The 57,671-nt window shown below is 37.8% G+C and carries 49 protein-coding genes (1 of these 49 only partly in view); 13 read left to right on the top strand and 36 right to left on the bottom strand.

Features of this window, described 5'->3' with window-relative positions; translation table 11 throughout:
- On the bottom strand, positions 1-776 hold the 5' portion of the coding sequence (locus tag V179_RS0100785; RefSeq protein ID WP_034300166.1) for an ABC transporter ATP-binding protein. 973 nt of this gene lie to the left of the window's left edge; only the first 776 of its 1,749 coding nucleotides appear in the window; its start codon is at positions 774-776; the stop codon falls past the left edge of the window.
- Positions 777-1,391: 615 nt separating this feature from the next.
- Here V179_RS0100785 and V179_RS0100780 point away from each other — a divergent pair.
- Positions 1,392-1,949, top strand: coding sequence for a nitroreductase family protein (locus V179_RS0100780; RefSeq protein WP_028389829.1), 558 nt, complete (start codon positions 1,392-1,394; stop codon positions 1,947-1,949).
- A 55-nt stretch (positions 1,950-2,004) separates the two neighbouring features.
- On the opposite strand, the gene V179_RS0100775 is transcribed toward V179_RS0100780, so the two are convergent.
- Positions 2,005-2,985: a sensor histidine kinase gene (locus tag V179_RS0100775; protein WP_235178912.1), complete on the bottom strand. Its 981-nt coding sequence runs from the start codon at positions 2,983-2,985 to the stop codon at positions 2,005-2,007.
- A gap of 14 nt (positions 2,986-2,999) precedes the next feature.
- Positions 3,000-3,698: a LytR/AlgR family response regulator transcription factor gene (locus V179_RS0100770; protein ID WP_028389827.1), complete on the bottom strand. Its 699-nt coding sequence runs from the start codon at positions 3,696-3,698 to the stop codon at positions 3,000-3,002.
- Between the two features lie 165 nt (positions 3,699-3,863).
- Between V179_RS0100770 and V179_RS0100765 the strand changes: the two genes are divergently transcribed.
- Together V179_RS0100765 and V179_RS0100760 are read left to right on the top strand one after the other, a co-directional pair.
- Positions 3,864-4,616: an ABC transporter ATP-binding protein gene (locus tag V179_RS0100765; protein ID WP_028389826.1), complete on the top strand. Its 753-nt coding sequence runs from the start codon at positions 3,864-3,866 to the stop codon at positions 4,614-4,616.
- Positions 4,606-5,763, top strand: a complete 1,158-nt coding sequence (locus V179_RS0100760; protein WP_028389825.1) for an ABC transporter permease — start codon at positions 4,606-4,608, stop codon at positions 5,761-5,763. Before V179_RS0100765 ends, V179_RS0100760 begins: the two co-directional genes overlap by 11 nt.
- A gap of 94 nt (positions 5,764-5,857) precedes the next feature.
- On the opposite strand, the gene V179_RS0100755 is transcribed toward V179_RS0100760, so the two are convergent.
- Positions 5,858-7,225 (bottom strand): aspartate kinase, encoded by a 1,368-nt coding sequence (locus V179_RS0100755; RefSeq protein ID WP_028389824.1) that lies wholly within the window; start codon positions 7,223-7,225, stop codon positions 5,858-5,860.
- A 206-nt stretch (positions 7,226-7,431) separates the two neighbouring features.
- Between V179_RS0100755 and V179_RS0100750 the strand changes: the two genes are divergently transcribed.
- Both V179_RS0100750 and V179_RS29475 read left to right on the top strand, forming a co-directional pair.
- Entirely contained in the window at positions 7,432-8,268 is an 837-nt protein-coding gene (locus tag V179_RS0100750; protein WP_028389823.1) for a DMT family transporter, read from the top strand.
- Between the two features lie 410 nt (positions 8,269-8,678).
- On the top strand, positions 8,679-8,810 hold the full coding sequence (locus V179_RS29475) for an FbpB family small basic protein (protein ID WP_084552153.1): 132 nt from the start codon (positions 8,679-8,681) through the stop codon (positions 8,808-8,810).
- Positions 8,811-8,919: 109 nt separating this feature from the next.
- Here the strand turns inward: V179_RS29475 and deoC are convergent, their stop codons facing one another.
- From deoC to V179_RS0100680, 12 genes are all read right to left on the bottom strand, one after another.
- Positions 8,920-9,597 (bottom strand): deoxyribose-phosphate aldolase, encoded by a 678-nt coding sequence (gene deoC / locus V179_RS0100740; protein ID WP_028389822.1) that lies wholly within the window; start codon positions 9,595-9,597, stop codon positions 8,920-8,922.
- 64 nt (positions 9,598-9,661) lie between these two features.
- The gene (locus V179_RS0100735) at positions 9,662-10,963 is read right to left on the bottom strand and encodes a pyrimidine-nucleoside phosphorylase (RefSeq protein ID WP_034300163.1); all 1,302 of its coding nucleotides are present in this window, start codon (positions 10,961-10,963) and stop codon (positions 9,662-9,664) included.
- Between the two features lie 292 nt (positions 10,964-11,255).
- Entirely contained in the window at positions 11,256-11,870 is a 615-nt protein-coding gene (locus V179_RS26780) for an AmiS/UreI family transporter (protein WP_034300161.1), read from the bottom strand.
- A 104-nt stretch (positions 11,871-11,974) separates the two neighbouring features.
- The gene (locus tag V179_RS0100720) at positions 11,975-13,156 is read right to left on the bottom strand and encodes a NupC/NupG family nucleoside CNT transporter (RefSeq protein ID WP_028389820.1); all 1,182 of its coding nucleotides are present in this window, start codon (positions 13,154-13,156) and stop codon (positions 11,975-11,977) included.
- Between the two features lie 125 nt (positions 13,157-13,281).
- The gene (locus tag V179_RS0100715; RefSeq protein WP_084552179.1) at positions 13,282-13,698 is read right to left on the bottom strand and encodes a cytidine deaminase; all 417 of its coding nucleotides are present in this window, start codon (positions 13,696-13,698) and stop codon (positions 13,282-13,284) included.
- A 585-nt stretch (positions 13,699-14,283) separates the two neighbouring features.
- A complete protein-coding gene (locus V179_RS0100710) occupies positions 14,284-15,228 on the bottom strand; it encodes a sugar-binding transcriptional regulator (RefSeq protein WP_028389818.1) in 945 nt (314 codons plus the stop codon).
- 321 nt (positions 15,229-15,549) lie between these two features.
- Positions 15,550-15,744 (bottom strand): hypothetical protein, encoded by a 195-nt coding sequence (locus V179_RS0100705; RefSeq protein ID WP_028389817.1) that lies wholly within the window; start codon positions 15,742-15,744, stop codon positions 15,550-15,552.
- A gap of 282 nt (positions 15,745-16,026) precedes the next feature.
- Positions 16,027-17,748 carry a thiol reductant ABC exporter subunit CydC gene (cydC, locus tag V179_RS0100700; RefSeq protein WP_028389816.1) on the bottom strand — a complete coding sequence of 574 codons (1,722 nt, stop codon included), beginning with the start codon at positions 17,746-17,748 and terminating at the stop codon, positions 16,027-16,029.
- Positions 17,745-19,478 (bottom strand): thiol reductant ABC exporter subunit CydD, encoded by a 1,734-nt coding sequence (cydD, locus tag V179_RS0100695; RefSeq protein ID WP_028389815.1) that lies wholly within the window; start codon positions 19,476-19,478, stop codon positions 17,745-17,747. The genes cydC and cydD overlap by 4 nt, the downstream gene beginning before the upstream one ends.
- A gap of 42 nt (positions 19,479-19,520) precedes the next feature.
- Positions 19,521-19,622, bottom strand: a complete 102-nt coding sequence (gene cydS / locus V179_RS32265) for a cytochrome bd oxidase small subunit CydS (protein WP_376766727.1) — start codon at positions 19,620-19,622, stop codon at positions 19,521-19,523.
- An 11-nt stretch (positions 19,623-19,633) separates the two neighbouring features.
- A complete protein-coding gene (locus V179_RS0100685; RefSeq protein WP_028389814.1) occupies positions 19,634-20,647 on the bottom strand; it encodes a cytochrome d ubiquinol oxidase subunit II in 1,014 nt (337 codons plus the stop codon).
- Positions 20,648-20,662: 15 nt separating this feature from the next.
- Complete coding sequence (locus tag V179_RS0100680) at positions 20,663-21,994, bottom strand: cytochrome ubiquinol oxidase subunit I (protein ID WP_028389813.1); 1,332 nt, start codon at positions 21,992-21,994, stop codon at positions 20,663-20,665.
- Positions 21,995-22,760: 766 nt separating this feature from the next.
- Here V179_RS0100680 and qoxA point away from each other — a divergent pair.
- The 4 genes from qoxA (at position 22,761) to qoxD (ending at position 26,577) form a co-directional block, all read left to right on the top strand.
- Positions 22,761-23,681 carry a cytochrome aa3 quinol oxidase subunit II gene (gene qoxA, locus V179_RS0100675; RefSeq protein ID WP_028389812.1) on the top strand — a complete coding sequence of 307 codons (921 nt, stop codon included), beginning with the start codon at positions 22,761-22,763 and terminating at the stop codon, positions 23,679-23,681.
- 70 nt (positions 23,682-23,751) lie between these two features.
- Positions 23,752-25,698, top strand: coding sequence for a cytochrome aa3 quinol oxidase subunit I (gene qoxB / locus V179_RS0100670; RefSeq protein ID WP_028389811.1), 1,947 nt, complete (start codon positions 23,752-23,754; stop codon positions 25,696-25,698).
- A complete protein-coding gene (gene qoxC, locus V179_RS0100665) occupies positions 25,698-26,294 on the top strand; it encodes a cytochrome aa3 quinol oxidase subunit III (RefSeq protein WP_028389810.1) in 597 nt (198 codons plus the stop codon). Before qoxB ends, qoxC begins: the two co-directional genes overlap by 1 nt.
- Position 26,295: 1 nt before the next feature.
- On the top strand, positions 26,296-26,577 hold the full coding sequence (gene qoxD, locus V179_RS0100660; protein ID WP_028389809.1) for a cytochrome aa3 quinol oxidase subunit IV: 282 nt from the start codon (positions 26,296-26,298) through the stop codon (positions 26,575-26,577).
- Positions 26,578-26,730: 153 nt separating this feature from the next.
- Here qoxD and V179_RS0100655 read toward each other — a convergent pair whose 3' ends face one another.
- The 6 genes from V179_RS0100655 to V179_RS0100625 form a co-directional block, all read right to left on the bottom strand.
- Positions 26,731-26,964: a hypothetical protein gene (locus tag V179_RS0100655; RefSeq protein WP_028389808.1), complete on the bottom strand. Its 234-nt coding sequence runs from the start codon at positions 26,962-26,964 to the stop codon at positions 26,731-26,733.
- Positions 26,965-27,798: 834 nt separating this feature from the next.
- Entirely contained in the window at positions 27,799-29,031 is a 1,233-nt protein-coding gene (locus tag V179_RS0100650) for a S1C family serine protease (RefSeq protein ID WP_034300157.1), read from the bottom strand.
- A 424-nt stretch (positions 29,032-29,455) separates the two neighbouring features.
- On the bottom strand, positions 29,456-30,334 hold the full coding sequence (locus tag V179_RS0100640; RefSeq protein ID WP_235178910.1) for an aldose 1-epimerase family protein: 879 nt from the start codon (positions 30,332-30,334) through the stop codon (positions 29,456-29,458).
- Positions 30,335-30,511: 177 nt separating this feature from the next.
- Positions 30,512-31,321 (bottom strand): sugar-phosphatase, encoded by an 810-nt coding sequence (yidA, locus tag V179_RS0100635; RefSeq protein ID WP_028389805.1) that lies wholly within the window; start codon positions 31,319-31,321, stop codon positions 30,512-30,514.
- A gap of 189 nt (positions 31,322-31,510) precedes the next feature.
- The gene (locus V179_RS0100630; RefSeq protein ID WP_028389804.1) at positions 31,511-32,920 is read right to left on the bottom strand and encodes a sensor histidine kinase; all 1,410 of its coding nucleotides are present in this window, start codon (positions 32,918-32,920) and stop codon (positions 31,511-31,513) included.
- On the bottom strand, positions 32,910-33,617 hold the full coding sequence (locus V179_RS0100625) for a response regulator transcription factor (RefSeq protein ID WP_028389803.1): 708 nt from the start codon (positions 33,615-33,617) through the stop codon (positions 32,910-32,912). Before V179_RS0100625 ends, V179_RS0100630 begins: the two co-directional genes overlap by 11 nt.
- Positions 33,618-34,004: 387 nt before the next feature.
- Between V179_RS0100625 and V179_RS26775 the strand changes: the two genes are divergently transcribed.
- The gene (locus V179_RS26775; RefSeq protein ID WP_152534675.1) at positions 34,005-34,799 is read left to right on the top strand and encodes an inositol monophosphatase family protein; all 795 of its coding nucleotides are present in this window, start codon (positions 34,005-34,007) and stop codon (positions 34,797-34,799) included.
- Positions 34,800-35,285: 486 nt separating this feature from the next.
- On the opposite strand, the gene V179_RS0100615 is transcribed toward V179_RS26775, so the two are convergent.
- Positions 35,286-36,446: a DUF4317 domain-containing protein gene (locus V179_RS0100615; protein WP_028389802.1), complete on the bottom strand. Its 1,161-nt coding sequence runs from the start codon at positions 36,444-36,446 to the stop codon at positions 35,286-35,288.
- A 527-nt stretch (positions 36,447-36,973) separates the two neighbouring features.
- Entirely contained in the window at positions 36,974-37,630 is a 657-nt protein-coding gene (locus V179_RS0100610) for a YczE/YyaS/YitT family protein (protein ID WP_028389801.1), read from the bottom strand.
- Between the two features lie 137 nt (positions 37,631-37,767).
- Here V179_RS0100610 and V179_RS0100605 point away from each other — a divergent pair, with 137 nt between their 5' ends.
- On the top strand, positions 37,768-38,643 hold the full coding sequence (locus V179_RS0100605; protein WP_028389800.1) for a LysR family transcriptional regulator: 876 nt from the start codon (positions 37,768-37,770) through the stop codon (positions 38,641-38,643).
- A gap of 439 nt (positions 38,644-39,082) precedes the next feature.
- Here the strand turns inward: V179_RS0100605 and V179_RS0100595 are convergent, their stop codons facing one another.
- Positions 39,083-39,721 (bottom strand): hypothetical protein, encoded by a 639-nt coding sequence (locus V179_RS0100595; RefSeq protein WP_028389798.1) that lies wholly within the window; start codon positions 39,719-39,721, stop codon positions 39,083-39,085.
- Between the two features lie 95 nt (positions 39,722-39,816).
- On the bottom strand, positions 39,817-41,157 hold the full coding sequence (locus V179_RS0100590; protein ID WP_051404812.1) for an alkaline phosphatase: 1,341 nt from the start codon (positions 41,155-41,157) through the stop codon (positions 39,817-39,819).
- 535 nt (positions 41,158-41,692) lie between these two features.
- Here V179_RS0100590 and V179_RS0100585 point away from each other — a divergent pair.
- Positions 41,693-43,102 carry a YcdB/YcdC domain-containing protein gene (locus V179_RS0100585; RefSeq protein WP_028389796.1) on the top strand — a complete coding sequence of 470 codons (1,410 nt, stop codon included), beginning with the start codon at positions 41,693-41,695 and terminating at the stop codon, positions 43,100-43,102.
- 283 nt (positions 43,103-43,385) lie between these two features.
- Here the strand turns inward: V179_RS0100585 and V179_RS26770 are convergent, their stop codons facing one another.
- Positions 43,386-46,094 carry a hypothetical protein gene (locus tag V179_RS26770; RefSeq protein WP_034300154.1) on the bottom strand — a complete coding sequence of 903 codons (2,709 nt, stop codon included), beginning with the start codon at positions 46,092-46,094 and terminating at the stop codon, positions 43,386-43,388.
- Between the two features lie 761 nt (positions 46,095-46,855).
- Here V179_RS26770 and V179_RS0100575 point away from each other — a divergent pair.
- Complete coding sequence (locus V179_RS0100575) at positions 46,856-47,788, top strand: aldo/keto reductase (protein ID WP_028389795.1); 933 nt, start codon at positions 46,856-46,858, stop codon at positions 47,786-47,788.
- A gap of 161 nt (positions 47,789-47,949) precedes the next feature.
- Here V179_RS0100575 and V179_RS0100570 read toward each other — a convergent pair whose 3' ends face one another.
- From V179_RS0100570 to V179_RS0100530, 9 genes are all read right to left on the bottom strand, one after another.
- Complete coding sequence (locus V179_RS0100570; RefSeq protein WP_028389794.1) at positions 47,950-48,918, bottom strand: sugar phosphate isomerase/epimerase family protein; 969 nt, start codon at positions 48,916-48,918, stop codon at positions 47,950-47,952.
- Between the two features lie 38 nt (positions 48,919-48,956).
- Entirely contained in the window at positions 48,957-49,994 is a 1,038-nt protein-coding gene (locus V179_RS0100565) for a Gfo/Idh/MocA family protein (RefSeq protein WP_028389793.1), read from the bottom strand.
- 133 nt (positions 49,995-50,127) lie between these two features.
- Positions 50,128-51,150 carry a Gfo/Idh/MocA family protein gene (locus V179_RS0100560; RefSeq protein WP_028389792.1) on the bottom strand — a complete coding sequence of 341 codons (1,023 nt, stop codon included), beginning with the start codon at positions 51,148-51,150 and terminating at the stop codon, positions 50,128-50,130.
- Positions 51,151-51,180: 30 nt separating this feature from the next.
- Positions 51,181-51,903 carry a ThuA domain-containing protein gene (locus V179_RS0100555; RefSeq protein WP_028389791.1) on the bottom strand — a complete coding sequence of 241 codons (723 nt, stop codon included), beginning with the start codon at positions 51,901-51,903 and terminating at the stop codon, positions 51,181-51,183.
- Positions 51,904-51,945: 42 nt separating this feature from the next.
- Entirely contained in the window at positions 51,946-52,764 is an 819-nt protein-coding gene (locus V179_RS0100550; RefSeq protein WP_028389790.1) for a carbohydrate ABC transporter permease, read from the bottom strand.
- The gene (locus V179_RS0100545; protein ID WP_028389789.1) at positions 52,764-53,624 is read right to left on the bottom strand and encodes a carbohydrate ABC transporter permease; all 861 of its coding nucleotides are present in this window, start codon (positions 53,622-53,624) and stop codon (positions 52,764-52,766) included. The genes V179_RS0100550 and V179_RS0100545 overlap by 1 nt, the downstream gene beginning before the upstream one ends.
- 232 nt (positions 53,625-53,856) lie before the next feature.
- Positions 53,857-55,149, bottom strand: coding sequence for an ABC transporter substrate-binding protein (locus tag V179_RS0100540; protein WP_051404776.1), 1,293 nt, complete (start codon positions 55,147-55,149; stop codon positions 53,857-53,859).
- A 779-nt stretch (positions 55,150-55,928) separates the two neighbouring features.
- Positions 55,929-56,606, bottom strand: coding sequence for a YesL family protein (locus V179_RS0100535; protein WP_084552151.1), 678 nt, complete (start codon positions 56,604-56,606; stop codon positions 55,929-55,931).
- A gap of 47 nt (positions 56,607-56,653) precedes the next feature.
- Positions 56,654-57,667, bottom strand: a complete 1,014-nt coding sequence (locus V179_RS0100530; RefSeq protein ID WP_028389786.1) for an SGNH/GDSL hydrolase family protein — start codon at positions 57,665-57,667, stop codon at positions 56,654-56,656.
- Positions 57,668-57,671 lie beyond the last annotated feature (4 nt).

Raw genomic sequence — 57,671 nt, 5'->3', positions numbered from 1 at the left:
TTTTGCCCGAACCACAGAATTATGATAAGTCCCAGATTCATGACAAGTAAAAGAATCGGTGTCGATGTTTCGATAAATCGTAGTGAAGATGCTGTTTTCTTTTTTAATGCAAAACTTGCCTCATTAAATCGACTTGCTTCATGTTCTCTACGTAAAAAAGCTTTAATAAGGCGGATTCCGGTTAAATTCTCTTGCATGACACCATTTACGTCATCCAGCTTCTCTTGAACGAATCGAAACATGACAGATGCCCGCTTCATTACCAAGGCTAAGAAAAAGATGAGCACGGGAATTGTAATTAAGAGGACTAGTGCCAATTTCCAGTTAATGAGCAGAGCCATTACGGTGCCGAGAATGATGAGTAACGGGGCACGGAGCATGATTCTCATTGCCATAAACACAGTATTCTGCAATACTGTAACATCATTCGTCATCCTAGTAATCAATGAAGACGTTGGATATTTCGTTAAGTTGGTGAAAGAAAACGCTTGTACTTTCTTAAACAAATGACTTCGAATGTCATAGCCAAAACTTTGGCTCACATGTGACGCAGCAAATGAGTTAATGATTCCACCAATAAAGGAGAAGATAGAAATCCCCACCATTACACTTCCCCATTTGATGACAACGGATAGATTCTCTTTCATAATGCCATCATCAATAATTTTTGCCATTAACAGTGGTTGCAGCAACTCCACACCTAATTCAGCCAGCATAAGGAAAAGAGCGAGCGTCGCCATCATTCGATAAGGCTTTAAATACGAATAAATCTTCATACACTTCACCATGCTTTCCTTTCTTAAAATTTCTATGTAGAAGTATACCAGAGCTATGGAAAAAACTGATCTGAATTGCATTATACAAGCTTGTAGTAAATAACTATTTAGTAAAACGAAAGATAGATTCTTTTATCATACAATTATATTGAATATTTTTAAATAGTCTGAACTATACTTCATCATCCTTCTATTAACTTCAAAAAACGAATAAATTTTCTATAAAACCCTTGACTTATTTAATAAAATAAGAGAAGATTTAATTGATAATGATTTTCAATATCATTATTAACTTCTGAATCTCGAAAAATTATGCATTTAGCATAATAGATTGCTTATATGGTGAGCCTACTTATTAGTAGCCACTATAGATGAGTTGCTGATTCCCATATGTGTTTTCATGCTAAAAATAACTAGAATATTGCCCCCTCTTTATTCCAGATGTTTTTTTACCCCCTACTTATAAGCACATATGGGATCAGCGTTTTTTTTGAATATTTATCAAATTCTATATATACTACAAGTAATATACATATATCATACAAATAGAAGTGCTTTCTAGAGCAATCAAACACAAATTTTCAATCACCATTTAGATGAAGGAGCCTATTAAAAATGAGCTTATCGACCATTATTAAAGAGAGACGTACAGTGAAACGCTATAAAGATACACCGGTTTCTGTGGAATTGATTCAAGATTTGCTAGATACGGCCATTTGGGCGCCAAACCACAAGATGACGCAGCCTTGGCGGTTCATCTTAGTGCAAGGAGACAGCCTCGCCACTTTAGCTGAAGCAGCTCGTGACGCAGCCATTGCTAAGGAAAAAGATCCTGCAAAAAAAGAAGCTGCAGGGCAGCGTGAGTATAATAAAATCAGTACCCCTCCTTCCATTCTGCTTGCAGTTATGAAGGAAGATCCTAACCCTGTTACCCGTGAAGAAGATTTTGCTGCCATAAGTTGTGTGATACATAATTTCACATTATTAGCATGGGAACAAGGACTCGGAACATTTTGGGCAACTTATGCCACGATTTTTGCTAAGCAATTCCGGGAGGCTTGTGGTGTACAGCCTGGAGAGAAAATAGTTGGTAGCATTCACCTTGGCTATCCGGACGTGATTCCAAACCCTCGTGAGCGCAAATCAATTGAAGAGATTTTTACTATTTTATAGTTTAAAAAGGGTAAACGCTAACACGCGCTTACCCTTTTTTGAACGACAAAACACCTCAACGGATTGCCGGGATTTTGATTTTCACCGTAAACTCTTCTTCTTTATATACAAAGTCCAGGAAGCCATGATGTTCCTTAATAACATCATGAATCAATTTAGTTCCTAGCCCTTCATGCTCACCTGTTTTTGTCGTTTTTCCATACGTTTCAAACAGCGAATCTAAAATGGACGTAGGAATCGGATTACTATGATTCTTGCAAATTAAGAGATACAACCCACTTCTTTTATAAAATTGTAGACTAAGCAGAGCTTGTTCGTTATGTTCATTTTGCCATTCTACACAAGCATCAAGACTGTTGGATAAAAGATTGCCAATTAGTGTGACGATCTCTTTATCTGACAATGGCAATGTTGACAACGGCAAATCCAAATCATAGACGACCGAGATTCCAGCCTCCTGTGCCCGTCGATACATTTGATGCAGTATTCCCGCAACCATTCCTTTCTCTCCTTTAATCGACAGATTCGTTTCTTTATATCCATCGACTAAATCATCTAAATAAGCCTTAGCTTCTCGATTCTGTTCTTTCTCCAGCATAAAGTGAATCGCCGAAACATGCTTAAGGAAATCATGCCGTTCACTGCGGACCACACGAAACGTTTCATTAAAGTGAGCACGTTCTTCTTCAAATCGCTTTGCCTCTTCTAACAATTCAGCAACCTTCTTCGTGTGTTCTTGTCTTACTATTTCAATGACGATAAATAATAGAAACGGAATTAGATAAATGAACGAAGGCTTTATAATTATATAAATAGGAAGCAACAACAGCTGCATAACCAGCAACAACCCATTCATACGTATTCCTAAATTTGATACTGGAATGAACGTCTTTTTATAGAAGAAATACATGATGACTATTACGAGTAAACAAGATATATAAATCGGAATTTCCCAAGCAGAAAACTTCAAAAGCGCATGCACATGAACAATCCCAAGCATCGATACGAGTCCCCAATACACCAGAAACGATTTCAAGTCTTCTCCATCCTTTAAAAATAATGATTTTGTAAAAAATCGACCTTTTCCTTCGTAATCATCGCCTGCTCTTCCATACCTTCAAAGATGACAATATAGGAATTTTTCGCATAGAGCGAGAAGTTCTTCACATAGTGAATATTAATGATAAATGATCGGTGGGAGCGAAGGAAATCACGCTCTCTTAATTCACCTTCTAATTCATTAAGAGTTTGATACGTTTTTATCGGACCTGACTTCGTGTGAATCGTCGTGGAACGCCCTGATCTCTCGATAAAGACAATATCTTTCTTTTGAATAATATGTATATCATTTTTTTGCTTTAAGTACAGCCTACCCGCAATTTCAGCAGATTTAGATTTTTCCATTAACCGCTCAATCGATTTGATTAGCCTGTCCTTCGAATAAGGCTTCATAATATAGTCGTGTACATTCAATTCAAAGGCGTGCACTGCATATCCGCTCGTACCTGTAACGAAAATGACCGAGATGTCTAAGGCATGAGAATGAATAATATCCGCCAGCTCATAGCCAGATAAATTTGGCATCTCAATATCCGCAATCAATAAATCAATCGATTCCTTCTTGATCTGTTCATACGCTTCTTCCGCCGAAACAGTTGAGAAAACAACCTCAACACCTGAAATTCCTTGCACAATGGCAAGCAATTTATCTAAATCGATCCTACGATCATCTACAAGACCAATCTTCATACAATCACCCTCATTTGCCTGTTGCTTCTTCTATTTTACCATCTCAACATGGAAAAATAACCTTTTCGCGACAATAAATGGTATTTTCGCGACATAGTTGCAGATTCCTTCCACGATTCTTTGTATGATAAGAACAAGAAAACAAACGAGTCAGGAGGAATGAAAATGATTGAAATTCATGAAGTGACCAAAAAGTTCCAAGATAAAAAAATATACATTACCGCATTAAAGCATGTTTCATTTTCAGTAAAAACAGGCCAGGTCGTAGGTTTACTCGGTGAAAATGGGGCTGGAAAAACGACCTTGCTTCGAACGATTGCAACCCTGCTTACGCCTACAGATGGGCAAGTATCGGTAGCGGGATTTAACACATTAAAACATGCAGATGAGATTAAAAAGAGGATTGGGGTATTGTTCGGTGGCGAAACTGGGCTATACGACCGTCTTACCGCCCGTGAAAACTTAGAGTATTTTGCCATGTTATATGGATTAAGCAAGCATGAAACGAAGGTACGTATTGACGACTTGGCAAAAATGTTTGGGATGAAAGATTACTTAAACAGGAAAGTCGGTAGTTTTTCCAAAGGGATGCGTCAAAAGGTAGCCATCGCAAGAACACTGATTCATAATCCTGATATTATCCTATTTGACGAACCGACAACTGGTCTCGATATTACATCTTCCAATGTCTTTCGCCAACTCGTCCATCAGCTAAAGCGCGATGGAAAGACAATAATCTTCTCAAGCCACATTATGGAAGAAGTTTCTATGCTTTGCGACACCGTTGCGATGATGCATAAAGGAGAACTTGTCTATCACGGTGATTTAGAGGAACTTTACAAATCTGAAGGCAGCCGCGATTTAAACTATATTTTCATGAGTAAACTTGTTAGGGGGAATGAAAACTATGCTTCTTAATATCTATTTAAAAGAAATAAAAGACTGCTTCCGAGATCAAAGGACTTTATTGCTGACTGTTCTTCTGCCAATTGTCATGATGACCCTTTTAACACTATTTTATGAAAAATTAGTCTCCGATAGTGGCGATGATACGTACAAACTTGCCGTTGATACCTCATTCGGTACAGATGAAGCTGATATTTTTCAGGCCTATAAGAATATTGAACTTGTTAAGTCTATAAATCCCGAAAAAACCGTGCAGGATGGCGACGCACAAGCCGCCCTTTTATTAACACCTGGTTTTATTCACAATATTGAACACTCTGAAGAAGCCTCGGTAACACTTATCGGTGATTCTTTCAGCCAAAACTCAGCTAATTTAATGAACATTGTTACGAATGCTTTATCCAACTACGAAATGTCTATTATTTCAGAACGTTTGCATGCCCAAGAAATAGATTCAGCATTAATCGAGCCATTTACGATTCATCAAAAAGAAATGTCAAAAGAAAACCCCAGTATCAATTTAATTGCGATGTTAATTCCAATGATGTTAGCTCTTGCAATTGGCATAGGTGCAGGTCCGGCCGCTTCCGATTTATTCGCTGGTGAAAAAGAAAAGAAAACGATGGAAGCTCTATTAATGACACCAGTAAAACGTTCCACCTTGCTTTTCTCAAAATGGTTAACCATCTCAACCATTGGTGCCTTAACTGGAATCATCACGTTAGTCGTTGTAGCATTAGAAATTACCTTTTTAACAGAAAACCTAAAAAAGGCCGTTTCATTTGGTGATAACGCCTACCTAGTCATTAGTCTAGCTATCTTAGTTTCGATCATCTATGCCATGTTCATTGCGTCCCTTCTTATGGTGACAAGCATTATCGGAAAAACTGTCAAGGAATCACAAAGCTATAGCACACCGATCCTAATGGTTGCAGTCTTCCCAACTTTATTTACTTCAACTATTGGGATCAATGAACTCACATACCAGCACTTTGCTATTCCAATCCTAAACATATTCAGCCTGCTAAAGGAATTAATCTTTGGCATAATCAACTATGAACATATTATGCTTACAATCTGCAGCAACCTAATTTGCATGATCCTCTTCTTTATCATCGGAAGAATTATGTTCATGAAAGATAAATGGGTGATGAATTAAGTAAAAAAAGATGACTCACGATTAAAATCTGTCGTTCGAGTCATCTTTTTCTATTTTAATATAATTTTATTCCCCTCATGGAACAGCCTTGTTGTTATACGTTCACCGCTACATTTGCGAAAAACTCCTGATATAGTGCACGAACGGCTTTCGCTTCATCTCGGGCTTTAATACCAAACATCATGCTTACTTCCGAAGATCCTTGGTTAATCATTTCAATATTTACTTTTGCATCAGCAAGAGCCTTAGAAGCCCGTGCTGTCGTACCTACATTATGCTTCATTCCTTCCCCGACAACCATAAGCAAAGCAAGATCATGCTCTACCTTCACTTCATCGGCATGAAGCTCATCCATTATTCGTTTCACAATATTGGTCTCGATTTCTTTATTCAATCGATACTCTCTTAATATAATCGTCGTATCATCAATTCCGGATGGAATATGTTCATAGGAAACATGAAAGTCTTCTAAAATCTGTAATAACTTACGACCAAAACCGATTTCACGGTTCATTAAGTATTTTCTTACATAAATGCTACAAAACCCTTTGTCACTAGCAATTCCAACAACAGGACCATTCTCATTTTCACGAGTATTGACCACTTTTGTACCTTGTGCAGATGGATTATTCGTATTTTTTATTTGCACCGGGATTCCTGCACGAAAAGCCGGGAAGAGCGCTTCATCATGGAAAACGGAGAATCCCGCATAAGAAAGCTCTCGCATTTCACGATAGGTCAATTCTTTGATTGGCTTCGGATTTTCAACAACAGATGGATTAACTGAATACACAGCATCCACATCCGTGAAATTCTCATACAAATCCGCTTTCGTTCCATTAGCGAGAATCGAACCTGTTATATCTGAACCACTTCTGGAAAAGGTTACAACTTCACCGGCTTCGTTAAACCCAAAGAAGCCTGGAAAGACAAGAATGCCTGAATGGTCACGAAGCTTTGAGAGCTGATCATACGACTCTGGGAGGACTTGCGTATAACCTTCTTCGTCCGTAACAATGAGTCCAGCTGATTGTGGATTAATATAATGGGCATCGATACCCTGTTTACGAAAATAAGCGGCAACCAACTTTGCGTTATTATCTTCTCCACTCGCTTTAAGTGCGTCGATATATCTTGTTGGCTTGCTTTTGTCACCATGAAGCAGACTGATGAAATTTTCACGAATTTCCATCATCACTTCTTCTTCTAACTCTAATTCTTTAGCTATCTCAGCATATCGATTCACGACCATCTCTAATAAATCCATTGCATCCTCGCCAGAAAGCCGAGCCTCTGCACAAGCAATCAACAAATCGGTCACTTTTATATCTTCAAAATTTCGTTTTCCTGGGGCCGATACAACCACAATTTTTCGTTCCGAGTCTGAAATTACGATATCAAATACCTTTTTTAATTGTTCACCCGATGCAAGTGAAGAACCACCAAATTTTACTACTTTCAAATCATACAACCCCTATAGATAGAATTATCAGTTAATATTATCTTATTATTACGCTAATCGACTAAATAAGCAAGGGAATTCTTTCCCCTGTGTACATTTGTGTTTTTATAGAGGATATTCGTTAATTTATATCATTGATTTAGCTATCTAATTATCTTATAATTATGAAAGTTTTTATACATTTATTTAGAAAGCAGGCGCTATTGATGTGGGTATTATTGGCCATTCTCACGAGTTTATGCTTTGGAATTAATAACGCGATTTTTAAGGTTAGTAACGGAAGAGGCATTTCGAAAGTTCATATTCAGTTTTTCTTTTATTTAATCGCATTTATTATGACAGCTAGTTTCGGACTGCTAAATGATCGTTTTCATCCGAATTGGCTTTCGCTCATTCTTGGTTCAGCGATTGGAGTCCTGAATGCAAATGGCAATATCCAAATGTCCAGGGCTTTTGAAAAAGGGCCTGCAAGTCTCACGTCACCTTTAATTGCAGCTAATGCTATTTTTCCTGTAATAGCTGCTGCTTTAATTTTCGGGGAGCAGTTATCCTTTCTTCAAGGAATCGGTGTATGTTGTATGCTTGTTGCTGCTGTCGTGATTCAATATGCCCCCCATGCAAAAACAGATATTCAATATGGTTCTTGGATTTTTCATATTATACTTGCGATTCTTTCATTCGGTATACTAGGGATTTTAATGCAAACAACTTCCAAACTGCATATTCAACCTCTTGATGTGTTGACATCGATGTATTTTGGCGGTTCTGTTTACCTTTTCGTTACCATGTCCGTATTAAAGCAAAAGATTCAACCACTGGAAGTGAAAATTGGTAGCTTAGTTGGTTGTTTAAGTATTGTTGGCTATGCGTCGTATTTTTACGCGTTGAATACCGGAATCGCTAGTATTATCTTTCCGATTGTTAGTCTCAATTGCTTAATCGTCGTATTGGCAGGCTGTTACTTGTATAAAGAAAAGTTGAAATTGTACCAAGTGGCTGGTGTAATGGTAGCTTTTCTCGGTATTATATTAACTAAATTATAACGAAATGAGACTGTGTCAATAAGTTAAGACCTCGTATTATATACAGTAAATTGTGATACATATTCAGTATCTAAACTGTTATAAGAATACATGGTCTGACCTTTAATTGAGACAGTCTCATTTCGTTTGTTCTATTTCTTTTAGAAGACTTCTTCGATTGTTTCCTACTGGCTACTCTCGGGAAATAGGGTCTGACCCCTTTAAATAACGAAAAATCCCTTATATCCAAGGGATGATCCTGTTATATCAAACTTGGGAAATGGGGTCTGACCCTAACAATTCACAGAATTGTCGAAATGTTATTAGATTAAAAGACAGAATTGTTATATTATTAAGATAAGTAATTGTTAATTAGTTATTCCTTTACTCTCCCTTAGAATCGAAATAGAATAGAAAGGAGTATCGTTATTATGAAATTCATTAAGAAATCATTCAAAGAGTTATTACATGAGAATAAACAAGAATTGCTCAATGATAAAAAAGCACTAGAAAAAATTGAGATACGAATTGAAAAACGGCATGAACTAAAAAAGCTAGCTTAATATAGCTAGCTTTTTTAGTTTGTTTATTAAACTCTTTTTGTTAAATTCAAACAATAAAATGTGTTTTCCAATGCACTCAGTTTTACGTTTACCGGTCTCTTTTTACTGATCAATAAGCAGAGCTGGCTTGTTGGCCATTTACTATCGCAATACCGGAGCTCGCACCGATACGAGTTGCTCCCGCTTCAACCAAGGCTTCCACATCAGCGAGGTTACGGATTCCACCTGAAGCTTTAACACCTACATCTGGTCCAACTGTTTTACGCATTAAAGCAATATCAGCTACTGTTGCTCCTCCAGTAGAGAAACCAGTAGATGTTTTTACAAAATCTGCGCCTGCTTTTACAGAAAGCTCACATGCACGTACTTTTTCTTCATCTGTCAATAAGCATGTTTCGATAATGACTTTTGTTACTGCTTTTCCTTGTGCCGCCTCAACCACCGCTTTGATATCTTTCAAAACCAATTCATCGTTTTTATCTTTCAGAGCACCAATGTTAATAACCATATCCACTTCTGTTGCACCTTTTTCAATAGCATCTTTCGTTTCGAACGCTTTTGTTTCAGAAGTAGATGCCCCTAATGGAAAACCAATGACTGTGCACACTTTTACATCCGGTGTATCCTTCAATACTTCGAAGGCAGTTTCAATCTGTACTGGATTCACACACACAGATGCAAAACGATACTCCTTCGCTTCTTTCGCCAATTGAATGACAGCTTCATGGCTAGCATCTGCCTTTAATAATGTATGGTCAATTAAACGAGCAATTTGTTCTTTATTCATATTCGTTCCTCCGTTAATATAAGATTAGAAATAGCCGTTACAGTATGTCCCGCAATGCTTAATATCAATGGATTTCTGCATGTACAAGGACAGGTTCCGCTACTTTTGTAAGGGAGAAGCTGTATGATTCATAAATGCGTTCCATAACATCATCAACATTTTCGCGATTGCTGTAGATGGTAACGATTGTATCGCCTTTTTTCACTTCATCGCCGATTTTCTTATGCAACGTTAATCCAACAGCCAAATCCACAACTGAGTCTTTTGTAGCGCGACCCGCTCCAAGAATCATAGCTGCTGTACCAATACTGTCTGCTTCGATTTTAGCTACATATCCATCTCCTTTTGCCAATACTGGAATTTCATATTTAGCTGCCGCCAATTTTAATGGATCGTCAATAACAGAAGCATCTCCACCTTGTGCAATAACGAACTCCTTGAATTTTTCAAGCGCTTTACCATTCGCAATAACTTCTTCAAGCATTTTACGTGCTTCTTCAACCGTTTTTGCATGCTTTGCCAATACAACCATCTTGCTACCTAATGTTAAGCAAAGTTCTTCCAAATCTTTAGGACCTTCACCACGAAGTGTAGCAATTGCTTCTTTCACTTCAAGAACATTACCAATCGCTAATCCAAGAGGTTGATCCATGTCAGAAATAACAGCCATTGTATCACGACCGACATTTTTACCAATTTCAACCATCGCATAAGCCAGCTTTTTAGCACTATCTACATCTTTCATGAAGGCACCTGCACCCACTTTTACATCAAGCACAATAGCATCTGAACCTGATGCAATTTTCTTACTCATAATAGAGCTTGCCATTAAGGGGATGGAATTAACGGTAGCTGTAACATCACGAAGACCATATATCTTCTTATCAGCTGGAGTCAAATTTCCTGTTGGCCCTGTAACAGCGACTTTCACTTCATTTACTTGATTGATGAACTGGTCGGCTTCTATTTCTGAGCGGAAGCCAGGAATGGATTCGAATTTATCCACTGTTCCGCCAGTATGACCAAGCCCACGCCCAGAAAGTTTCGCAACTGGAACACCAACTGCAGCAACTAGTGGAGCAAGGACAATTGTCGTTGTATCGCCGACACCACCTGTGCTATGCTTGTCGACTTTAACGCCGTCAATAGCTGACAGATCAATTTGGTCACCTGAATGAACCATTGCCATTGTCATATTTGCTGTTTCTTCAGCCGTCATCCCCCTAAAGAATACAGACATTAAGAAAGAAGACATTTGATAATCAGGGATAGAACCACTTGTATAACCTTCAATTATAAAATTGATTTCTTCTTTTGTTAATTCGCCACCATCACGCTTTTTCTCGATTAAATCTACCATTCTCATATATTCCAACTCCTCTTGTAGATGTTATTTCGCTCTTCATAGATTGTTTGATTTATTAAAAAACCTGCCCTTTTGTCTGTTCCGAAAACGTCTTTCGTCCATATGCTGAACATTAATGATTCCGCCTTCAGGAGTGGAAGAAGGTATATTTCGTAAAACTCGCTTTAATATGGGATGATAAAATCCTTTGAACTTTGCTTAATCAGTTTCGAGCAAACGTAAAATCTTACTTGAACTTATGTGAGAATCATCACCACATGACTCTTAGGCATTCCTCTTTGAGAACCTTTCCTTATAAAGAAACTGCTTGTTTTTGCTGAAGTGCTCTAAGATTGACAGCTCCCTTAATGAAATACAGAATGGATGCTGACAAAACTACCAGCCATATACGCTGAATCACCAATTCTTCCCACACTCCGATAAAAGAAAGAAGTGCTGGGAAAGTCAAAGTCACAAAAGACTGAACAAGAGCCACTTTACCAACAAACTCTTCAATCGGTTTCTTTAAAATATTAAGAGCATAGAATAGATACCATAAAAATGCCCACATCAGCCAGGTCAGCGCTGTCACATAATCTTGAAAATGAACAATAGAAACAAGAGCATAGAAGATAGCGATCATTGACACCCAAGCAGAGAACCATCCTAGTCCACTACCGTCTATTCCTTTATAGAATGTGAAGGATACATATAGAAATGTTAGGCCAAATAAGAAGGTAGCCGCAAGTCCATAGATTGTCCAATTACTCTGATCCGAAATCATAATTAGATAGAAAGGGATGACGATTTGCAGAATCCCCACAAAAAAATTTAAGATAGCTACACTCTTAGCTTCTGCCTTTCCTTTTAGCATCAATCCATTAAGGAATAATACAGCGCCTGAAAGCAGTATCCCTACATTTATCATGAACAAGTACCTCCTATTGGTGCATCGTTCTCTTGCAGAGAGACGAATGAAGAAAAAAGTAACGTATACCCATTATTCGGGAGTTACTTTTTTCTATTGTATATTTAGATGATTAATCCGACGATTGTAGCTGTTAAGATACTTACAAGTGTAGCTCCGTAGAGAAGTTTCAATCCGAATCGCGCAACTACATTCCCTTGTTTTTCATTCAAGCTTTTTACCGCACCGGCGATAATACCGATTGAAGAGAAGTTAGCGAACGATACAAGAAATACAGAAATGATTCCAATCGTACGAGCACTTAAGGTGTTAGCAACATCTCCCAGACTTATCATAGCAACAAACTCATTCGTTACAAGCTTCGTCGCCATAACACCGCCAGCAGAAATAGCCTCTGCCCAAGGAACACCCATTAAGAATGCAATCGGCGCAAACAGGTATCCTAAGATTTCCTGGAAAGAAATACCGAAGATCATATCGAACAATGAATTAATCATAGCCATCAATGCAACGAATCCAATGAGCATAGCGCCAACAATAACAGCCACTTTGAACCCATCCAAGATATACTCCCCAAGCATTTGGAAGAAGGACTGCTTCTCTTCATCTTCAATAGTAAGAATATCTTCATTTTCATCTACTTTATACGGGTTGATAATGGACGAAATAATGAAGCCCCCGAATAGATTCAGCACAATCGCTGTTACGACATATTTCGGTTCAATCATGGTCATGTAAGCGCCGACAATAGACATGGAAACAGTCGACATGGCAGATGCACAAAGTGTGTACATCCGTTGAGGCGAAATTTTATCCAATTGTTTCTTGAGTGTGATAAACACTTCAGATTGGCCTACCATTACTGACGCAACAGCGTTATAAGATTCCATTTTTCCCATACCATTGACCTTACTTAACAGCCAGCCTACCCCTTTCATGAATAAAGGCAGGATTTTAAAGTGTTGCAGAATACCAATCAGTACAGAAATAAAGACAATCGGCAAAAGCACATTAAGAAAGAATGAATATTCACTTTTATTAGCCAATCCACCGAATACAAATGAAACCCCGGCACTGGCATATTCCAATAAACGATCGAATACAGTCGATACACCTTTAATTAAGATATAACCGAAGCGTGTATTCAAGAGCAAAGCAGCCATTAAAAACTGAATGACCACCATAAGAATGATGTTCTTATATTTAATTTCTTTTTTATTTTTGCTTACTAAGAAAGCCAAACCGAAAACTAGTAATAACCCACAAAATGATATTAGGTATCCCATAAGTCCCTCCAAATGTTATCGTGTACTGTTAGAAAAACGCAGGTTTCTAGCGATACACTTTATAAGTGCAATCTTTCAATGAATGGTAAAAGCCTTCTAGTAGATCACTTTTCTTGATATTGTGATTAGTTTTTTTGCATATCATTTGATGTAAAATAGCCAGGCAACAACTGTTCAATTGACGTTTCATGAATATCACCATTTAGGTTTGCAAGATAGATTTTTGTATCTTTATTTGCAAACTCTGCGATTACTTGCCGACAGGCTCCGCATGGAGATACTGGCCCATCCGTATCAGCCACAATCGCAATTGCTTTCATTTCTGATTCTTTCTCTGAAACCGCTTTAAAAATAGCCGTACGTTCAGCGCAATTCGTAAGTCCGTACGAAGCGTTTTCAATATTGCATCCAAGAAAAACCTGATCATTTCCTGACAAAACCGCTGCCCCTACATTAAATTTAGAATAGGGTGTATACGCACTTTCTCTAGCTTTAATTGCCATATTCACTAATGCAAATTTGTCCATTTTAATTTCCTCCATTTCTACTTTTATAATTTTCTGCTCCTCAGACAATGACTGGTATCGCAACCATTGTGACTAGGCGAGTGGAGCGCGCTTAAAGATTCAAGATAACTGATGGCGTTTTAACGCCATTCAGGTTTTATAGGAAAGGTTGTAATATTTCAACATCTGCATAAAAATAGCGATTTTTAAGGTCGGAGGTCAGACAACTAAAGTTCAGTGCGAACATCTGTAACCCATGCTTTTTACATTTCACACAGAATTAAATGATTGAAAACATATAGTTAATCTATACTTTTCGTTTCACTTCCTTTACCTTTCTCTCTCGATTAGCTAAACAATTGTAAGAATCTAACTCCTAATGGAGAAAACGCTATCAAATCGAATTAACTAAACCCAGATAAATTAAATTCATTTGATTTCACTATAGCAAATCATTAAACATTTGTAAAACATAAAATTGACTTATGTAAAATTACCATTATGTCCTCATATTTCCTTTTCTGTCTATCAGGCCTAAAATTCTTAGTAGTCTTCCATTTTACATATAAGATGTCACCTAAAAAAACACGGTAACCAAAGGGCTACCGCGTTTTTCCAATCTTATGTTTCTTTATTTAAAAGTATTTTTGCCGTGTTGGCATCTGTAATCAATACATTGCTCATTTTCGACTTAATTGCTCCTCTAATCCCGTCGATCTTCTTTAAACCGCCGGCTACAAGAATAGAGTGTTCTTTGTTCTTCAAATCATCCAATTCAACGCCAATTGTTCTAGCATTTAAATCTGGATTACAAATATGACCATCTTTATCGAAAAAACGGGAAGCAATATCACCGACAGCATGCTCTGAAATGACCTTTTCATCTTCTTCTGAAAAATAACCTAATTGAAAGAGCAGTGAATCGTTTTGCGGTACTCCAACCGTATAAATGGCAATATTCGCTTCTTTTCCAAGCGTAAGCAATTTACGAATATGACGATCCGCGTCTATGGCTTGTTTAACAACGATATGATCAACAATTGCCGGTAAAGGAAGTTGATAGAGCTTGGCATCGAACGCTTTCTCGAATAAATTCAATGCTTCTGAAGCATAGGTTTTATTTTGAGAATGGCTGACCCCACCCTTCAACTGAATAATTTTCACATCCCGTACTGATTTATGCTTAAGATGCAACGCTACTTGGTACATAGTTGTTCCCCAAGTGATACCAATAGTATCACCATCATTGACAATACTACTAACATAGTCGGCAGCACCCTTGCCGATCGCCTGTTTTACAACATTCTCTTCGTATATCGGAACAGATACGACAATTGCCTTTTTCAGACCAAATTTCTCTTCAAGTTCCTCTTCCAACATTCGACAGTTTTCTGATGGATCCATAATCTTAATCTCAACAATTCCCTCTTCTCTCGCCTGTTGCAGAATCTTCGATACAGTTGGTCTGGAGACACCAAGTTTCTTGGCAACTTCCATTTGGCTAAAATCCATTAAATGATAGAGCTTTGCTGCTTCAACCATTTTCTCAATTTTTTCGGAATTCATTATATTCAGCCTTTCATATGCACATTTGTACTTATATTGTTACACATATGTATTTAGCTGCGCAACACTATTCCTCTTTTTGTAAGTCTCTCTCCATCTAAATTTTTGATTTAGGTTCTAATTTGATCTGTACCAAATTCTCATCGTTCTTCACCCTCACTTTCTTGACGATACCAAAAAGTGATTCCACAAAATATATTTAAGTTTGTTTTGGAAAATGTTTTAAACTATTCGCCGGTAAAGTAACCTTAGCTACTTTGAGAAAAGGCTACCTTTTTAACGAGTTTCTTCTATTTTAGTAATTTGTTAACAATGCAGACTTCAAGCCAATTCAATAAGAATGTACGCAATAGCGATTACTGAAATAACACCTAATCCTACATAGATTAGTGTTAAATTCAGTAAATTACCTTTTGTAGCTGCTCTATAATCTTGATCACTTTTACCAGCTAGCTTAATTGTAGATATTGCAGCAAATAGGCTAATAATAATGACTAGAATCATACTAACCTTCATGAGAATCTCCCTCCCAGTACTTCTTCTATTTAGTCCACTCCAGTTTCCCTTATACCAACCACTGAAAAACAATTATCATCACTTGGCCAAAGAAATTAAACAACTACATACTCCCTTTGGAACACGATACTTAATTCCAAAATATAAATAAAAAGGTAACAGCTACCATCTTCTCTCCTTTTCAGCAGAAAAGCAATCCCTCTCTGTTACCCTATAAGATTATTAGAGGATTCCCCAAAGAAGCTGTATATGCGAAAGATTATACAGCTCCGATCCCACTCATTAAAAAAGAACACTCTTCTCTATTTGCTTCATACCGTAAAAGTAACCTCTTCTCTCCATAAGTTCTGTGAATGAGCCAGATTCAACGACCATGCCTTGGTCCATTACGATAATCTGATCCATCTGTTCCAAACCGGTTAAGCGGTGACTTATGAGTACAATCGTATCGTTTTTTGCTTGTTTAAATAAGTGCCTATATACGTTTTGTTCCGTCAACGCATCCATTGACGAAGTCGGTTCATCCAATAACCATAAACGGCTTCTCTTTAATAGAGTACGGGCAATTGCCAACTTTTGTTTTTCTCCCCCGGATAGATTTTCTCCTTTTTCAAAAACAGGCTGGTCTAACGAGTATCCGTCAAGCTCTACTTTTACTAACACTTCTTTTAATTCATCATCTGTCGCATTTTCTTTTGCCAGAAGCAAATTTTCTTTAATGGTTCCGTAAAAAAAATGATTTTCTTGGAGAATCACATTCATGCTTTTCCAAATACTTTCTTCCTCAATCATATCAATAGACGTACCATTAAGTAATATCCTTCCCTCATCAGTATTCTGCATTTTCATAACCAGCTGTAGCAATGTCGATTTCCCTGAACCGGATGGGCCAACGATAGCAGTCTTTGACCCAGCCGACAAGGTTAGCGACACCTGATTCAGTACCAGCCGGGTATGATCAGAAAAAGAGAATGATACCTTGTCTATATCAATGGCGATCGCACCTTGCCCCAAGTTACACATCCCACTATCTAACTCCAATTTCAGAGGAGGATTCTTTTCCACCACTGAAAAGAGGCGGGTTGCAGCTCTTCGACTATCTTCAAAATGAACAGGAAAGGCAGCCATTGGAATCGAGTATTCAAACACATTTAGGGAAATCATCACAAGCATTGCGAGGTATAACCCATCCAATTTACCGGTTACAACTTGGTAAGCCCCCAGTGTAACTATAGCCCAGGACACACAATTCGCGACTAACGTATTTAGCGTTTGACTGAAATTAGTTAAACCTTCTTTTCGCTCTTGCTCTCTTATGTACAGATTGGAAAGCTGTAGCAGCCTTCGTTCTTTTTCTTCCAACTTCTGATAGATTTTCAAATCACGGAATCCATAAAAAAACTCGGTTACCTCCGTAGACAATTCACCGCGTTCACTTTGAATTCCTTGCTCAATATCTCTTTGCCTGATTGCAAATAAAATGGGGATGATAAAACCGGTTAAAATCATGCCAGCTAGTAATGTCAACGCTACATAAACCGAATAAAAAGAAGTAAAGAAAATCGTACTTAAAAACACAAGTACGAAAACAATTGGTGGGTAGAATACACGCAGAAAAAAATTTTGCAAACTCTCCACATCTCCGACAATGCGAGAAAGAAGGTCACCACTTCGATATTTTTGGAAAATGCCTGATGCCAGTGGTTCCAATTTCTCAAAAAATGAAACTCGTACATTTCCTAAAATGGAAAAAGTTGCTCGATGTGAAAAAAACCGCTCTGCATAGCGACTGAGGGTACGTGCAATTGAACACAGTTTCAACAATGCCAGCAAAACTGTCAACGTATACAAAGGCGGTACAAGGGCAGCTTTCGAAATCAAATATCCGCTTGCAGCAAATAAACTAATTGCAACAATTCCACTAAGAAATCCAAACAAAATGGTATACAAAATGTCTTTCATCTCCATCGTAACTAACCGAATCACTTGAAATAAATCCCTCATTTTACGCCCCCTCCTTGTTGCACATGCACCATATTACGATATTCTGTGACTCTTTCGATAAGGTCATCATGTCTTCCAGCCGCAACCAATCTGCCGTTTTTCAAAAATAAAATTTGATCGGCATCTTGAATCGTATAAAGACGGTGAGCGACAGTGATCACGGTTGATTTTTTGCTAAGTTCGCACATCGAAGCTTGCAATATTTGTTCTGTATAAAGATCAAGACCTGTCGTCGGCTCGTCGAAAAGTATAAGCGATGGTTGCTTTAAAAACGCTCTTGCGAGTGCTACTCTTTGCTTCTCACCGCCAGAAAGACCTCTTCCTGCTTCCCCAATTGTAGTATCAATCCCGTGTTCCAGCGACTGAATCATCTTTGATAGTCCCGCTTTTTGGGCAGCTAACTCTACATCCTTCATCGAGGCTTGCGGGTCCCCGCCCAAGCAGATATTTTCTGCAATGGTTCCGGAGAAAAGATAGGGATTTTGCGAGATGTAACTAATTTGATTAAACCAACTCTCCTCCTCATACTCGGTGCGTGACTTATTATTCACTCGGATCACCCCAGCAGTCGGTTCCAACAATCCAGCTATGATATGTAAAAGAGTGGTTTTCCCAGACCCATTAGGTCCGACTATGGCTATCTTTTCAAATGGTGGGATTGTGACATTTAGATTCTTTATGGCAAAATCCCCTTCATCATAAGTAAACGTTAGATTTTGGATTTCTAGAGCAGGCGGGGAACTATCTTTAAGTAAATGTACGGTCCCCCATAGGATGGACGGCTCTTCTTGTGCTAATTCGTCTGCTACCTTCTGAAAAGCCCCTTTACTCCCACGTCCAGAATGAAAGGCATTTCCCAAATCTTTTAAAGATAAATAAAAATCAGGTGCTAGTATTAATATGAAGAAGGCGGAGAAAAAGCTGATATTCTTGAAAACAACAAGGCGGAGACATAACTCAAATGCAATCAAACCAATACTAAGCGTAGAAATGAATTCTAATGTAAGTGACGATATAAAGGCGATTTTGAGGACCTCCATGGTAGCATCGCGAAAATCAAAGCTGCTTTTTCTAATTGTTTCTCTTTGTTGTCTGGCTCGGCCAAAAAGCTTAAGTGTGGTTAGACCTTGTAGAGTATCGAGAAAATGTCCCGAAAAGGCGGCCATCTTTTCCATCTGGTTTTCTGCCTTTTTTTGCGTTTTTATTCCGATTATGGCCATGAAAATCGGGATAAAAGGTGCCGTAATCAGCATAAGAAGACCCGAAAAAGCAGGTTGGGTAAAAACGGCAAGCAAAATAAGAACGGGAACAATTGCCGTTTGGATAATTTGAGGAATGTAACTACTGAAATAGCTGTCAATTTCATCTACCGCATCCATAGCCGTACTTACCTTCCGCCCCGTTTGGCCGCTCAAGGAAGCCTGTATCGGATTTTTGGCATATTTCACAAACAATAATCGTCTTATATCTCCTTTTACCTTTGAAGCAAGCCTAATTCCTGTTCTTCTTGCCGCATACATGAATAGTACTCTGGCGAAAAGTAAAGCTAGTAAAATCCACAACAGATGCTCAATAACGCCAAAGGAAGCGTTCTTAAGAAAGACCAAGTCAACAATTTTCACAAAATAATAAGCTTGGAAAACGATCACTGCACCTGACAAACAAGCGAAAAGAACCAGTAACAACATGGTTCTTCTCTCTGCAAACGCCATTTTTTTCAGTTGATTCATAACATTGTCAATCTCCCAACTTTATCCTGGTTAAACGAACCATCAGTGGTATGGGTCTTTCCCTTTCGCACCCCATACAAATAAAAGAATGATTGCGATTGCAATAATGATCCATGGTGCTACCATAATCAAGAATGTAGTCAAGAATACACCTCCTATTTCTTTCCTTGAACATACTGATTGCTAAACACAAACAAACGCATGAGAAGATAGAGCGATGGAATAAGCAATAATAGACCGGCAACAAAGGTAATAATTAAAGCGATGGCCATGGCTTCATTCGTAAATCCATCATAAATTGAGAGGTATGGGTAAAGCAGATAAGGTAAGTGAGCAGCCCCATATCCATAAAAGGCAAATGCGTATTGAAGCATGACAAATATAAATGAAAGGCCCAACCTCTGCTTTTTCAAAATGAGAAAGACCGCACCGAGGAAGAAAAGACTCGACAGAATGAACATCCAGGAAAGATCAAGCATACCGCTGAAATGTTCCCAATTGTGATGACTGATAGATAAAAATACAAGAAAACTTGCTAGAATGGTCGGTAGACTCCAAGAAAGGGCATACTTTCGCAAAATATGAAAAGCCTCCATATCCCCAGCTTTGTGAGCATAATAGGTTAAAAAACACGCTGAAATATACAGCACACTTACAATCGCCAAGATAATAACCGTCCATGAATAGAAGCTTGTAAATAACTCCCTGTAATCCAAGGACACATTGCCATTACTGACATATATATATTTGCCCTCTGAAATCGTCAGGATAGTGGATAAGGAGGCCGGTATTAGTAGACCAGTTGCTCCGTACAAAAATTGCGTCCATCTTGCCTTTTTTGGACCATAATGATGAAAGGCATAGTATGAGCCGCGAATAACAAGCAAGATCGTCGCAATGCTACCTGGTATAAGTAAGGTTGTCCCATAATAATAGGCAATCGATGGAAAAAAGCCAATTAAGCCTACATAAAAGAAGATCAGGAATACATTTGTCACTTCCCAAACTGGTGAAAGATAACGATCAATAACTTTATGAACAATAGGCCCTTTTCCTGTTATCGTTGTGTAATAGTTAAAAAAACCAGCACCAAAATCAATCGAAGCCACAATGACATAGCCGTATAAAAATGTCCATAGCACCGTAATGCCGAGTAGTTCATAGCTCATATCAACGGTTCCTCCTTATTCGATCCCTTGTTTTTTTAAATCCTTCTCAAGCGGGCTCGCTTTAAACACCCTTTTGAGTACAATAACAATAGAAATGGCCAATATGACATAGAGCAAGATAAACAGTATTAACATCGTGTCAACATGGTTTGATGTTGTCGCTGCCTCGGCGGTGCGCATCACCCCTCTAATAATCCATGGTTGACGACCTTGTTCTGCCATGAACCAACCAGCTTCAATCGCAAGCATGGCAAGTGGCCCTCCCGCTATAATAGCGCTTAATAACGGCTTATTACATTCATTCCATTTTTCCCTGTACTGCATACAAAAATAGACAAAAGAAACAAGAGCGAGAAACATGCCGATAGTAACCATCCAATCAAAGTAATAGTGGACAATCAAAGGAGGCCAATCCTCTTCTGGAAATTCCTCCAAGCCAATTACTTCTGCCCCTGGAATCCCATGCGCCAGTATACTTAATGCATATGGAATTTCTATAGCCTGACTAATTTTATTGTTTTCATCTAAAGAACCAGCAAAAATTAACGTCGCACCTTTCTCCGTTTCAAAGTGCCATTCAGCTGCAGCTAGCTTTTCAGGTTGGTATTGAGCTAAGAATTTTCCTGATAAATCCCCAATCAAAGCGGTACTGATAGCAAAGGCAAGTGCGACTGTCATTGATAATTTCAACGCTTTTTTATGATAAACATGGTTTCTGCCTCTATAAATTGAAAAGGCCGCTATTGACGCCAAAATGAAGGCAGCGGTTAAATAAGAAGATGCCATAACATGCGTTACCTTTGTTGGGGTGGCTGGATTAAACATCGCCATTATGGGATTTACATTCGTTAAAATGCCATTTTCATAATTAAAACCGATAGGTGAATTCATGAAAGCATTCACTGTCGATATGAAAAAGGCTGATGCGCCACCACCTATAAAAACAGGGAGTAATAAGAGAAAATGAGCATACTTGCTCTTAAATCGATTCCATGTATAGAGATAGATCCCTAGGAAAATGGCTTCAAAAAAAAAGGCAAATGTCTCCAAGAATAAAGGAAGGGCAATGGTATGTCCAGCTGCTTCCATAAAATTCGGCCACAATAAGCTGAGTTGTAAGGAAATAGCAGTGCCGGTAACCACCCCAACAGCAACAGAGATGATATACCCCTTAGTCCAACGCCTTGCAAGCACATGATAATGCATGTCATTCCGTTTAATTCCGATCCATTCAGCTAACGCAATCAGAAGCGGAATACCAGCCCCTAGAGTGGCAAAAATCGTATGAAAACCTAACGTGGTACCGGTTAGTATTCGGCTATATAAAACGGGATCATACTCAACCATTGTGAATCCTCCTTTACTTCATAATAAAAATAGCAATTAGAGTAGAAGTATTTTTCTAGTCCTTTCTCATTGCAATTTTTTCACTTCCAAGACTGTACATGTTATTTTTTTCTTTTCTTTGAGATTTATTCATATCCGATAAAAATACTTATTTTGAATGAAGGACATGTTGGGCTTCATGAGTTACTGCTTTAGACAATCTACTTTGCAGATATACGAACTTATTATGTATATGCTTCAAAATCCAGCTCCGCACCGCCACCATTGTGATTAAGCGAGCGTAGCGTGCTACAGGATGGTTTGTTTATCGTAAATACTGCGTTTTAACGCCATATTCGTTTTATTTTCTTAATCCCCTCAAAAATTGTAGATTCTTCCCAGGAGTAAACTCAGGACTAAATAATATGTAATCAAAAAAAAACTGCACCTCCAATTGTTAGTGGTGTCTAACAATTAGGGTGCAGTTCACTCATGGTTCCTGCTTCCAAATAATTATAGTAATATAATTTAATAGAATTTATTCATGAGATCTCATATATTTCGATAAAATAATCCTGAACTCTATCATCATATGTCATCATATTCAATTAATCCAATATATCTCCTCGACTGCCACTTTTTCTCAATATCTTCATGAACTTTTTGTGACATATTTATGTTTTGATTGTATTTTTATAAGGTTAATAATAAGATAGAATCGTCAGTTTGTGAAACAGTTAACACTTTATCTAAATAACTAAGAAATATAAGGGAAAGGGGTACTACTATGAAGTTAAAATGGACTCTATTAGCCATGATTTTCACGGTTGCTGCTGTACTATCTGGTTGTGAGCCACTATTGGTCTTGGACCCTAAAGGGCCGCAAGCTAAAGTGCAAGCCGATGATATTATGTTATCGATCTGGATCATGTCTGGTATTGTTATTGTTGTTTTTGCAATTTTAGTATTCGTGTTAGTTAAATACCGCGCTTCTAAGCAGAGTGCAGATTATGAACCTCCACACATTGAAGGTAATATGTTTGTTGAAGCAATTTGTATTGGTGTTCCAATTATTATTGTTATTTTCCTTTCTGTTATGTCTGTTAAGAGTAACTATGAAGTAGAGGCCACACCGAAAGGATACGAAGGTCAAGAACCATTAGTCATATACGCTTCATCTTCTGACTGGAAATGGCATTTCAGTTATCCTGAAGAAGGTATTGAAACTGTTAACTATGTAAATATTCCAGCAGGTCGCCCACTTGAATTCAAACTTTATTCATACGGGCCAATCACTAGTTTCTGGATTCCACAACTTGGTGGACAAAAATACGCAATGGGTGACATGGTTACAACATTACATTTAGCCGCAGACGAACCTGGTGAATTAATGGGTCGAAACGCAAACTTCAGTGGAGCAGGATTTGCTGAAAATACGTTTGATGTTGAGGCAATGTCCCAAACTGACTTTGATAAATGGGTAAAAGAAGTGCAAGATACAGCTAAACCTCTTACTGAAGAGAAATTTAATGAGTTATTAAAACCTGGACATCTTGGACGATCCACATATACTGGAACGCATTTAGAATTCTCACCAGCTCCAGAACATCATCATGATTCAGCCGATTCTGATAAGGTTTCAGAAGGCGAACACCATCATGAATCAAGTGATTCTGGGAAGGAAGCAGATCACAGTCATCATCAATAATAGGTTACACATATACTAACCACTCGTTTTATATGAAAAGCAATATAATCTTGAAAGGAGTCAAAAAAGTATGGATTTCTTTAATCGCTTTGCCATACCGCATCCAAGCTTTTTGATATACGCATCAATGGTTGCCATTGGTCTTACTGGTATTGCGGTAATCTTAGGTATAACCTATTTTAAAAAATGGGGTTATCTATGGCGTGAATGGTTAACAACAGTAGACCATAAACGGATCGGTATTATGTATCTAATTTCTGCTTTACTTATGCTATTCCGCGGTGGCGTTGATGCTATTATGTTACGTGCTCAACTTGCCATTCCGGATAATAAATTCTTAGAATCTCAACATTATAACGAAGTATTCACAACTCACGGTGTTGTTATGATTCTCTTTATGGCTATGCCATTTATTATGTTCTTTTTCAACTTCGTCGTACCATTACAAATTGGTGCCCGTGACGTAGCCTTTCCACGTCTAAACGCCATAAGCTTCTGGTTATTCTTTATGGGTGCGATGCTATTCAACATCTCATTCGTAATTGGTGGTTCACCTGATGCAGGTTGGACTTCTTATTTTCCACTTGCAGGGAATGATTTTAGTACTTCTGTAGGTTCGAATTATTACATGATTGCAATTCAGATAGCTGGTATCGGTACTTTAATGACGGGTATCAACTTCATCACGACTATTTTTAAGATGAGAGCACCAGGCATGAAATTAATGCAAATGCCAATGTTCACATGGTCTGCTCTAATCTCTAACTTAATCATTGTTTTTGCTTTCCCAGTATTAACCGTATTACTTGCAATGGGTACAATGGATCGTTTATTCGATACAAAATTCTTTACAATTGGTGACGGTGGTTCAGATATGCTTTGGGCCAACCTATTCTGGGTTTGGGGACATCCTGAAGTATATATCTTGATCTTGCCGGCATTCGGTTTATTTAGTGAGATTATTTCGACCTTTGCACGTCGCAATCTTTATGGGTATAAATCCATGGTTGCTTCAATGGTTGTTATCTCTGCCTTTTCATTCTTTGTGTGGGCTCACCATTTCTTTACGATGGGGCAAGGGGCACTTGCAAACAGCTTTTTCTCCATTACAACGATGGCGATTGCTGTTCCAACTGGGGTTAAAATCTTCAACTGGTTGTTCACCCTTTGGAAAGGAAAAATTGAATTTACTACTCCAATGCTTTACGCGATGCATTTCCTTCCGCTGTTCACACTTGGTGGGGTAACAGGGGTTATGCTTGCGATGTCAGCTGCGGATTATCAATATCATAATACAATGTTCTTAGTTGCTCATTTCCATAACGTGATTATCCCTGGTGTTGTATATGCAATGCTTGCTGGTCTTACGTACTACTGGCCAAAAATGTTCGGATTCATGTTAAATGAGAGAATCGGTAAATGGACAGTATGGTTAATGTCTACTGGATTCATTTTAGCATTCATCCCAATGTATATTACTGGTCTAGACGGTCAAGCACGCCGGATGTACACGTACTCTGAATCAACTGGATTTGCTCCATTGAATATGGTTGCATTTATCGGAGCAGGTATTATGGCCATTAGTTTTGCGTTACTTGTCTACAATATCTATTATAGCGTTCGTTACTCACCACGGAATATCGGTAACGATCCATGGAATGCACGTACTCTTGAGTGGGCTACTCATACTCCAGTACCGGAATACAACTTTGCGGTTATGCCGCAAGTTAAATCAACTGAAGCATTCTGGGATGCTAAGAAACATGGCCACGAAATATTTAAAGGTAAAATCGAAAAAATTCATATGCCGAATTCTAGCGGTTTACCATTTATTATGAGTTGTATCTTCTTTGTCTTTGGATTTAGTATGATCTTCAGTATCTGGCCACTTGCCATTATTTCGTTACTCGGTATCTTAGGTTGTCTTGTATACCGTTCGTTCGAAAAAGATCATGGACATTACATCCCTGTAGAAGAAATTGAAGATACAGAAACAAAATTGCGAGGTGCTAAATAATGAAAATTGATCACTCGCTTCCACTTGAATATAGCACGGAAGAAAACCGGTTAAAAATCTTTGGTTTTTGGATCTTCCTAGGTGCCGAAATTATGCTTTTTGCAACGCTCTTCACGTCTTACTTCGTGTATGAGCACCGTTCGGGCAATGGTCCTTCCGGTGCAGAAATCTTTGAACTATCACCAGTATTAATGGAAACAATCTTGCTTTTAGCAAGTAGTTTTACTATTGGTCTTGGTATTCACGCCATGCGCTTAGGCAAACAAAAAGCCATGATGGCCTTCTTTGCGGTAACCCTTGTTCTAGGTTTAGGGTTCTTAGGATTTGAAATTTTCGAATTCACAACGTATATACACGAAGGTGCTGGAATAACCACTAGTGGATTCACATCCATGTTATTAACAACGTTAGGAACACATGGACTGCACGTAACATTTGGTTTCTTCTGGGGATTAGCTATTCTCCTACAAGTGAAAAAACGTGGATTGACACCTGAAACAGCCAATAAATCATTCATTTTCTCTCTTTACTGGCATTTCCTAGATGTAGTTTGGATCTTTATCTTTAGCTTCATCTACTTGAAAGGAATGATGTAATATGAAGGAATTATTCCCAATAAAACAAGTAATGGGCTTTGTATTCTCGTTAATCCTTACAGCAGTGGCTCTATTGGTTTACTTTTTAGATATGTCATTTACAGCAGGCATAACTATACTTCTTCTGACTGCATTCGTACAAGCAGGCCTTCAACTCGTTGTATTCATGCATGCTGGTGAAACAGAAGATAAAGGCGCCATTTATTCAAACGTTTATTTCGGTATATTGGTTGCTTTAGTTACCATTTTTGGGACATTGTTAATCTTTCTCTGGGATATGTAATCCAAAAAGATCCACTTAAAAGAGGGCGTATTACGCTCTCTTTTTTTTAAAAGGCGCAGCCATTTGTTTCATCATAGTCAACTACGCCTATTCAACATCTAGGTGACCATTTATTATTCACGTTCTTATTATTCTTATTAAACCAATCCATTATCAAGGCAGTATCTTTTTCCCCTGCTTACAATTTGTCACCATTTCTTCAGAAGCTACTAGAAACATTCCCATCAAGAAGATAAAAACAGCGCCCATCACTGTACCAATCCCTATCCCCATCACAGGTCTGAAATCGCTTACAAAAGAACCGTATAAAAAAATTGCAATTCCCATTGTAAGTAGGATTGCCCCTACATACTTCGTAGCGTTTAACAATTTCAATCTAGATTCCATTTTAATCATCCTCCTTATATATATTATTCATCCCGTTCACAGAATTGTCAAACTATTTTTATATTTTTGAAACAATTTTATTGACAATTATATGTGAATAGCATTTTTTATTCGCTATGGACCTATTGCAGTATAATAGCAAGTTCTTACTATTAGGCTGTGTTATATAATATGTTGATTTTTAGCTCATTTTAGCCCTAATATCATGAAACGTTGAGAGTAAACGAGCTTTCTCTCTCGTTTCATAGTATTAGGGCTATCTTTCAAGCCTTGTTAAGAGTCGTGTAAAATCTTGGTTTCAAACGATTAAGCCAAAAATCTTTTTAACAATAATATTGTTTATCATTGCCTATTATTATTCGTTCAAACCATTATCCTCATATAAACTTTCATGCTTTTACTTAGGCTGTTTTCACATTCTTTGTTGCTTTTCAATCATTTTTACACTAATAACCCAGGTTGATTTCCGTTGCAGGTCCTCGCTTTCCACGGGCGGTCTCAGAAGCCTCCTCAGTGCTTTGCACTTGCGGGGTCTCCCTCAACACGCTTTTCCCGCAGGAGTCTCGCACCTGTAACGAAGATCAACATCTGTTCGAATTGGTTTCTTGCTAAAAACAACAATCTTTACGAAAAAAGCCTTTACTTAAAACCAGCCATTTATCTGACACATAATCCGTTTATATGCATATCTGATATAAAACTCAACATCTAAATATCTGTTAACCAGTATTACGTTTAAATAATATTAGTCGATAGACGAAAAAACTTCTTTCATTTGCTAAAAAAAGGTTCCTAGCTACGAAATTATAGCTAGGAACCTCTATGCCAACATACTTATTCGGGAACCTGTTTTTGTGATTCTCCTAATGTAACCTGTAATGTTAATTTCTGATTCCCACGATACACTTCCACACTTACTTTTTCATTCACTTTTGCTTCTGTATAGAGATATTTTCTAAGTTCCAAAGCGCTTTTTATCTCTTTTCCATTCATCGCTGTAATGATATCTTCCTGTTGTATGCCGCCCTTTTCTGCAGCAGATCCATTTGCTACATTTGTGACCATGACTCCTGCCTTCACATTTTGAGAAATGTTTTGTACATAGGCTTGTGGAAGTTGCGCTAAGTCAGCAAGACCTACACCTAAATATGGCCGTGTTACTTTCCCTGTTTTAATCATTTCGTCGACAATTGGAATCACATCATTACTTGGAATAGCAAATCCTAGGCCTTCAACCCCATTTACGGATATTTTTAAGCTATTAATTCCGATTACTTCTCCTTTAGAATTAATCAGTGCTCCTCCGCTATTACCTGGATTGATGGCAGCGTCTGTTTGAATGACGTTCAATCCCCATGTCCCGCTTGATGTATCTACATCAATGGTTCTTTCAGCAGCACTAATAATTCCCTCGGTAACGGTTCGAGAAAAATCAAGACCAAGTGGATTCCCAATTGCTACAACCTGCTCACCAGCACGGACCGCACTTGAATCACCAAATTTAATTTCTCCTGGGGCTAATGAAGCATCAATTTTCAAGACAGCCAAATCGGTTAAAGCATCGGAACCAACGATTTCTGCCGTTGTGGTCTTGCCATTATATAACGATATTTCTACTTTTGAGGCTCCTTCAATGACATGGTTATTCGTAACAATATAGGCGTTCTTTCCATCTACTTTATACATGACACCTGAACCGGTTCCACTTTCTACTTCCTGTGAATTTTGTGCAAATCGGTTAGCTGATTGTTGATAATTGACAACTCCGACAATTGCCTTCGAAGCCGATTCTACCATATCTGCAAGGCTTGTTGTGCCTGTATATGAAGTTGGTTGAACGTTTACACCATTATCCTTTGTTAGATCTTTTTCTGCGGCTGTAGAAGCTGGATTTTCAGTGGGGGTGGTAGTGTCTGTGAAAAACTGATCTCCCGCTGTTATAAATATCGTTGCTGTTAAAACGGAACCGATTAATCCGGAAACAATCGTCTGCCCCCAGCCCGCTTTTCCTTTTTTATGCTGTTCTCTTTGTGAAGATGTATTTGTTTCAATTTGATGTTCCTCCATACGGACCATCCTCCTTGTTTCTTTCAATTTATTTGTTACATTCATCATACCCAACAAATATGACAAATTTATTAACAAAGAATGAAACAAGGGTGAAATATTACTCTCTTCAATTCTCTATAATTAAGGCTGTTTTCACATACTTTGTTGCTTTTCAATCATTTTTACACCAATAACCCGGGTTGATTTCCGTTGCAGGTACTCGCTTTCCGCGGGCGGTCTCAGAAGCCTCCTCAGTGCTTTGCACTTGCGGGGTCTCCCTCAACACGCTTTTCCCGCAGGAGTCTCGCACCTTCCACTACAATCAACATCTGTTCGAATTGGTTTCTTGCTAAAAACAACAATCTTTACGAAAAGAGCCATAATTAAAGACATGGTTCCCCCAGTTTAACAGGATGTAAGTAAGAAACTAGTCTTAATTCCTCTAATTAAACTTCATTCCATACTCTGCAGAGAACGTTTCTCCAGCTTCAAGCCTGTTCACTCCAAATTTCTCTTTCAAGTCTCCTGATGCATCATGAGTATCAGCAATACCATACCATGGTTCAACGCAAACAAACGGTGCCATTGTGCGATCTGTTTCGTTATATTTCGACCAAATTCCAACGAATGGAAAATCATTAAATGTTAGTTCTACGCCATGACTTGATGTTTTAGATGTCAATGTCACGTGATCGATATGGCTATATACGAGAGCGTCCTTTGCAAATAATGACGGAGTGATCGGAATTTCTTGAAAATCATGAACCGGTCCTTTCTCATAAATTAAAGAATCTTTTAGCTCATATTCAATGACTTCCTTCGAACCAGGGGTAAGCTTCAATATATAATCCTCAATCTTCTCATTTTCTAAAAGCGGAAGCTTAAACGCTGGGTGTGCCCCAATGGAAAAATACATTGCTTCTTTATTTTCATTCACGATTTCCCAGCGAACAATTAACGAATCTTCTTTAAGAGTATAATGAATATATGCCTTAAATTCATATGGATATACATGTGTGAACTGTCCAGCAGACTCAATTACAAAAGAAACATAGTCTGCTTCCAGTTTGTCCACTTCGAAAACATTATCACGTAAGAAACCATGCTGTGACAGTTTGTATATGTTGCCATCAAGTTGATACTGGTTTTCTTTTAAACTTCCGACAATCGGAAACAAGACTGGAGAAACACGTCCCCAGTAGGCACTATCCCCTGTCCACATATAGTTCAGCCCATTTTTCTTATGCTGTACTTCCCGTACTTCTGCCCCATTTTGTGAAATACTCACCTTTAACCAATTATTTTCAATTTCAACCATCATCTAAAATCCCCATCTCTTTAGAAGTTTCTAAACCAAAGGGTCAACCCCGCATAACTAAACATAGTATTAGATTAGTGTATGAAACACTACGTGTTGAATTAGAGTACGAGGTCAGTCCCTTGTCATAAAATGTCGAGCCTCATAATCAAACGTAAAATATCTCCTAGTTAGTGCTTATCATGTCAGTACAAGCTCTTGAATAGCGTGTGCAACCCCGTTCTCATTGTTAGAGAGAGTTTGAAAATTAGCCGATTTCTTAACCTCCGGAATTGCATTCCCCATAGCCACACCACAGCCTGCGTACTCGATCATTGACAAGTCATTACCATTATCACCTATACACATTACCTCTTGTTGTCTAATTCCCAACTTTTCAGCTAATTGTTTCACAGCATTTCCTTTACTTACTTTTGGATGTAAAATTTCCAAGAAAAAAGGTGTACTCTGAACCATCATGTATTGTTCTTTTAGTGATGCAGGAATTTGTGCAATCACTTTACTTAAACGATCTGGTTCATCAATAAACATTATTTTCGGTAACAATATATTTGCTGGGATTTCTTTAACTTGACGATAATGTAGTGGGATTTGATTAATATATGATTCATACACCGTGTATTTACTTATATTATGATTAGGTGTATAGAGATTATCTGCATCAAAAAAATGCATAGATGTACTTAGCTCAACACTAAGTTCATGAACCAATTTTAAATCCTCATAACCAAGGGATAGTTCAGATACGATCTCATTCGTATGAGTATTTTGAACGAGTGCACCGTTATAGGCAATGACGTAATCTTCTTCCTCATCTAACTTAAGATCTTTTAAATATCTACGCATACCACCTATGGGACGGCCGGAACAGAGTACGATTTTTACACCTTGCTCTTTTGCTTTATGTAGCGCGTTTCGTACTTCTTCTGTTACTTCATGATGGTCATTTAATAAGGTCCCATCCATGTCGATGGCAATTATTTTATACACTATTTTCCACTCCTCTTTCTCATTTGACACTAGCTCTTTGGAGAAGGTCTCCACAGACTCAATTCTAACACCATTCATATTATAGGTCACAGCGCATCGTACTTCCTACTATAAAGGCACTTTAGCTGCTTTCTTTTAGATCCTTCTTCACAAAAAGTATCGATAACTAGTAATAATTCTTCTATGCATCTATTTTTTTTCTGGCAATTGAATCGTAAAGATCGTTCCCTTGCCTTCCTCACTTTCCACTTCGATTTCACCATCATGAAGCTGAACAAGCTTTTTAACGATAGATAAACCGAGACCGAATTCTCCATATGGATTACTAGTTCGGGACAAATCAGCTTTATAAAAGCGATGCCAGATTGCCTCAATATCTGCTGGATTAATTCCAGAACCTGTGTCTTCAATTTCAATGATTGTCCTATCTTTTCCCGCTTTACCACGGAGCCATATCGTTCCATTCTCGGTAAATTGAATACTGTTCTTTGTGATATTAATTAAAATTTGCATCAGTCTGTCGTAATCTGCAAAAACGAGCAAATCTCTAGTAACATCAAGCAGAATCCTGTTATCCTTACCTTCCGCCTGAATCGAGAGCTGGTCTCGAATAACTTCCAGCACTTCTTGAAGCTGGATCGTTTCTTTCGTTAACACAACCTGATTAGATCGAATTTTTTCATAATCTAGATTTTCATTTACTAACCGGATTAATCGCTTCGTCTCCTGATTCATTAGATTAATGCCCTTCATTTTTTCTTCTTCAGGAATTAAGTCATCACGTAGCCCTTCTATCATTCCGCTTATCGTCGTTAATGGCGTTCGCATTTCATGAGATACATCCGCCATGAATTGACGCCTACGGTTTTCAAGACTTTCAATTTCCTCATTGGAGTTCTTTAACTTCCGTGCCATCTCGTTGAAATCATTGCCAAGATCACCGATTTCATCAAAACTGGAGGATGGGACGTGGACATCATAGTTCCCAGAAGAAATCATCGAAGTTGCTTCGCGGATACGTTGAATTCGATTCACATGAAGTTTAGATAAAAACCAGCTTAATAATAAGGAGATCGTTAAAGCGATAACTACGGTAATGAATAGATAATTGTTCACTTCTCTAATCATTTCTTTTGTACCACTTACGGGGGCATAAAGTACAATGACTCCGAGCAAATTCCCACGTTGAATATATGGTAACAACACAACCGACATTTCTTGTACAAATCGTTTGCCTTCATGACGAATAATTACCGTTTCACCGTTTGATAGTCGTGAATACTCTTTAGCAGTCAGCTCGAAACTTTCTAGTGGACCAATATTAGGCGTTAGCAAGTTCAAACGTTGATCAAACACACTAAAGTAAATTTGTCGTGCATCTAACACGTTTGCATATTGATTTAAAGTTGCAATCTGCCCTCTCGGATCGGCTTCAAACTTCGCTAAAATGGTTTGTCCATATTCAATCAATTCATCGGTTTTATTTTTATAAACTAGATTTTCGACATAATTAGCGAATAGTAAACTTAAGATCACAAACGCCAACAGGAAAATGCTAATGTGGCTCACAAGCAATTGATACACATACTTAATTCTCATCAACCATCACCGTTTCATCAAACTTATAGCCGACTCCCCAAACAGTATGAAGCATCGGCTGAGCGTTTAATCCGATTTTGCCCCGCAAACGTTTAATATGCACATCAACCGTTCGCTCATCCCCGTAAAACTGATAGCCCCATACCCTTTCAAGCAGTTGCTCACGTGTGAAGACCTGGCGTGGAGATTGGATAAAATAGAGAAGTAAATCAAATTCTTTTGGTGTTAAGTTCGGGACCAATGCACCATCTAGAAATACTTCCCGTGTATCACGATTTATTGTAAAATGGGTTGTTTCAATAATATGCCCCTCTGATAGCTCTGACTGATTATCCTTCTGCGACCTTCGCATCACTGCCTTAATTCTTGCCATCAATGCCAGTGGACTAAAAGGCTTAGTCACATAATCATCCGCTCCCAGTTCAAGCCCAAGGACTTGATCAGACTCACTATCCTTTGCCGTTAACATAATGATTGGTATTGTACGATCTTCTTCCCTGATTTTCCGACAAATACTGACCCCATCCATCCCTGGAAGCATCCAATCCAAGATTATTATATCCCAATCACCCGTTTTGTAGCGATTGTAGCCATCAAGTCCATTCATCACGAACTCACCGCGCAATCCTTCTTTCGCGAAAAACATTTCTAGCATTGAACAAACCGCTTCATTATCTTCTACGACTAAAATATTCACGTATACACACTCCTTAGTCTATCTACCTTTTACGTTACGTCTAATTCCTCATATTTTCAACTACTATCAACTGCTTCGTTACATTAGTGAAAATAGACGATCATACGGACACTTTAATTTGAACTAGGATGAATCATACATCAAATAAGATCGGATCTTAAATGTATTGCTTCAATCTAATATGGACGCTCGTTTATATTACTTTTCTAAACTCGTCTTCCTTTTCTTTCTATTGAATTACAAGTTATCTTAACCATTTCTCATTTTTCCACTTTATTTTGCAGGATTCAATACAGAGATTTGTCGAATTAGTAATGGGGATAGTCGACATATGTAAAATTCTAAATAAAATCAGTGGGGTTACTGCCCGTTAATGCGGGATAAAAAGTGTCAGAAGAATTATTTGAAAAAGGAGAAAAAGACATGTATAAATCATATTTAGATTTTGCCATTGAACTTGGTAAAGAAGCAGGACAATTCATTGTTCCACACGCAGGGAAAGCTGGTCAACAAACTGTGAAATCAGCAAAAGATTTTGTAACAGAAATGGATATTCAGGTTGAAAACCTTATCATTCGCCGTATCAAAGAACAATATCCTACTCATCAAGTTTTCAGTGAAGAAGCGGGGAATATTGAAGGAACTGAAGATTTTGAATGGGTAATCGACCCAATTGACGGTACGGTGAATTACAGTGTCGGAATTCCGTTGTACGGCGTTTCTATTGCGCTTACGCACAAAGGGGATCCTGTTGTTGCTGTTATTTCACTTCCTGGTTTAGGTGAATTATTTTGGGCAGCAAAAGGAGAAGGTACTTTTTTAAACGGACAACCGATTCAAGTTAGAGATGCTTCTATTGCCGAAGCCTTTATATCCGTAGGAGACTTCGCAAAGGATGGAAACAAAGAAAGCAATAGAGAACGATTGCTATTGTTAGATAATATCGTAAATGATGTATACAGAATTCGGATAATCGGTACTGCTGCTGTTACGCTAGCCTATATCGCAGCTGGTCGATTAGACGCAGCCATTTACTTAAACCCTAACTGGTATGACGTTGCAGCTGGCCAGTTACTAATTACTGAAGCTGGTGGAACACAAAGCCTAGCAGGAAATCACACAATTTATGCCACTAATAAAATAATGGATGAGTTAAAGAATCTTATTCTTGTGCAACAATAACTCTTTGCTATCTTTATAATCTGGTAATCTTTTAAAACAATACATTTTGATAACTCTCGAAACCGTCTGTCATTATAACAGGCGGTTTCGTTTATCACCTCTTTATTTACGTTCATGAATTATGGTTGCTTTGAATAAAGTTTGATTATTTTCTATCCGTGTTGCTCCATAATTCAGCTTGATTGGAAGATCGAAAAATGTAAAAGAGCTTCAAAAATTTATCTTTAATTATTGCTCGATCGCAATCCGTTAGTTTACGTATAATTCTTCACATTTTATAAGCTCAATAGGCAGCATTGCGCCTAATCGAATACATCATCATTCACAAACATTAAATCCAGCGATTCACTTCTCTAACCTGATTTGCTGTATGATCATGTTGTCTGGATCCAATCCTAAAAAAAGTTGGTTCCTACAATTTCTAGAAATCCAACTAAATTCATTTATTGATTGCAATGTATCAAGGAATCTGACCCTGAAAAACCACTAGAGTGTCTTCGTTTCCAGTCGAAATCCTTCGACGACTACATCTTCATCAATCTCAACTAATAGGCACCGTTTTCCATTGTAAGTAATATATTTTACATTTTTCAGGTCTTTCGGGCTGACGGATACATCTGCCACCTTCGTATTGATTTTAATAGTTTTAGGGATAATACTGCTTGCTTTTATTTCATGTTTTTCGTCATCTACGACACTTTTGAAAGCATGTTCCACTTTGGCGGTATCCACATTTTCGACGCCGCTCACCTCTAAGATGCGTTCGATGTCCCGATAATCCAACATAGGAGATTCACTTTCTTCATCTTCTTCATTTTCCTGCACCATTTTATCGATTTCCTCATAGACATTAGAAATGACGTTGGAATCCACTTCGTCTCCCATCACAATTTTTAAGATTTGCTCGAAGCTATCCTTATCTTCCATAGCGGTAATAATCTCTTCACAGTTGAGAACTTCTTCTATAAATGAATCATCTGGTTGATTCACTTTCCCTCCACAATAGAGAATATGATTCACATCTGCTGAATTTTCATTGAAGGCAGGAAACAGAAAACCTGTTAACGGAGTAGTCAAATTAATAATGGGATCAACTGCGTTATTCGATTTGAATTCTTTCTCAATATAATCAAACAGCAAGGCTTTTTTCGGCTGATCGGTTTTATTGAGACTGCAAAGGATAAACTCACTGGAATAAGCCTTATCATTCCCTCCTTCTTCCGATTCCTGATCTCGTTTCCCAGCCGCCTTTAGATATTCTCCTCGGATAAATGTCACCACAGTATCAAAATCATAAGCAGCATGAGCAAACATTTTCCCGACGATTTTGAGCATGTTTTCTTTCCAATTTTCCGTTGATCCTGCTCGTAATCCTTCGTAGAGGATCATTTGCGTGCTGTCTTCCACATCATGTTTAAATTTCAGCTCAAACAGTTTGGCATCAAGATAACCTGTCAACACCTTTTTAAAGTTTGCTAAAAACAATTCTTGTGCTTCCTGTTCTAACATTTCAAACGGTTGACTGACTTGATGGTAAATCTCACCTGATTCTTTCTTTACATAAACAGTAAAGATTTCGCGAATTTTCATAAACTGATTATCTAATTTAAATTGCTTTCGGATATTAGCGATGTCTTTTTTATTCATTTGTCTCATCTCCCATTCCTGATTATATTGGTCAGTCAAGAAAATAGTAATACTTGATATTTATTCAATTTTAATAGCTGAGTGGAATAAAGTGAAACTTCAATCAGCGGGGGAGCATCTCCACTGATGGTAAGTTTCACTGTATCTCACCAATCGGGGATCTACAGGCTGTTTATCCCCCATCTATTTATTCCTTGAATCTTTCGTAAAAATGAGGTGGGGGTCTTACAGCCTGTTAAACCGGGAAAAAGTTCGTATTCTCCTATTTTTATAGAGTAAAATCGCCACTCACTCTAAATGATTTTCAGCGTGTTTCAAACGATCTCTAGATCTTTATTATATAGCAAGCTTTCGCAGTATCATCATTAACAATCTTTATTCTATGCAAAAATTAACTATCAAATATTATTAAGCAATTTTGGCGAAATATAAAAAATAGCAGAAGTATTATACTTCTACTAAAAAATCATCAACTGATTTATAAAATAATTTATTTTATTATATATACAGAATCATAGACATCTTTATTAAGATTCTTTAGATAGCCCCTCAGTTTTATATACCCAGTATTGAAGAGGTTGTTGGTAATGCTTGATCATCCAACCTAATATTTTGCCGATGAAATAGGCGGCGACTAGTGTACCGATTCCGATTGAGCCTAAAGATTGAATAAAAATTAAACATATTGCACCTGCAACACACACATTAATTAAATCGCTCGAAATTTTCGTTTTACTAAATTTCAAATTAAATTTTTCGCTAAATACATGAGTTAACGCATCATATGGCATTAATGGAAGTTTCGCTGTAAAATAACCAATTAAACCGGTAGCTACAACAAATAAACTAACGATTAAAAATACAATTCGAGTAAAGATGGTTTCAGGTGTAGGGAGTAGTTGTACAAAGAGGAGCGTAGCATCCATGAAGAAACCGAATAAAAACGAAATAATTAATTGACCTACAAATTCATTTAACGCAATTCGTTTATTTATTAATACTTGAATAACAATAAACAAAACATTTGCAATCACCGTTGTAAAACCAATCGATAAGCCAGTCGTTAGCGCAAATGCATAAGCCAGTGATGACACAGGCGATACCCCAAGTCCTGCTTGAATCGAGAGGCTAACGCCAAGCGACAAGAGAAATAAGCCAAGCACGTAAAAGACGAGTCGCTTCATTATTTTACTCATATGATTCATAACATCCTTCGCTTTCTGTAAATAGTATACGATTAAATATAACATCAAATTTAACATATAAAAAATATATATATTATAATATAATCATAATAAAAAACATATAATGGAGATATGAAATGGATTTTCGACAATTACATTACTTTAGAGAAATAGTAAGACAAGGAAGTATTTCTAAAGCAGCAGAAGTGCTCCATATCGCCCAGCCACCGCTTAGCCAGCTGTTAAAAAAGCTTGAAAATGATCTTGGTACAACTTTAATTCATCGATATCGTAAAAAATGGGAGCTTACAGAAACTGGTGAACTAATATATCAATATGCCGAGCAAATGCTCATGCAAATGCAAGATGTAAAGCAGCGAATTCGAGAGATTGAACAGGGTATAGCAGGAACAGTAAGCATTGGTGTATCCTCTGCATGTTCGAATATGCTCATTGACTTTGTCAGTATGTTTAGAACACAATATCCAAATATTAAAATCAATATTATAAAAGGCAACTCAGAAGAATTATTAAAAAGACTAGAACAAAGAGAAATTGATGTTGCATTACTTTTACGTCCGGGCAATAGTGAACAATATCAGATGAAAATATTAAAAAAACAGCCATTCGTCGTGATTATTCCAACTAATTGGTTACCATTGTTTTCATCGCAGGATGTGACTTTGGAAAAAATAGCCTCATTCCCTTTCATTATGTTGGGGGCGATGGAAGGCCATTTTTTACATGAGAGGATATTGCAAACATTTAATGAACGTAATCTAAAGCCTAATATCATAATCGAGTGCAAAGATGTCACAATGGTTGTAGCACTTGTAAACAGAGGATTAGGTTTATCAATTATTCCGAAAATGGATTATGACTCGCCTTTTTTAGAACATACAACGCTTTTTGAACTGAAACAATTTGATTTTAGTATGGAGCCCGTTTTTTTAAGATTAAGGGATGAACCAAACTCAAAGGCGGCCACCCAATTTTGGGAGATCGTTGATTAGACGAAGTGAACATTTTATAGTAGTCAGGAATTTCATTGCCATGAACAGTGGGGGTTTTTTCATAAGTAAAATGACGGAGTTCCTCACGCATTATTTAGCACCTGACATTGATGTGAATCGTTTAGATGATATGGACGTACAGCCCACGTTGTCAGAAGAAAAGGCAAAATCCCTTTATCGAGGACCTCAATTTTGAATTAACATGGAACAAAAATTACGAAGAAAATCAGCATGAATAATTCGAATTTCTCTATCGTGTTTCGTTTTCGAAGCTTAATGGTGATATTCGCTTTATTGATGCTCGTTCGAGTAAAAAGATTACAGAAAAATTTGAATGATGTGTTTAAAGAAACTTATTAATTGAATGATAAACAGCGGCCAAAGGTGTTATCGTTAAGCCCCAAAAAGTATAGAGAAAAATCTCTATACCTTTTATTGGTTAAAACTTAATTTTTATTATTTGAGAGTCATTTATTTTATTCTCATCTTTATCGAATACATCGCTTGTTGTTAGTTCAATCCATTCAAGGTCTTTTGATGAGTCAATAATAAAACCTAAATTCCCCTTTTTTGTTGAGTTCCCTTCTATTTCACCATTTAATTCTTCTAGATATATATCTTTCCCCCAATCTAACTTCTCACCTGTGCTCGTTTCAATCAGGGCTATTGGTGCAAAGTTTATTTTTTCATTGGAAGTGTTTTCGATTTCTACAAAGACCTTTACAAAATCAAATTCTTCATCATGTGTCAACACATGAAAATAATCAATTAGACTATAATCTGGTCTTAAATGAATGAGTTTCATATCTTTTACATTGAGTCGGATTGGACCAACTTCGTAAGTTTCATTGACGGGATTGATTGCTTTTAAAGTCGCTTCACCTTTTTCATCTGAAACGGATTGACCAACTTCAAGTAATGTTCGGTCATCTGTTACCTGTGGGTTTGAAGAGTAATCACTCAAATACTCACTTGCCGATTGCTTTTCTTTTAGAAGAGGTTCGCTGTTACTTACATCATTCGAACAGCCAAATAAGAAGAGCGTTATAAAGGTTAGAAGACCCAAATATTTTTTCAAAAAAAAACCTCCAATTTATCCCGGTTTCACTTTATCATTCAAAAAAGAAGAGCTGACTTAAAGATACGTGTCAGCCCCCTTTTGTAAAGCCAAATTTATTTATCGTTAATAACCGTTTTCTTATTCCCTTTTTCTAGAATGTCAAAGATGATTTTCGCATTATCTGTGTTATCAATTTGTCCTGCAAATCGTTCAGATGAAGGTCCATAAGCATATACAGGTACATCTTCACCCGTATGTCCACCAGTAGTCCATCCCGTGTTAGAACGCGTGTCAAAGATTTTTTCGATTGCATTATCAATATCGACTTCTTTTTTAGTAGCTGCATCTTTTACAGATTGAATTTCTTTAGCTGTTAAATCAAGATCAATATATTTTTTCAATGTTTCTTCTACACCAGCACCATTTGCGATTTGATTCGCCATGAAATCAGGTGTACGTTTTGCTGCTTTAATTGGTTCACCAAACCAGTTGTAAATGCCATTTGCGCCAATTGAATAACCGCCAGTAGAGTGATCGGCCGTCGCAACAACTAATGTATGCTTATCCTTTTTCGCAAAATCAATCGCTGCTTTAAATGCTTTTTCAAAGTCTTCCATTTCACTCATTGCACCAACGATATCATTATCATGACCAGCCCAATCAATTTGACTTCCTTCAATCATTAAGAAGAAACCATCTTTATCTTGTTTTAAACGGTCTATTGCAGAAGTTGTCATTTTTTCTAAAGAAGGTACGTCTTTCGTACGATCAAGCATTTTTGGTAGTCCTCGTTCTGCAAATAATCCAAGAACCTGTTGATTTTTGTCTTTTGAAAGCTCGTCTGTATTTGTTACATAGCTAAATCCATCTTTTTTGAATTCATCGACAAGATTACGATCTTTGCGGATAAATAAATCTGTTCCTCCACCAAGAAGAACGTCTATCTTATGTTTCCCATTTACTAATTCATCAAAGTAATCATCCGCAATCCCATTCATGTTTTGACGGCTAGGATCATGCGAACCAAATGCTGCTGGAGTAGCATGAGTAATTTCTGATGTAGCAACTAGCCCAGTCGCTTTCCCTCTTTCTTTTGCAGCTTCAAGAACCGTTTTCACCTCAGTTTTATCATTATCTACTGCTATAGCATTGTTATATGTTTTAATACCAGCAGACATAGCTGTTGCAGCAGAAGCAGAGTCCGTTACATTTTGCTCGGGATCTTCTGGATACGTCATTTGCTGGCCAACAAGATATTTATCAAGCTCCGTACGATCAACAAATTTTGATGTAGAACTGTCCTTCAAATAACGATAAGCAGATGTATACGAAACACCCATCCCATCACCAATAAGGAAGATAACATTTTTAATTTCAGCATTGTTCTTCTCTGTTTCTTTTGCTTCAGCGTCAGAAAAGGGTATTCCTAAACTACTAAAAGCAACAGTGGACATAACGGCTAAAGGGAGTAGCTTCTTCTTAAAATTTTTACTAAACAAGGGATCATTCCTCCTGATTTTATGTTATAAGCGTATTGTAAATTAATAACCTTAATTCCTTATCATAGGTTTGTAATGATATTGTAAATCCCACTAATTAAGTAAATAGATCCAAATCAAAGGGAATTTTTTACTGTAACTAATATAGAAACGAGACATTATACCTACAAAAAGCCACTTTATTGATTTAACAACATCTAGTTTTTGAGAAGTGGTAGTACATTATGAATAGATTTTACTTTAAAAGGATTTACATAATTTTACGTAATAGTTATTCTCTTTACAAAAAAGGACAAAAAAAACTGCTCGGGGCACCAAAATCTGTTCATCTTTTATATCTTACTCTACTTTCACTTTATAGAATTAAGAGGCAACTCCATATATTTGACATTTAAACTGGATATATTTAGTTTAACCATGTCTTTCTATTACCTTATAATAGGATATAAGACTACAGCAGATAGACCATTTAGGATCGGGGGGATTAATTGTGAATAAAGAAAGACTCAAGTTACGTGCTCTACAAATAGGGAAGGTTTCAAATGACTTCGAGCTTGAGATTGAGGATTTTAGCGAAGAACATCAAGTGGCACTGTTTGTCTGGAAATCCATTCACGACGCGGAACAAGGAATATGGATTGAATTAGACAGTGAGGGTCATTTACTCCATTACAATCAATACGAGGCAGTGTTACACCATTTACTTCTACAAGAAGAAGAACTTTTAGAAAAGTCCCTTCAGTTTGTCTCCCAGTATTATCCGGATGCTCTAAAAACGTTTGTCCCGGAAAAAAGTAAAACACTTTCCAATGGAATGCGGTTTTCATCTGTTCAAATGGAGCTTGGATTGCCGCTTGAAATGACTGGTTTTTATGTAGATGTGGCTTTTAGCGGAGATATTCTTGCATTCCGTTATTATGGTGAAGCGAAGGATATTAGGCTCCCTGGAGAAATTTTGGACAAGGAATGGGTAAAGCAATCGTTTTTGGCTGAGGTAAAAATGAACCTGCTTATTACAAATCTAAGTTCTGACGTATATGAAAATGTCAGTCCTTCACCTCGCCTTGTCTATCAACCAAATTGTCCCTTCTACACCCATTCTGCAGATCAAATAGCAGAAAGAAACATTGAGAATGAAAACGAAGAAGATTACGAAATTAGCTATCTTCCACTTCCTGAAAAGTTACCGGGTTATCCTGATATTTATAAGGCTATTGGATTCGATAAACATGCATTAACGAAGCTCCGAGAAGTAGATATAGGGGATGAAATTGTGACCGTATGGCATCCAGCCCCCCCTCTTTCTGTAAACAATGACCTTAGCCTTGACAGCTATTTTCAAAAAAAAACAGAAAATACGTTGAAAATTAGAACCGAGAAACAAACGGGCAAAATATCGGGTTTGTTTAATTTTAGGGATAATAAAGGTCTACTGTCATTATCGGTCGAAGAATGCAGAACAATCGCTCTAAAATTTCTATACACATTGTATCCAAACGCAGATCAGTACTTCCGTATTTCTAGCTCCAATGAAGATGAGGAGGAAGAAACGACTCAGTACGGGTTCCATTTTTCCATCTTTCATAGAGGGATTTCAACACATTTTGGTCTCTGTCACATCACTGTCAATAAAACGACAGGGTTCATCACGCATTATTCAGCCCCTGACATTGATGTGGATCGTTTAGAAAATATCGACGTACAGCCCACGTTGTCTGAAAAAGAGGCAAAGTCCCTTTATCTTGAGGACCTCGATTTTGAATTAATATGGAATAAAAATTACGAAGAAAATCAGCATGAATATCACGAACTCATCTATCGTGTTTCATTTCCAAAACTTAATGGTGATATTCACTTTATTAATGCTCATTCGGGTGGAAAGATTACAGCAAAGATGTAAAACGTGTACATAGAGAAAGTATTTCGCTGTTCCTTTTTCTCATGTTCAAATTGAATGATAAACAGAGGCAGACTAAGTATGTTGATTTTACTTATCTAGCCTCTGTATTTGTGTAGATGTATAATTTCTAATTCGAAGCATATTTTTCTGCTTTGACGCATAAAACCTAGATTCGACGCGTAGATCCATGTTGCTACTTGAGTTCGAAGACAACAAAACGATTGAAAATACTTTTACTTTATCATTTAAGAAAGCCTGCAGGTTCTCCTGCAGGCTTCTTGTCTTATCTACTCGCTTTCTGCATCCATTCATACTGACGTAGTCGGATTTCAAAAAGCGTAATTGGATCACGGTATTGCTCTGGACGTTCTCGCATTTTATCAAGTGCTGCTTGATTTTCTTTAATTTCATATTCTGATTGTTCAACCGCTGCATGAAGATTTCCTTTTGCGCCGCGGAAAAACATCGTAATGTCGCGATCTAATGATTTCTCGAACAATTCGAATTGGGATAGGAATTTTCGAGCAATCATTTCAGCTACATCATCATAATCCATCGTTTCCAGGAATTTTTTGTAGCGCGCATACATCCCTGCTTTGTTTTGCCCAATTGAACCGAATAGTTTACCTGCTCCCTTTAGCAACAATTGAGAAGGTGTATGACGGAGTAGAATATTCACATGTTCGATACGAACTCCACTTGTCATCCGATCTGCATCGCGACCCCAATCATCCAGTACTTTAAAGTCACATTGTAAATCCATGCGATTATCCCGATACAAGGCATTAAATCCATCAGCCATTTCGTTCAACTCATACTGACATTGAGTAAAATCTAGTTTAGATTCCATTATCCAATGTTGAAGTGAATTATAAAATCTTGGCAGTACTCGGCGATTTATATAATCTTGAATTCGGACATTCATTTCGTCATTCAAAGTGAGATGAATTTGACTGAAATCACTATCTTCCTTCACCAACTCTGAGCATTCACGGAGAAGTTTAGGGATCGTCACTTTCAAATCATTTTTCACTTCTTCTTTAATCAAGCGATAACTCTTAGAAATGGTATTTATTTTATCTTTTTCCAGATCCATCAGCTGGTTGATAGCACCGTTTACCTTCACGACCATCTCTTCATTCCAAGCAATGGAATCTACTCTTTCGCTTTCCATTTCAACCCTTTTATTTAAAAGAGATGTTAATGTTTGGCGGATAAAATATAGAAGAGTATCCGTTCTTAGCTGTTCAATAAATAATCCTGTCTGACTTGCCGCGACGAATTCAGAAGCTTCCTCCATTTGTTTACGACTATTATAATCAGAAGAATAAGCAAAAACATTAGCTGAAGGGAAATCCGTTGCAATACGCTCAGCCGTTTCATCAAGGATCCGCATGGCATCACTTTCACTAGAAATCTTATCCATTCTATTCATCACAAAATGAATAGACAGATGTGATGCCCGTTTCTTCACCTGTAGCAACATATCACGCTCATAATCCGTGAATGGCGACACCGCATCCAATACAAATACCATGGTGTCGGCCGCATGACTAATGCTTAGAAATTCGGGACTCATCACTGTATGTCGATCCATAGGAGGTGTATCAATAAGAGTGAGTGAATGATCTTGCAAAAAAGGCGATGGATAGTTCATCTCTATGAACGAATTCGGTGAAATATCACCTAAATCCAACAATGAAATACGCTCTGTTCCAGTAACCTCAAGGATATTAGGTTCTTCACTATCCCGAATGATTAAATACGCAGGTGTTTCTTCTTCGCTAAGTTCAGCGCCAAGTAAGCTGTTAATAAACGAAGACTTCTCTGACTTATCAGTTCCTGTAATTAATAGATGTTGAGTTTCCAAATCCATTAACACTTCAACGAGCCATTTTGTTTTTTCTCCTGAATCAACATCATGCTTGTTGGACCATTGAATCACATCTTCATAAAGTTCAGAACTTGCTTGGAATGATGATTCACTTACATGGCTTTGTGCTAAAAGATTTTCTGCATCCCCAACGACTAGTGGATTCATTTGTTCATTAAAGATTTCATTCCATGACAATACAGCTGCTGCGGCAAACATGACTTGAGAGGAATCCGCTAGTCTTAACCAATTACTGAGGAGTTCTGGAACAATAGGTTGTAGTTCATGAACTAAGTATTGTCCATCTATTAATTCTAAGTAGGTATCTTTAAAAGTATTCGCTAAATCATGCCATGAATGGGCCCCGTCAACTTCAAACGTGTAAAAGAAAGTATTGATCGTAGTTAGCCACTCGAAATACACCTCTTGCTTGCGATATTCCTGCCAAAGTGAGGTTACTAACTTCTCGAACCGTTTCTGATCGGTTAGCGATAACAATTCCAACACTTGTGTGAAATACACAGGTAATAAGTTTTTCGTATACCCAAGGTCTACATATCCTTGAAGAACATCAAACCATTTTATTACACCTGTTCTGAGACTTTCATTTACAACAAGTTCAATTGCACTCTCCCAATCTTTTTGACTATCAAAAAATGATCGGGCAAGTTCCGTAACATTCGGATAATCCGGATGAAAGGATACTAAATTTTTAATTGTTGCGGACGCAAGATCAAACCGCTCTTCTTCTATGTATAGTGTAAACAATTGCAACGCTACTTCAGCTCTTAGTACTAGATTCTCAGAAGCAATTGATTTATATAGTTCTTCAGCTGTAGAAAGCATCCCAAGCTCATAATAGGCATCAGCAACATTCTTCTTTGCCCAAGGTTCAAGTTCTGACCCGATGTTCTCCCATTTAAAGATCGCTGCTTCAAAGTCCTTATAATGAAAATATAATTCTCCTTGCGCATAGCGGATCGTTGACAGCTCAGGAACCTCTTTCTTTTGTTCTTCTAAATACGCCTCTCCAAGCAGTTGAATCGGTTCTCCATCTTGAACATCGTTCACGAATGTCTCATAAAATTTTTTGTGAATTAAAAGAGTATCCGAAACCATTTTAGTCCCCCGTTACCTCATATTTTATCAAACTCAAATGAGAATTTTTTTATCCCGGTTTAACAGGCTGTAAGACCCCCACCTCAACTTTTGTTTAGAGAATCAAGGAAAAAATAGGCGGGGGATAAACAGCCTGTAAATCCCCGATTGGTTCAACTAACCATCAGTGGGGATGAAAAAAATCCCCACTGATGGTTAGTTGAACTTTATAACTACTAACATACTATTTTAACAAAAATCTACGTATGATAAATTTCTTTCTACTTACAATTGTAGAACAATATTATCCATGCGTGTAAAAATTTTAATAAAACATCCATTTAACTGGTTATTTTAACATTTTATAGGGCTTTTGCCAACGGAAATGATGGATAAGTCTCCCATTCGGCACTTATTTCCAATCTAGAATTAGGGATTGCATGCCAGAAGCTCTTTTCGTAAAGATTGTTGTTATTAGCAAGAAACCAATTCGAGCAGATGTTAATTGGAGCGGAGATGAGGGACTCCCGCTTAGAGAAGCGTGTTGAGCGAGACTCCGTCTGAGGAGGCTTCTAAAACCGCTCACGGTAATCACCCAAGGTTGTTCGTGTAGATATAATTGAAAAGCAACAAAGTATGTGAAAACAGCCTTCTTGTATAATGATTACCATGCTCCAAGTCCGAACTTTTTTAAGAATAATCTGATTTTAATTCATTCCATTTTATGTATGAATCCAATTTTTGCTATGATATACATGTGTAAAAAAAGGAGATGAGTCGTATTGGTAAAGCAAGTGAGAATAGGAAAAACAGATTTATATGTCAACCCAATTGGACTTGGAACGAATGCAGTTGGCGGTCACAATATTTACCCTAATTTAAATGACGAAACAGGAAAAGATGTAGTCAGAGCTGCTTTTGAAAGCGGGATTAATTTTCTAGATACTGCTTATATTTATGGACCAAAACGTTCTGAAGAATTGATTGGTGAAGTGATTAAAGAAAGAGGAAATCGTTCAGATATCGTGATTGCCACAAAGGGTGCACATAAATTTGTCGATGGGAAAGTGGTTTTCGATAATTCCCCCGCTTTCTTAAGGGACTCAGTGGATAGTAGCTTAGAACGGTTGCAAACGGATTATATTGATTTGTTCTATATTCATTTTCCCGATGAAGCTACTCCGAAAGATGAAGCAGTAGGCGCATTAAAAGAGTTAAGAGATCAAGGGAAAATTCGTGCCATCGGCGTTTCTAACTTTTCATCGGAGCAATTAATCGAGGCGAATAAAGACGGTTATGTGGATGTATATCAGGGATGGTATAATCTTTTCAAACGCGAAGCAGAAAGAGACTTACTTCCGTTTGCAGAAGAGAACAATATTTCCTTTATTCCTTATTTCCCTCTTGCATCCGGTTTACTCGGTGGTAAATATAATAGTAACAGCACCTTTAACGACGGACGGGCTCAAAACCCCCTTTTCCAAGGTGACACATTTATCAGTAATCTAGAAAAGGTCGAACAAGTCCGGGAAATCGCGAACAATAAAGGAGTAGAAGTGGCCGATATTGTCCTTGCATGGTATTTACAGCAACCAGCGATTGATGTGTTGATTCCAGGTGCGAAGAAACCAGAGCAAGTAAGTCGAAATCTCAACGCTTTAATAGTTGTTCTTACAAAAGATGAAATAGAGAAAATCGGGCAAATTTTTAAGTGATCATAGATACTCCATGCCATAACGCATGAATAAAACCATAAAAGGATACCACTCGAAAACGTGGTATCCTTCTATCATTTCGGAATTAATTTCTGACCCAAATGCATCATAATAAGGTAGCCATTAGATTGACTACCTACTATTGGAATATCTTTAAAAATTTATGCCCACCACATGTCTGTTTGAGTTTCTTTAATTAGGACGGAGTCGAGGTTTTTAACTGCGCGAGCGAAACCTTCTTCGATGGACATAAGCGGGTCTTCGTGTTCAATACTAACGACATAGTCATAGCCATAAGTACGAAGTGCACTCATCATATCCGACCATTCCTGAATGCTATGTCCACAGCCGACTGAACGAAAATTCCACGCGCGTGATTGAATGTTTCCATAAGGCTGCATATCAGTTAGGCCGTACATATTAATATTGTCCTGATCGAGATACGTATCTTTTGCATGAAAATGGTGAATCGCGCCGGCTTTACCTAGAATCTTAATTGCGCCAACTGGATCAATGCCCTGCCACCATAAATGGCTCGGATCCAAGTTTGCTCCGATTGCATTGCATGTTGCCTCGCGAAGCTTTAATAATGTGTAAGGTGTATGGACAAGGAATCCCCCATGAAGCTCAAGACCAATCTTTACATTCGATTCCTCTGCAAGCTTGCCGATTTCTTTCCAATAAGGAATTAATTTCTTCTCCCACTGCCATGCAAGCACGTCACTATACTCCATCGGCCAAGGTGCAACGGGCCAGTTCGGATATTTAGCTCCTTCATGATCACCGGCAGTTCCCGAGAATGCATTCACGACAGGTACCTGCAGCAGGGAAGCTAATTTAATTGTCTTCACTAACGTTTCATGACTTTCCTTTGCTAAACTCTGATCTGGTGAAATTGGGTTTCCATGACAGCTGAAAGCACTGATCATTAAACCTCGTGATTGTACAGCTTCTAAATATTGCTGGCGCTTTTCTCCATTTTCTAAAAGCTCATCCAACGGACAATGAGCATTACCTGGATAGCCACCTGTTCCAATTTCAACCGCTTTCAGTCCAGCCTCTGCCACATAATCCAGCATCTCTTCGAACGTTTTTTGTGAAAATAATACAGCGAACACACCTAGTTTCATTTTATCCACCCTCTATTCATATTGTCGCCTCAACACTATTAAATACTGATCAATTTACCACTGGCAGAACTTTGATATATCGCTTCAATAATTTTTGTAACCTTCATCGCCTCTCCCATTTTCACTAATGGTTCTGCCAATCCTAAGCAGCTATCAACAAAATTCTCTGCCTGTTCTACATCAGGAGTATCCTGACCTGGCATCCAGACGGCTTCATTATTCATTAGCATTCCGAATTTCGCTTGATTTACTATCAATGGAAACACTTCCAAACCGCCTCTAGTTCCTGATAAACTTAATGTATTTGCCTCTTCACGAATATTCGCAGCCCATGATGTTTCAAAAATTAAAGACGCCCCATTGGCAAACTTAATATATGCCGTCGCATGATCATCCACCTCAAAAGCTGATGCATCGAAGTTCCCCCAGAGATTAACCTGATCCATCCCTTTACTTACATAGTTATAAGTGGAACCAATTACCTCCGTCGGTTCGGGATCATTCATCAGCCATAAGCTTAAATCGAGCAAATGACACCCATAATCGATCAAACTGCCTCCGCCCTGCAGATCCTGATTTGTAAAAACACCCCAACCAGGCACCTTACGCCGACGTAATGCTTGAACACGCGCAACATACGGCTCGCCAATTTCACCGGCTTCGATTATTTTTTTTGCGGCCTGCGCTTCCTTCATGAACCGATAATGATAGGCTGTCGCTAAAATCTTCCCAGAACGATTCGCTGCCTCTACCATCGCTCTACAATCAGCCACAGAAATCGCCATGGGTTTCTCACATAAAACATGAACACCTGCATCCAATGCTGCAATCGCGATTTCCGCATGAAATTTGTTCGGAGTAGCGATCGTCACCGCATCTACCTCCGCAAACATGTCTTGATAGTTCGGAAATACTTTTTCAATATGATAAGTACGTGCTACATCATGAGCTTTCAACTCATCTAGATCTTGAACTGCATATATTTGAACTTTATCTTGCAGCTTTTGAAAAGAAGGAATATGTCTGCTCTGGGTAATTCCACCTACTCCAATAATCCCCATCTTCAATCTATTCATATTGTTTTTAGCTCCTTCAAATTTGTGTTCAAAAATGCCATTACGTCCAATCGAAAAAACCTGTCAATCTTGCAATAAAAAGGAGCCAAGTAAACCTCTCCTCATTTCCCTTGAATCCATCTAGACCGCTCGCCTATAATCGGACTATTTTCTTCGATTCATTCGATTCCAAAGCGCCAAGGATGACGTTTAACGATTTCATCCCTTCCAGTCCATTAATGAGTGGTTCCTTATCTTCATTAATACTGATGATAAATTGGCTAATCACCTGTGTATCATGCTGACCACCTGATTCATTCGATTGAATTTTCCCTAATCTGAGATTTTCAACTTGCCCATTAGCCCGTTGAATAACCAACGAAAACTCTGGGTCATCCTCTAGCCTCAATATTGCTTTTTCACCATAAATAATTGTCGAGTTATCTTCTTTTACATAAGCCCAACTCGCCGCTAGTGTTCCAATAATTCCGCTTTCTGTTTGCAAAATAAAGGTAGCATTATCGTCTACATCGCTATTTTCCTTCGAACTACTTTTAACAAATGCTGCCACTTCTACGAATTCTTCACCCAATAAATAGCGAAGCAAATCTGTTTTATGAACCCCTAAATCACCCATTGCCCCGATAAATGCTTGTTCTTTCTTAAAAAACCAGCTGTCTTTACCGTCAGCACTCCATGACTCTGGACCAGCATGACCAAATGCTGAACGAAAGCTATAGACTTTCCCTATCTCCCCACTTGCGATGAGCTCCTTCGCTATTTGATGGGAATCTACAAAACGCTGATTATGGGCAATCATTAATTTCTTACCGGCTTTGTTCGCTGCAGCAATCATCTTCTCTGCTTCTTCACGTGATGTCGCCATCGGTTTTTCACAAAGAACATGCTTCCCAGCTTCTAAAGCAGCAATGGTCAATGGAGCATGAAGATAATTTGGCGTACAAATACTAACAGCATCAATAGTAGGATTATTCAGTAGTTCCATATAATCAGTATATGCCTTTGCTCCATACAATTCCGCTAACTCCAGAGCCCGTTCCTCTACAATGTCGCAAACTGCTATGATTTCTGCAGATTTATTCATTTTATATTCCGGAAGATGGCGGTTCTTTGCAATACTCCCACAACCGATTACACCGATATTTAATAGACTCATCATTCTATCTCCCTTTCAATCTGTCTTCTCTTATTTTTTTCCTGATATGGCTTCCAACGCTTGTGCATTTCCATAAACAGGTCTAGCGTTTTCTACCGGCTTAACCCACTCAACAGCATTCGAAATCACTCGTTGAATATCAGGGTGATGATAGGTAGGATATGTTTCATGACCAGGTCGGAAGTAAAAAATCTTCCCGTTTCCACGACGGTATGTACATCCACTTCGGAATACTTCTCCACCTTCGAACCAGCTCATAAACAGCAGTTCATCTGGTGCGGGAATATCGAAATGCTCCCCATACATCTCTTCTTTTTCAAGCTCAATATACTCTCCGATACCTTGTGTAATTGGGTGGCTTGGATCAAGGACCCATAAACGTTCCTTCTCATCCGCCACACGCCATTTTAAATCGCACGAGGTCCCCATAAGTTTTTTAAATACTTTCGAAAAATGTCCAGAATGTAATACGATTAATCCCATTCCATTAAGTACGCGCTCGTACACCTTTTCTACGATATCATCGGATACCTCATCATGCGCTATATGCCCCCACCAAATTAATACATCCGTTTCCTGAAGAACGTGTTCGGGTAATCCATGTTCCTCTTCATCAAGTGTTGCGGTCGTGATATGCCGAGTCTCGCTCTCTAAAAAAGATGCAATAGCTTGATGGATCCCATCAGGATACACATCAGCAACGTTCGGGTTGGTTTTTTCGTGACGATATTCGTTCCAAACAACTACTTTCATTTTCATCTACTCCTTCCATTAAGAATAAATAGAGAACTGCAATTATTTCACAGCTCCATCAGCAATTCCTTTAATGATTTGCTTTTGAGCAAAGAAATACCCAATGATGACAGGTAGTATCGAAATTGATAATCCTGCCAGCGCAAGATGCCACTGTTTCGTATATTGCCCAAAGAAGAAGAATAATTGAAGCGGAATCGTTTCCGTCCCATTTCCTCCAATGACGAGGGATGGTAATAGATAATCATTCCAAATCCAGATTACATTCAATACTCCGACCGTTACCGACATCGGTTTTAATAGTGGAAAAATAATGTACCAAAATGTTTGAAATTTATTACAACCATCAATTTTGGCTGCATCATCTAACGATTCCGGAATCCCTTTTAATGCCCCATGATAAAGAAAAATGGATAAACTCGCCCCAAATCCTAAATACATGAAAATCAAGCTACTGCGGTTCAGCATATCAAGTTGACCAAACTGTGATACGAGCGGAATCATAACCGCTTGGAATGGAATCAGCATTGCAGCTACAAACATAAAGAAAATTACCGTGCTAAGCTTGCTCTTATTTCTTGATAATGCATATGCTGCCATCGCTGAACAAATGATGATGATTAATGTGCTAATAGCCGTAATGAACAATGAATTACCGAAAGCCTTAATAAATCCAAGTTGTACAAACGCTTGCACAAAGTTATCCCATGTCCATTCTTCAGGTAGACCAAGCGTATCTGCGAAGATATCACGCTTTGTTTTAAATGCATTGACTACCATTAAATAAAATGGCACAAGCCATACAATTGCTAAAAGGATTCCGATGATTTCCAGAAGGAGGGATTTTTGGTTTTTGAACATTATAATTCAACCTCCTTTTTCTTGTTGTAGTACACTTGCAATAAGGATATGGCAGCGACTGTGACAAAGAAGATCATCGCTTTAGACTGTGCATACGCCATTGAATTTTCTGTAAAGGCCGTTTTTACAATATCCATCGCAACCATTTGCGTTGAATTAAATGGCCCACCGTTTGTTAATGACAAGTTTTGGTCATACATTTTAAACGAGTTTGACAATGTAAGAAATAAGCTTACCGTGAATGCCGGCGCAATCATAGGAACCGTAATGTTTCGAAAGCGCTGGAGCCTGTTCGCTCCATCAATTTGTGCTGCCTCAATCAATTCTTCTGGTACCGATTGCAGATAAGCAATGTAAATAATCATGACATATCCAGCCATTTGCCAGGATGTCAAAATGACCAATCCCCAAAAACCAGTTTCCGTTGTTGAAAGCCAGCCTTGCAAACCTTCAATCCCCATTGACTCGCCTATTGAAGCAAATGCCTTTGTAAAAATGAACTGCCAGATGAATCCTAAAATCAAGCCGCCTATTAAGTTTGGCATAAAGAAAACTGTTCGCAGAAAGCTGCTTGACTTAATATGCTGAGTCACAATTAACGCAAGCCCTAACCCAATAATGTTGATAACAATAATGGCCGCAATGGAAAATTTAATAGTAAACCAGAATGCATCCCCAAACTCTTTATCGTGAAATAATTTGATATAATTATCGAATCCAACAAACTTTGAGATCCGGAGACCGTCCCAATTCGTAAATGAATAATATAGACCGGTAAGTAATGGGTAAATCACGACAATGAAGATGGCGACGAGCACAGGCGCTAAAAATAGCCAAAATGATAAATCTCGGTTTTTCATTTGAGACGCCTCCTTTTTGAAAAGCGCAAGCCGAGATACACAGAAAAATTCCCCTGTAATTCTCTTGCCCCGGATTACTTGTGACCTCAAGGAAGCTAGGCTGCTTACGCTAGATACAAAAGCTGATAAAAAACATATAATATTAGATTTTTTTATGATGGAGCAGCTCATCCGTATATAACAAGTCAGATGCCCACTCCACCACTGAATGATTTACTAGCAAACTGCTTAATCAGTTACCACTTCGAATATCTTCCCAAGCTTTGATATTCTTTTGAATCAATTCGTCCCACGTCATTTCTCCCAATACATAAGCTTGTACGCTTGCTCCGAATTGGTCCTCATTCCAACCAACCGGTGAACCTTGAAATGTCCAGCCAATTGTCTTTCCTTCTGCAGAATACTCATAGATTTCTTTTGATAACGGGTCTGCGATTTTCGAAGAATCATATCCTTCATAAGCAGGAATAAATTTAAAGTCTTTTAACACTGCTTCTTTACCAGTATCAGAAGTGTACATCCAATCAAGGAATTTCTTGGCTTCTTTAGCTACCTCATCATCTACCTTATTGTTAACCGCCCAATAATTCGGTACGCCAACCGGCATTTTTGCTTCACCATCTACTGGAATTGGAATGATCCCAATATTCTTTTCTGCTAGCTCTGGATCCATATCATTGACGGTGTTATACACCCAGTTACCTTGCTGTATGATGGCAACTTGCTCAAGGGAGAAAAGTTCCTCCACTTGTTGGGAATAATCAAGGCTTGTTGTCGGTTGTACAGAAAACTCATTTTGTAGATCAATCATTTGTTTCAACTGATCTCCTTTTGTAAAGGCAACAGTTGGAGATTCATAGGCAGTCATTACGTTTCCATCAAATTCAGAAGCTAAGAAAACATTGGAAAGATGGTTACCTGTTACCCACTTTTCCTTAACAGGGAATGCAAATACTGCTTTGATTTTCAAATCTTTCTTTTTAGCATCCAATTTTTCAACCGCTTCTTTCAACGCTTCATAAGAGGTAAGCTCTTCAGCGTTAATGCCAGCTTCTTTAAAAATACGTTTGTTATAAATAAATCCGTACCCCTCTTGGTTAAATGGTAAGCCAAGTACTTTACCGTCTATAGTAACGCCATCAAGTGTGCCATCCAAAGCCGCTTTTGCTGCCTTTGTGTCACTTAAATCTGTCAAACGATCACCAAACTGTTCAACATCTGTAGGTCCACCGACATTGAAGATGGCCGGCTCTTCTTTAGATGTAAACTTCGTAATTAAAGATTGCTTATAATCATTTCCGCCCCCAACTGTAGATATTTTTATCTTCACATCAGGGTTCTCTTCTTCGTAAGCTTTCGCCAATTCTTCAAATTGATTCTTGAATTCTACTTTAAATTGGAAAACGTCTAATGTAATCTGATCCCCAGAGGCTTTATCGGATGAAGAGCATCCTGCTAAGAATAACGATGATGCTAATACTGCTGAGGCAATACCTGATACTTTTTTCAATTTCAATGAACCCATCCCCTTTTTTATTATTTCTCACAAGAAGCATTTTGTGAAATCGTTTGCACAAATGAATAAATATGTAGATTCGTTTCTCTTAAACGACTCCCCTATCAATCTATCTATTCACATTGCATTTTATTCTCCACCATTCTACACTTTATTATCTGGAAATAAAAGCGTTTTCACTTTTGTTTTTAAGATATTTTTTCCAATCAATGACGTAAAATAGCAAAGTGGCTTGTTTTTTTGCACTTTTCCCAGTTGGAAGGAGGAATATTTATTTTTGAACAATCCCCCAATTACTAATCGATATCATCATTTAGAGTTAGCCAAAACCCAGAAGTTGTGTCATATATTCAAAGTTTAAACATATTATTCACCGCGGCCAACTTTTGTTTTGCACAAAATATTAAATGAATAATCCATTTCACAACACAGCCCCTCTTCAAACATTATTTCTACCGCTTTGATATCATTCTTTTAAATCAAGGAAAATTAGTTCTATACTAAATTATTCTAGGTAATAGGAACTGAAGCCAATAAGCTGCGCATCCTGTTCCTCGGATCGGTGGTCACGGAAAAATTCACTTACTTGTTTCCCTTGATGATATCTAGAACTCTTCGCCCCATTACTCTGCCCTAACATTCACTTACAGTTCGAATAGAAGAACTAATCAAAAGTGTGTTATTTAAAACTTGCAAAAAAGTAAAAAGCTAAACCATTTAGTAATGTGTTCAGCTTTTATCGTTCAGTCATTTACTATATTTTTAATTTTTCGCATCCTAGACTGCAATTATCTTGATTCATTTGAGGCAATTTCAGCTACACGAGTTGTCCCATTTAATTTAGAAACCCTTCTTTCCATGCTGACAAATGCAGTGTTAGCGAGCCACATAAGGGAATAGGCCAACAAGCTGAAACTAAAGAATGGAAAGAGTCCTGGAAACTGGATCATGATCATACTGAAGATAGCGATGACAGCAGCCATACTGATGACTTGAATTGGATTGGAAATGGCAGTAATGACGGCATACTTCATGACATTAGCTAGTTTAATATCAAAGTGGACAAATACCGGAATAACAAACATGATTGTCATCAAATATACGATAGACATTGCTGAAACGACAAAAAATAATACCAGTTGGATTGTATCATTTGCTCCTCTAAATAATTGAAAATAATAAAAAAGACTAAAGCCTGTCGCAACCATAACCCATCCCAATATATTTGCCTTAAAAAAAGAAGCACGGTACAATTTCCAAAACGTACGAAATAGAGGAAATTCCGTTTGCTTATTAATCCATTTCCTGCAAATCGCAAACATCGTAAAAGTGGCAGGGAAAATTCCTCCTACAAATAACCCTATAATACAAAAAAGGATCCATATTAATTGAACAATAAAGAACCTAGCAATCCATTCCATGACCGTATTTAATTTACCCATATAGCCACCTGTTAAGAACATCATCCCACCCTCTTTTCTTGGTACCTATCATTATATGAATATTTTAATGATTACTTTTTCATTTTTTCTTTGCCCTGGACCGGCACATTTGCTTCGACCATTTGTTGAAAGCGAGCAGCCATTATTTTGTCGCCTTCAGCATTAGGATGAAGTCCGTCAGGCATATACATCTCAAAATCTTCACCAAACAATTCCAGCCCATCAAAATAATATAAATGTTGATCGCCAGCATTCTTCAAGATTTCAATCACTTGAAGTATTTCCTTCCTTGTCTTCTCTATCGATAAACCGACTTTATTTTCTACTTTTTCAAATTCTCGATTAAAGATTGGCGAAATAATAGCAATCGGCACATCTTTTTGTTTATCTCGAATAATTTGAATAAAACCTAGTAAGGCAGCTTGAAACGTTCGATCTGAGAGTGCATTACCTCTTATTATATTAATTCCTGCACAAATAGAAATGAAATCTGCCGGCATATCACGAATCATTCGAGCTACCATCGGTTCTAAAAAGCAATTTCCGCTATAGCCAAGACAAGTTAAATTAAAATCTAGTTTATTAGAAACTAATGCTGGCCAAGTTTTTGATGGACTTTCAGAGTAATAACAATGCGTTATAGAACTGCCGTACGTAATCCAATGCAATCGTGAATCTTCTACAAGTTCCCACTCTGCACCTTCATCGATCCAAATGTCTGTAATCGAGACAGCTGTTTTTTGCGATAAATAAATTTCAATTAGCTTTGATCCATCTGAAAGATCATTAAAATTGGCATAGGTTTCTCCTGAATGAATAAGCAAAGCTTTGTTCAAGATACCATTGACTAAACAATCCATTTGCATCATTTCAGATACAGCTAGTAGTCCAATTCTTATCTGCCTTGTATTACTGCGCAATACAATTCTTACACCGGCTGGCAATTCAGCCTGACCACCAATACCATTCGGTAAAAATAATTCAGTTTGACTATACGGTAACCGCCACGGTTTCACATATGTTTCTGTTTTTTCAATGGATACAGCACCATGAATCATCTTTTCAATTAACGGAAGCTGTTGCACGGTT

This window comes from Bacillus cihuensis, assembly GCF_000504145.1.
GTDB classification, from domain to species: domain Bacteria; phylum Bacillota; class Bacilli; order Bacillales; family DSM-1321; genus Peribacillus; species Peribacillus huizhouensis.
Note: the sequence above shows the minus strand (reverse complement) of the source record. Positions and strands in the feature narration are given on the sequence as shown.

Excerpts from the sequence above, each read along its gene's own strand:
- V179_RS0100750 (WP_028389823.1), top strand. The coding sequence starts at position 7,432 with ATGTGGGTATTATTGGCCATTCTCACGAGTTTATGCTTTGGAATTAAT.
- V179_RS0100610 (WP_028389801.1), bottom strand. The coding sequence starts at position 37,630 with ATGAAGCGACTCGTCTTTTACGTGCTTGGCTTATTTCTCTTGTCGCTT.
- V179_RS26770 (WP_034300154.1), bottom strand. The coding sequence starts at position 46,094 with ATGGTTTCGGATACTCTTTTAATTCACAAAAAATTTTATGAGACATTC.
- V179_RS0100705 (WP_028389817.1), bottom strand. The coding sequence starts at position 15,744 with ATGAAGGTTAGTATGATTCTAGTCATTATTATTAGCCTATTTGCTGCA.
- V179_RS0100605 (WP_028389800.1), top strand. The coding sequence starts at position 37,768 with ATGGATTTTCGACAATTACATTACTTTAGAGAAATAGTAAGACAAGGA.
- V179_RS0100650 (WP_034300157.1), bottom strand. The coding sequence starts at position 29,031 with ATGGAGGAACATCAAATTGAAACAAATACATCTTCACAAAGAGAACAG.
- V179_RS29475 (WP_084552153.1), top strand. The coding sequence starts at position 8,679 with ATGAAATTCATTAAGAAATCATTCAAAGAGTTATTACATGAGAATAAA.
- V179_RS0100710 (WP_028389818.1), bottom strand. The coding sequence starts at position 15,228 with ATGAATTCCGAAAAAATTGAGAAAATGGTTGAAGCAGCAAAGCTCTAT.
- V179_RS0100570 (WP_028389794.1), bottom strand. The coding sequence starts at position 48,918 with ATGAAACTAGGTGTGTTCGCTGTATTATTTTCACAAAAAACGTTCGAA.
- V179_RS0100535 (WP_084552151.1), bottom strand. The coding sequence starts at position 56,606 with ATGATGTTCTTAACAGGTGGCTATATGGGTAAATTAAATACGGTCATG.
- V179_RS0100565 (WP_028389793.1), bottom strand. The coding sequence starts at position 49,994 with ATGAATAGATTGAAGATGGGGATTATTGGAGTAGGTGGAATTACCCAG.
- V179_RS0100720 (WP_028389820.1), bottom strand. The coding sequence starts at position 13,156 with ATGGGATACCTAATATCATTTTGTGGGTTATTACTAGTTTTCGGTTTG.
- V179_RS0100685 (WP_028389814.1), bottom strand. The coding sequence starts at position 20,647 with ATGAGCTATGAACTACTCGGCATTACGGTGCTATGGACATTTTTATAC.
- cydD (WP_028389815.1), bottom strand. The coding sequence starts at position 19,478 with ATGAATCAACTGAAAAAAATGGCGTTTGCAGAGAGAAGAACCATGTTG.
- V179_RS0100555 (WP_028389791.1), bottom strand. The coding sequence starts at position 51,903 with ATGAAAGTAGTTGTTTGGAACGAATATCGTCACGAAAAAACCAACCCG.
- V179_RS0100545 (WP_028389789.1), bottom strand. The coding sequence starts at position 53,624 with ATGAAAAACCGAGATTTATCATTTTGGCTATTTTTAGCGCCTGTGCTC.
- V179_RS0100640 (WP_235178910.1), bottom strand. The coding sequence starts at position 30,334 with ATGATGGTTGAAATTGAAAATAATTGGTTAAAGGTGAGTATTTCACAA.
- V179_RS0100780 (WP_028389829.1), top strand. The coding sequence starts at position 1,392 with ATGAGCTTATCGACCATTATTAAAGAGAGACGTACAGTGAAACGCTAT.
- cydC (WP_028389816.1), bottom strand. The coding sequence starts at position 17,748 with ATGAGGGATTTATTTCAAGTGATTCGGTTAGTTACGATGGAGATGAAA.
- qoxD (WP_028389809.1), top strand. The coding sequence starts at position 26,296 with ATGAAGGAATTATTCCCAATAAAACAAGTAATGGGCTTTGTATTCTCG.
- V179_RS0100680 (WP_028389813.1), bottom strand. The coding sequence starts at position 21,994 with ATGGTTGAGTATGATCCCGTTTTATATAGCCGAATACTAACCGGTACC.
- V179_RS0100540 (WP_051404776.1), bottom strand. The coding sequence starts at position 55,149 with ATGGGTTCATTGAAATTGAAAAAAGTATCAGGTATTGCCTCAGCAGTA.
- V179_RS0100735 (WP_034300163.1), bottom strand. The coding sequence starts at position 10,963 with ATGAGAATGGTAGATTTAATCGAGAAAAAGCGTGATGGTGGCGAATTA.
- qoxB (WP_028389811.1), top strand. The coding sequence starts at position 23,752 with ATGGATTTCTTTAATCGCTTTGCCATACCGCATCCAAGCTTTTTGATA.
- V179_RS0100715 (WP_084552179.1), bottom strand. The coding sequence starts at position 13,698 with ATGGAGGAAATTAAAATGGACAAATTTGCATTAGTGAATATGGCAATT.
- V179_RS0100770 (WP_028389827.1), bottom strand. The coding sequence starts at position 3,698 with ATGAAGATTGGTCTTGTAGATGATCGTAGGATCGATTTAGATAAATTG.
- V179_RS26780 (WP_034300161.1), bottom strand. The coding sequence starts at position 11,870 with ATGATAAATGTAGGGATACTGCTTTCAGGCGCTGTATTATTCCTTAAT.
- V179_RS0100760 (WP_028389825.1), top strand. The coding sequence starts at position 4,606 with ATGCTTCTTAATATCTATTTAAAAGAAATAAAAGACTGCTTCCGAGAT.
- deoC (WP_028389822.1), bottom strand. The coding sequence starts at position 9,597 with ATGAATAAAGAACAAATTGCTCGTTTAATTGACCATACATTATTAAAG.
- V179_RS0100765 (WP_028389826.1), top strand. The coding sequence starts at position 3,864 with ATGATTGAAATTCATGAAGTGACCAAAAAGTTCCAAGATAAAAAAATA.
- V179_RS0100630 (WP_028389804.1), bottom strand. The coding sequence starts at position 32,920 with ATGAGAATTAAGTATGTGTATCAATTGCTTGTGAGCCACATTAGCATT.
- V179_RS0100615 (WP_028389802.1), bottom strand. The coding sequence starts at position 36,446 with ATGAATAAAAAAGACATCGCTAATATCCGAAAGCAATTTAAATTAGAT.
- qoxA (WP_028389812.1), top strand. The coding sequence starts at position 22,761 with ATGAAGTTAAAATGGACTCTATTAGCCATGATTTTCACGGTTGCTGCT.
- V179_RS0100550 (WP_028389790.1), bottom strand. The coding sequence starts at position 52,764 with ATGTTCAAAAACCAAAAATCCCTCCTTCTGGAAATCATCGGAATCCTT.
- V179_RS0100590 (WP_051404812.1), bottom strand. The coding sequence starts at position 41,157 with ATGTCCACTGTTGCTTTTAGTAGTTTAGGAATACCCTTTTCTGACGCT.
- V179_RS0100655 (WP_028389808.1), bottom strand. The coding sequence starts at position 26,964 with ATGGAATCTAGATTGAAATTGTTAAACGCTACGAAGTATGTAGGGGCA.
- qoxC (WP_028389810.1), top strand. The coding sequence starts at position 25,698 with ATGAAAATTGATCACTCGCTTCCACTTGAATATAGCACGGAAGAAAAC.
- V179_RS0100560 (WP_028389792.1), bottom strand. The coding sequence starts at position 51,150 with ATGAGTCTATTAAATATCGGTGTAATCGGTTGTGGGAGTATTGCAAAG.